This window comes from Cryobacterium sp. TMT2-15-1, from assembly GCF_004402345.1.
GTDB classification, from domain to species: Bacteria; Actinomycetota; Actinomycetes; order Actinomycetales; family Microbacteriaceae; genus Cryobacterium; species Cryobacterium sandaracinum.
The window spans coordinates 1-55,431 of record NZ_SOGD01000052.1 but is presented as its reverse complement, the minus strand read 5'-3'; the positions used below and the strand labels follow the sequence as shown (position 1 = coordinate 55,431).

The following is a 55,431-nucleotide window of genomic DNA, read 5'->3' as shown; positions in this document are numbered from 1 at the left end:
CCTAGAGGCCGGAGTAGGCGTGCAGGCCCTTGAAGAAGACGTTGACGATGCCGAAGTTGAACATGACGGCTGCAAAGCCGATGATCGACAGCCAGGCGGACCGTGATCCGCGCCAGCCACGGGTCGCCCGGGCGTGAATGTAGCCCGCGTAGAGGGTCCAGATGATGAACGTCCAGACCTCCTTGGTATCCCAGCCCCAGTAGCGACCCCAGGCCTGTTCGGCCCAGATCGAGCCGGCCATGAGGGTGAAGGTCCACAGGATGAAGCCGATGATGGTGACCCGATAGGCCAGGTTCTCCAGCGTGGCCGCCGACGGCAGGGTGGCCAGGAACCGCAGCTGACCGCTCTTCGCAGACGCGAGGAGCGACTCACGCCGGAACTGGAGGAGTTGCACGGTGGAGAGGGCGAACCCGAGTGCGAAGAAGCCCGTGCCCAGCGAGGCGACGAAGACGTGAATGACCAACCAAGCCGACTGCAGGGCCGGCGGCAGGGGCGCGACCTCGACGTAGAAGCGCAGCGCCGCGATGCCGAGAAGCACCAGCACCATGCCGGTGACGAAGGTGCCGAGGAAGCGCAGGTCGGCGCGGGTCAGCACGATCAGGAACACCGAGACGATCAGCAGGGTGCCCGTCATCGCGAACTCGTACATGTTCGCCCACGGGACGCGCTCGGCGGCCACGCCGCGGAGCACCGCCGACACCAGGTGGATCAGCCACGCCAGCACGGTGAGCGAGACGCCCACCCGCAGGCTGGCCGAGCGGCCGTAGGGGGTGACCGCGTCGTTCGCGATGCGAGCGCTGATGCGGGTGAGGGTGGTGGTTCCGCCCGCCGCGCCGGCCGTTTCCGCGCGCGCGAACTCGGCCCGCACCTGTGCGTCTGCTGCCGTGGCGGAGGTGACCGCCGCGGAGCGCCTGGCCAGGTCGAAGGAAAAGGCGATGAACGCGAGAGCGTAGACCGCCATGGCCGAGTAGAGGCTCAGAATGGAGAGCTCGTTAAGATTCACGATGACAGCCTATTTCTGTTCGGATGCCGGGGTGGCCGATTGGGAGGATAACAGCAGGTGCGTGTGCCGATCGGCGAGGTCGCTGACAGCGGATTCCAGGGTCGGGTCCTCACCCCGGGCTAGACCCGCGTATTCGAGGCGCAGGGAGCCGTCCTGCTCCGGCACGGCCTTCACCCAGACCCGCCGACGTGGCACGAACAGTGACGTCAGCAGGCCGAGCAGCGCCAGAACGGCGAAGGACAGCACCCAGAGCTGGGTGGGGTCGTGGTGGATGTCGAACGAGGCAAACCGCAGCACCGAACCGGAGAAGTCCCCGTTCTGCGCGCCCGGGTTGGCGTCGTCGAAGGTGACGGACCCGAGGCCGTTCGGCAGTTCCCGGGTCTCCCCCGGCTTCAACTCGATCGACTCCACGTCGGTCTTGCCGCCGGTGAGCTGGGTCATCTTGTCGATGTCGAGCGAGTAGACCGACGTCGGCACGCCCGCGTCGAGCCCCAGGTCTCCCGAGTAGACGTTGAGGGTCAGCAGCGGGTATTGCAGGTCCGGGTAGGAGGAGAAGAAAGCCCCCGAATCCGCGGTGGCCTGGGTCGGGTAGAAGAAGCCGATCATGCCGAGTTGCTCGGCGAGCCCGTCGGGAACCTTGATCACGCCGAGGGAGGTGAGGTTGGCATCCTGCGGCAGGAACGGCACGGAATCGGTGAAGACGACCACCCCATTCGGGTCCTTCACAGTGAGGGTGGGGGCGTAGCCGTTGCCGAGCAGGTAGACATCGGTGCCGCCGGTGCGGGCCGGGCCGTTCACCTTCACCTGGCTGGCCTCTGCGGCCTCGCCCCGCGGGGTAATGGTGACCTCTGCCGTGAAGTCGATCGGCTGGCCGTAGGCCTTGAGGTTCTTCTCCTCGTAGGTGACGTCGAAGTTGTCGAGGGTGAGTTTGTAGGGCGTGAGGCTGGTGTCGTTGAAGAACCGGCCGGGGTTGAACGAGTCGTAGGCCAGCAGGGTATTCACGAAGGTCTGCCCCTCGACCAGCACACGCTGGCCGCTGAACCCGAAGCCGCCACCGAAACCGACGGTGATCAGGATGCCGACCAGAGCGAAGTGGAAGACCAGGTTGCCGGTTTCACGCAGGTAGCCGCGTTCGGCCGAGACCGAGGTCTCCCCGCGATTCTCGAAGACGGCCGCCCGGTAGCCGCTGGTCTTCAGAAGCCTGCGGGCGGACTCGACGGCGGCCGGGGCATCCGTGCCGGCCGGAGCGATGCGCGTCGTGAAGCCGGCCAGCCGGGACAGGCGGACGGGGGTGCGCGGCGGCTTGGCCCGCAGCGCGAGGTAGTGGTGCTTGGTGCGCGGGATGACGCACCCGATCAGCGAGATGAACAGCAGTAGGTAGATGGCCGAGAACCACGCCGACGAGTAGACGTCGAACGCCTGAACCGTGTCGAGCAGCGGTGCGAGGTCCGGCTTGTCGGCGAAGTACTGGGTAACCCCGTTCGGGTCGGAGCTGCGCTGCGGCACCAGGGATCCCGGCACGGCGGCGATCGCGAGAAGCAGCAGAAGGAACAGCGCGGTGCGCATGTTCGTCAGCTGGCGCCAGAACCAGCGCAGCCAGCCCGCGAAGCCGAGGTGCGGTTGCACTATTCCCGCGGAGGCCGGGGCGTCGTAATGGTCAGATGGCCGGGACATAACTTCCGATCGTTCCTTGCAGGTCGAGGAGCCAGGCGTTCCACACGCCACTGACCATGAGCACGCCGATGAGAACGAGGAGAAGACCGCCGAACAGGTTGATAGCCCTGACGTGCCGTTTCAGGAAGGAAACGGCACCGGTCGCCCAGCTGAGGCCGAGCGCGATCAGGAGGAACGGGATGCCCAGCCCGAGCGCGTAGAACAGGGCCAGCAGCCCCCCCTCCCAGGGAGAGCCCGTGGTCAGGCTGAGGGAGTTGATGGCGGTGAGTGTGGGACCGGTGCAGGGGGTCCACCCCACGGCGAAGACCGCGCCGAGTACGGGCGCGCCAGCCAAGCCCATCCCCGGTTTCCAGGATGCCTTCACGCTGCGCTGCGCGAAACCGAACTGGCCGACGAACACCAGGCCGAGCAGGATTACCACGACGCCGGCGATGCGGGTGATCACATCGCGATACTGGTTCAGCCAGAACCCGGCCACCCCGAAGATGACACCGGTCAGCACGAAGACGAGGGTGAAGCCGAGGATGAACAGCAGGACCCCGAGCAGCAGCCGGTTGCGGCCCCGGCGGTCGCCGCGGGCGGCGGTCGAGCTGCCGTCGGTGAAGCCGCCGATGTAGGCCAGGTAGCCCGGTACGAGCGGGAGGATGCAGGGAGAGGCGAACGAGACCAGCCCGGCCAGCACGGCGATGGGGATTGCCAGGAAGAGTTGGCCGCTGAAGACGATCTCGCCGAAGGGGTTGTCCACGCCTACGAATCCTCGGCGATCGCGTCCCGCACAAGGGTCTCGAGGATCGACGGCTCCGAGACCGCGCCGAGGATCCGGGCCGCCACCCGGCCGGACCGGTCGAGCACCAGGGTGGTGGGCACGGCGTTGGGCGGGATGCTGCCGCTGAACGCGAGCTGCATGCTCCCGTTGTCGACGTCCATCACCGACGGGTACGTAATGCCGAAGCTCTCGTTGAACGCCGTGGCGTTCGCGGCCTGGTCCCGCACGTTGACGCCGACCCAGTGGGCGTCCGTGCCGGTGAATTCCTCGTTGAGTTTCTGCAGGGCCGGGGCTTCCGCCCGGCAGGGCGCGCAGCTGGCGTACCAGAAGTTGACCACGACGACTTTGCCGGCGTAGTCCTCGCTGGAGAGCCGGTCGCCGTTTTCGTCGGCGCCGCTCCAGGAGATGGGATCGCCGCGCTCGGCGGCCGGGATCTCGGTCCAGCTGCCGTCACCGGCGATGAAGCCCTTACTGCTGCCCTCGCGGTACTGTTCGGCGAGCGGGTCGACGGAACAGCCGGTCAGCAGTAGCGCCACGGCGATCAGAGCGCCGAGGTAGACGCGGGGACGGAAGCTCATACGGCCCCCACGTCAGTGGCGCCGGCCTGCAGCGACAGGGCAGGGTTGGCGTAACCGGTCTCGGCCAGGCGACCACCGGACCAGGACAGGGTGGTGATGCTCGACAGGTCGCAGCGGCGTTTGCGCGGGTCGTGGGGCAAAGGCTGCCGGGCCAGGGCACGGTGCACCATCCAAATCGGAAGCTGATGGCTGACGAGCACGACGTCCCCCTCGTCGACCGAGTTGCAGGCATCCTCGATCGCGGCGAGCATGCGCTTCGCGATCGAGTCGAACGGTTCGCCCCAGCTGGGGCGCAGCGGGTTGATCAGCGCGTGCCAGCTGCGGGGATCGCGCAGGGCCCCACCCACGCCCCGCATCCGTTTGCCCTCGAAGAAATTGGTCGGCTCGATGATGCGCGGGTCGATGTCGACCGGAAGGGTGAAAGCAGCCGCGATCGGAGCGGCCGACTCCTGCGCACGCTGCAGCGGTGAGGAGATGATGCGGGCGACGGGGCGCCCGCGCTCCACCAGATCGGCGGCAGCGGCCTCGGCCATCCGCGCCCCCAGATCGGAGAGGCGGAATCCGGGCAAGCGTCCGTACAGAACGCGCTCGGGATTGAAAACCTCACCGTGCCGCACGAGATGTACCTGTCTGGCTACCACTCTTCCAGTCTACGGAGGGGGCACCCGCGAATACGCCGAGAGCCGTGCGGCTAAACTTGACCGGTGACTGAGCGCATAGTGATCAAGAACCTGGCCGCCCTCGACAACGGACCCGTGACGGTGTCCGGGTGGGTCGACACCGTCCGAGACCAGAAGAAGGTGCAGTTCGTCGTGCTGCGCGACGAATCCGGCGCGGTGCAGCTTGTGAACCCGCGCACCACGGATGCCGACGGCATTGTCGTCGCCGACGAACCGGCCACCACCATTTCCACCCTGTCGCAGGGCAGCTTCGTCACCGTCACCGGTGAGCTCAAGCACGACGAGCGCGTCAAACTCGGCGGCATCGAAATCAAGCTCGCGACCCTCGAGGTCGTCACGGTCGCCATCCCCGAGACCCCGATCGCGGCCGACTCCAATCTGGACAAGCGCCTCGACTGGCGCTTCCTCGATCTGCGCCAGCCCAAGCAGAACCTGATCTTCCGCCTTCAGACCACGTTCGAGCACGCACTGCGCACGTACTGGATCGACAATGACTTCATCGAGCTGCACACCCCGAAGCTGATGGCCAGCGCGAGCGAGTCCCGCGCCGAGCTGTTCGAGGTGGAGTACTTCGATACCAAGGCCTACCTGGCGCAGAGCCCCCAGTTCTTCAAGCAGATGGCCCAGGCCGCCGGCTTCGGCAAAATCTTCGAGGTCGGACCAGCGTTCCGCGCCGACCCGTCGTTCACCAGCCGCCACTCCACCGAGTTCACCAGCGTCGACTCCGAGATCAGCTGGATCGACAGCCACGAAGACGTCATGCGGCTGCACGAAGAGCTGCTTGTCGCCGGATTCACGGCCGTCAAGGAGAAGCACGGCGACGAGGTCCTGGCCCTCTTCGGGGTCGAGGTCACCGTGCCCAGTACGCCGTTTCCGCGCATCCCGCTGGCCGAGGCCAAGGAGATCGTCAAGACCCGCGGCTACGAGGTCCCGCGCGAAGACGACGACATGGACCCCGAAGGCGAACGCCGGATCGCCGCCTACGTGCTCGAGACCTTCGGCCACGAGTTCGTCTTCCTCACCGACTACGCCTCAAGCATCCGGCCGTTCTACCACATGCGCCACGAAGGCGACGCGAGCATCACCAAGAGCTATGACCTGATCTTCAATGGCACCGAGATCTCCACTGGAGCGCAGCGCGAGCACCGCATCGACACTTTGGTCGAGCAGGCCAAGGAGAAGGGCGTCGACCCCGAGGAGATCGAGGGCTACCTCGACTTCTTCCGTTACGGCGTTCCGTCGCACGGCGGGTTCGGCATGGGCCTCGCGCGGGTACTCATGCTGATGCTGCACCAGGCCAGCATCCGCGAGGTCACCTACCTGTTCCGCGGCCCGACGCGCCTCGAGCCGTAGCCGAACGGTCAGACGACGACATCGACGGCCATCCTCGACGATACGACGGAACGGATGAAGGTTCCCGCCGCCTGGTGCGCGGGGTGGACCTGGTAGCGGTTGACGGCGTCCAGGTCGTCAAAGTCGGCGATCAGCACGACGTCCCAGTTGGTGCCGCCGGCGACGTCGAAATCCACCTGCAGGGAGCGGATCTCGTCGACGACGCCCACGAGCCCTTCCAGGCGGACCGCGATCCCGGCCGCGGCGGCGGCCTTCTGGGCCGGGTCGGCCGGGGCTAGTTGCCAGGAGACGATGTGCCGGATCATCGCACGGCCAAAAGCGCCGTGCGCAGCCGCAGTGGATCGATGCGCCAGTAATTGTGTACCTTGCCGTTGAGCAGGAGCACCGGGATGTCCTCGACGTACAGGGCGTGCAGCTCGGCGTCGTCGAGAATTGAACGCTCTTCGAGCACGATGTCGGGGGCGGACGGGTCGTCGGCGAGTTTGGTCACGACGCTGCCGACCAGATCCCGGGCGTCATCGCAGAGGTGACAACCGGGCTTGCCGATCAGGGTGAGGAGTGCAGTAGCCATTGCTCCAGCCTATGCTGGCTCGCCGACGCAACACGCAACTAGACTTGACCGCACACATGTCCGAAGACACCATCGCCCCCGCAATCGCGTTCTTCGACGTGGACAACACCCTCCTGCGCGGCGCCAGCCTGTACCACCTCGGAGTGGGTGCCTGGCGGCGGCGACTGGTCACCGGCCGCGACCTGCTCTCCTTCGCCTGGAAGCAGGCCCGATTCCTCTACGTCGGCGAAAACAGGATGCACCTCGCGAGCATCCGGGAGCGCGCGCTGGAAGTGGTCGTCGGCTACAGCCGGGACGAACTCGTCGCGCTCAGCACGGAGATCTTCGACGCCCGCCTCTTGCCGCGACTCTGGCCGGAAACGGTCGCCGTCGCCCGTGCGCACCTCAAGGCCGGACGCGAGGTCTGGCTCGTCTCCGCAACCGCCCAAGAGGTGGCCGACGTCATCGCCGAACGACTAGGCCTCACGGGCGCGGTCGGCACCCGGCTCGAGGCCGTCGACGGAATCTTCACCGGCCGCCTCACCGAGGGAGTCTGCCACGGTGCCAGCAAGGCCGTCGCCGCCAACGCCCAGGCAGAGCGCAGCGGCGTCAACCTGGCCGACTGCTGGGCCTACTCCGACTCCCATAACGACATTCCGTTGCTGGACCTGGTCGGCAATCCGGTGGTCGTGAATCCGGATGCCACCCTTCGCCGCTATGCCGCGGCCCGCCACTGGCCGGTGATGATCCTCAAGCGCCGAAGCATCAAGGCCGCCACCCGGACAAGCAAAAAGCGCTAGACCCCAAGGGCCTAGCGCTTACGCCGGTAGTTATTACGAACGGTTCAGAACCGTCTACTTCTTATTGCGACGCTGGTGGCGAGTCTTACGAAGAAGCTTGCGGTGCTTCTTCTTCGCCATACGCTTGCGTCGCTTCTTGATTACAGAACCCACACGGACCTCACAAAAGAATTGGTTTCGCCGCGGGATTCGCGACAGACACGGTAAATAGTAGTCTACCGGAAAAAGAACACTCTCCAACGCGGTGGTCGCATTCGTGCGTTCACACGCCGCCAACTAGTCGATTTTCCGCCACTTTCGGGGCTTGGCATCTTTGACCGCATGCGCCATTTGGTATGACGTCTCCGCGAACGCCTTTCCGATGGCGGCAGCAAATGCCCGCTGTTCCACCTTCAAGCCCTCGGTCTCCTCGGTCAGCTCCTCGACGGTGGCGTCGAAGTCGACACTGAGGAAGGGGATCAACCAGTCTTCGATCTCCTCGAGCGGAGCGTAGTCCAGGTGGTAATACCGGTGCTGACCGGCTTCTCTCACGCCCACAAGGCCCGCTTCACGCAGCACCTTCAGGTGCTTCGAGATGGTCGGCTGGCTGAGGCCGAGCTTGTCGACGATGTCAGACACGCTCAGCTCTCCACCGGTCGCGTTCGACTGGTTGTATCGCTCGAGGAGAATGCGTAGAATTTCGCGTCGGGTCGGATCCGCCACTACGCCGAAGATGTCTGCCATTCCCCAAGGCTAGTCATTCCCGGTGGGGATACCATGACGACAGCCGTTCGCGGCGGGCGAGTCGGAGGTTTCAGTGCAGACACGGGTGGCGGATTCCGCCTTTGCGCCGCGTCCCACGAGTTGGTATGCCTGGGTCCGGGACTCAGTGGACGGCCTCGTTCGCCGCTCGCCGTCCCGCTTCGCCATCCTCGTGTTCACGGCGCTGGTCATGGTGTTCACGCTGCTGTTCTCCCTGCCGATCGCATCCGCAGACCGCACGATCACGCCCCTGCACGACGCCCTCTTCACGGCGGTTTCGGTGATCTGCGTGACCGGCCTCGCGACGGTGGACATGGCGACGCACTGGTCCTCCTTCGGCAACGTCCTAGTTGTGGTCGGCGTCAATATCGGCGGCGTGGGCGTTCTGACCCTTGCCTCCCTGATGGGAATGGTGATCTCCCGGCGCCTGGGCCTGCGTGCCCGGCTGATGGCCGCCAGCGACACGAATCCCTCCCGAATCCACGCCGGACCGGTCAACGAGGGACAGGCCATTCGCCTGGGCGAGGTCGGCAACCTCCTCGTGACGGTCGCGATCAGCGCCTTCGTGATTGAGCTGATCGTGACCGCACTGCTCTTCCCGCGGATCCTGGCTGTCGGGACACCCACCGGCGAGGCTCTCTGGCAGAGCGTGTACTACTCCGCCATGGCGTTCACCAACAGCGGCTTCTCGCCCAACGTCGGAGGCCTCACGCCGTTCGCCAACGACTACTGGTTCCTCAGCGCCCTGATGCTGGGAGCCTTCCTCGGCAGCCTGGGCTTCCCGGTGATCTACGCCCTCGCCCGGGGCTGGTACCGCCCCAGGCGCTGGTCGCTGCACGTGAAACTGACCCTCTTCACGACGGTGGCGCTGCTCGTGGCCGGCGTCGCCGTGTACATCGTGCTCGAGTTCGACAACCCGAAGACGTTCGGTTCCCTGAACGTGGGCGACACGATCTTCCAGTCGCTCTTCATGTCGATGATGACCCGGTCCGGCGGCTTCGCGACCATCACCGTCAGCGACCTGCACGGGTCGAGCCTGCTCGTGACGGACATGCTGATGTTCATCGGCGGCGGGTCCGCGTCCACCGCCGGGGGCATCAAGGTGACGACCCTGGCCATCCTCTTCCTGGCGGCCGTCGCCGAGGCCAGTGGACGAAGCGAGATGGAGGCGTTCGGCCGCCGGATCCCCAGTGACATCCTGCGGCTCGCCGTCAGCGTGGTGCTGTGGGGTGCCACGACCGTGGCCGTGTCCAGCATTCTGATCCTGCAGATCTCCCAGGCGCCGTTGGACCTGGTGCTCTTTGACGTGATCTCCGCGTTCGCCACCTGCGGCCTGTCGACCGGGCTGACCGGCGATCTGCCTCCCGCCGGGGTGTACGTGCTGGCGGCGACCATGTTCATGGGCAGAATTGGTACAGTGACACTCGCGGCTGCCCTCGCCGCGAGCCAGAGCAGGCAGCTGTTCTCACGTCCGGAAGAGAGGCCCATCGTTGGCTGATCGCTTCAAACACGACGCACCGGTGCTCGTGATCGGCCTCGGCCGCTTCGGCGCGGCCACCGCGGGTCAGCTCGACCGTCTCGGCCGGGATGTGCTCGCCGTCGACGACAGCGCTTCCCTCGTGCAGAAATGGTCCGAGCGCGTCACGCACGCGGTGCAGGCCGACGCCACCTCCATCGAAGCGCTCCGCCAGATCGGCGCCCAGGACTTCTCGATCGCCGTCTGCGCCGTCGGTTCGTCCGTCGAGGCCAGTGTGCTGATCGCGGCGAACCTGGTCGACCTCGGGATCCCCCAGATCTGGGCGAAGGCGATCTCCAAGTCGCACGGCACGATCCTTGAGCGCATCGGCGTGAACCACGTCGTCTTCCCGGAGGCGGAGGCCGGCGAGCGCCTGGCGCATCTCGTGTCGGGACGACTGCTCGACTTCATCGAGTTCGACGACGACTTCGCCCTGGTCAAGATGATCCCGCCGAAGCCGATCCGGGGCCTGAACCTGACCGAATCCGGGCTGCGCCGCAAGTACAACGTCACCGTGGTCGGCGTGAAGAGCCCGGGCCGCCCCTTCACCTACGCCACCGAGAAGTCGGTCGTCACTGACCAAGACCTCATCATCGTCTCCGGCACCGAGTCCGACATCGAGCGGTTCGCGTCCCTGGAGTTCTAGGCGCCGGTGAGTTCTAGTGGCCGGCGAGTTCGCGGGCCCGGGCGAGTGCGGCATCCGTCGCCCGGTCGAACAGGTCCTTGATCCCACCCTTTTCCAGCTCCCACACGGCACGCTCGGTGGTGCCGCTCGGGCTTGTGACCTGGAGGCGCAGCTCCGTCGGGGACAGGTCGGATGCCGCCAGCAGGCTCGTCGCACCGAGGAAGGTGCCGTTCACCATGACCGCGGCCTCCTCCGGGGTGAAGCCCTTGGCGATCGCCGTGGCGGTGAGCTGCTCGATCAGGTAGAAAACGTAGGCCGGACCTGATCCGGAGATGGTGCTGAGGGCATCGAGCTTCTCCTCCGGCACGACCAGGACGTCGCCGACGGTGCCGAAGAGTTTCTTCGCGAGCTCGAGATCGGTGTCGCTGGACCGCGTGCCGGCGCTCAGCCCGGTGACGGCCTTGCCGACGAGGGCCGGCGTGTTCGGCATCGAGCGGATGACCGACACGGATTCGGGCAGCGACCCCTCGAACGTCGCAATGGTGACGCCGGCGGCGACACTGATGACGAGCGTGCCCGGTTCGAGACTGTCGGCGATCTCGGCCAGCAGGTCGAGGACCATGACGGGCTTCACGGCGACGATCACGATGCGCGCGCCGGCGACGGCCTTGCGGTTGGCCGTGGGCTCGTCGGCGGTGGCCCAGGCGGTGACGCCGGGGATTCCTGCGAGTTCGTCGGCCTTCGCCGTGGAGCGGTTGGTTGCCCGGATGCCGCCCTCAACGGTCACATTAGGGTTCAGCAGCCCGGTCAGAACGGCCCTCGCCATCGATCCGGCGCCGAGGAACGCGATGGCGGGCAGTGTGGTGGTTGCAGTCGAAGTCATCCGACGAGTCTACTTTCGCCCCCTGTGCCGGGTCCGTCTGGCGTGCGTTCTAGGATTGCCCCATGAGCACTTCGGGCGGGAACAAGGCAATCGTGGCGGCACTCCTCCCCAATCTGGGGATCGCGATCACGAAATTCGTGGCCTGGGCATTCTCCGGTTCTTCCTCGATGCTCGCCGAGGGCATGCACTCCCTGGCCGACTCCGGAAATCAGGTGCTTCTGCTCATCGGCGGTCGCAAGGCCAAGCAGGAAGCCGACAAGGAGCATCCGTTCGGCTACGGCCGGGAACGCTACGTCTACGCGTTCGTGGTGTCGATCATCCTGTACTCCGTCGGCGGCGTCTTCTCTCTTTACGAGGGTGTGCGGAAGCTGCAGGACCCGCACCCGCTCGACGTGCCGTGGCTGCCCATCGTGGTGCTGCTGGTCGCCATGGGCCTCGAGTCCTTCTCACTTCGCACCGCCATCCGGGAATCGAACCATGTGCGCGGCAACCAAAGCTGGGTACAGTTCGTGCGGCACGCGAAGGCGCCCGAGCTGCCCGTCGTGCTGCTCGAAGACGTCGCCGCCCTCGCCGGCCTGGTCTTCGCCTTCCTCGGCGTCGGCCTCACCATCATCACCGGCGAGCCCGTCTGGGATGCCATCGGCACCCTGTTCATCGGCATACTGCTCGTCCTGGTCGCCGTGGTCCTCGGCGTAGAGACCAAGAGCCTCCTCGTCGGCGAAGGCGCCGGTAAGAAGGATGCCGCGGCCATCCAGCGTGCCATCCTGGCCGGCCCGGAGACGCGCAAGATCATCCACCTCAAGACCCTGTACCTCGGCCCGGACGAACTGCTCGTCGCCGCCAAGATCGCCTTCGAGGCCGACAGCCATTTCTCCGAGGTGGCGGCGGGCATCAACACCGTCGAAACCCGCATCCGCGAGGCCGTGCCGGCGGCCCGCGTCATCTACCTCGAGCCGGACCTGTTCTTCGACGCCAACCGCCGCGCGCCGCCCACCGACACCATCGTCATCAAAGGCACCGAGTGACCCGCACCGCGGTCGTCCTGCGCCACGATGACACGATCCACCTCGGCAACCTCGAACCGGTGCTGCGGGAGCACGGTTACTCCATTCGCTACGTCGACACGCTCCGGGAGGACGTGCGCGCCCTCGACCCGCGGGAAGCCGACCTGCTGGTCGTTCTCGGCGGCGAGATGGGAGTCTACGAGGCCGACGAGTTCCCCACGCTGCACGCCGAGATCGAGCTGCTCACGCAGCGGCTCGGCGCCTCTTTGCCCGTCTTCGGCGTGTGCCTGGGTGCGCAGCTGATGGCGAACGCTCTGGGCTCCCGCGTCTACCGTGGGCCGACGAACGAGATCGGCTACCGCTCCGTGGAGCCCACGGAGGCCGGGGCGACCTCCCCGCTGCGACACGTCAGCGGCGTCCCCGTCTTCCAATGGCATAGCGACACGTTCGACCTGCCCGACGGGGTGACACGGCTCGCCGGGTCCCCCCAGTACGGCAATGAGGCCTTCGGGATCGGAGACTGGGCGCTGGCCGTGCAGTTCCACCCGGAGGTCACCGAGGAGATGCACGAGGTGTGGCTGGAGGCCTCGGAGGCTGAGGTGTCCGCCGAGGGCTTCGACGTGGGCGACCTGCGCCGCGAACGCGAACGTTACTCCAACGGCATGCAGAGCGCTTCCCGGTCCATGTTCAGCGAATGGCTCGACGGGCTGGGTCCGCGAAGAACGCCCTGAGCAGTTCCCCACATTCGTCAGCGTCGACCTCGGCGTAGACCTCAGCGCGGTGATTGAGCCGGCGGTCACGCAGCACGTCATAGACCGATCCGGAGGCGCCCGCCTTCTCGTCCCACGCGCCGAAAACCACGACCGGCACCCGTGCGGCCAGGATCGCGCCCGCACACATCACGCAGGGCTCCAACGTCACCACCAGGGTGCAGCCGGTCAGGTGCCAGTCCCCCAGGGCCGCGGCAGCGTGACGGATGGCGACGATCTCGGCGTGGCCGGTGGGATCCTGCAGCGCTTCGCGCTCATTGCGTCCGCGGCCGATCACACGGCCGGACGGGTCCAGCACCACCGCACCGACGGGCACATCCCCCGTTTCGAGGGCAGCACGGGCCTCGCAGAGCGCGAGCCGCATCCATTCGCTGTGCCGGCGATCGACCTCGCCCATCTACGCTCCCTTCCCCGACTAGTAGATTGAGCCTATGCGAGTCCACGTAGCCGACCACCCCCTGATCACCCACAAACTCACGGTACTCCGAGACAAGAACACGCCGTCGCCGATCTTCCGGTCACTTGTCGAAGAGCTGATGACCCTCCTCGCCTATGAGGGGACCCGCGGCGTGCGAGTCGAGGACGTGACCGTGCAGACCCCGGTCTCCGAGGCCCGCGGCGTGCAGATCAGCGACCCCAAGCCGCTCGTCGTGCCGATCCTCCGCGCCGGCCTGGGCATGCTCGAGGGCATGGTCAAGCTGCTACCGACGGCAGAGGTCGGCTTCCTCGGCATGGCCCGCAACGAGGAGACCCTTCAGCCCACCACCTACGCGGAGCGCCTGCCCGACGACCTCTCCGACCGCCAGTGCTTCGTGCTCGACCCGATGCTCGCCACGGGCGGTTCGCTGATCGCAGCCATCCAGTTCCTCTTCGACCGCGGCGCCGTCGATGTCACGGCCATCTGCATCCTCGCCGCGCCTGAGGGGCTCGCCGCGGTCGAGGAGGCCCTCGAGGGCCGCGAAGTGACCATCGTTCTCGGTGCCGTCGACGACAAGCTTGACGAGCACGGATACATCGTTCCCGGCCTCGGTGACGCCGGCGACCGCCTCTACGGAGTGGTCTAGCCCAAGCGAGCATCAATTCCGCGGGGCGGCGGACATTGCAGGTCCTGCGACATGCCCTGCGCCGTTGCCCCGCATATTCAAGAATCTTTGATCGAATTCAATTTGATCATGGATACTTTCATGGTTTCGCGATCAGCCATGGATCCTCCGATCCACCGCGGAGCCACCGAACGTGATGCGTGTCACACGGCGTCATCCTCGGTTACAGAATTGACACACGCCGTAACAGTGGGCTTTACTCGCAACTATGACAACGAGCGCACGCCCCCAGACCTCCTCCGAGGCCCCCGGGACTGCCGGCATGATGATGCCCGGCAGCTGCTGCGCGTGTTGCCGAATGTCCCGCTAGGCAGCGAACACCTCGCCGAGTTCCCGCCCCGCTGACTTCACGCGGCCGGCTGGTCGAACTTTGGAGCCCCTCTGGCTCCCTCCAGGCCTCTCACCGGCCGAATTTTTTCGAACCTGGAACCGCTCCTCAGCGTCGGGTTCACCTGCACTACCCCAGCCAAGGATCACTCTCATGTCGCTTGCCCACATTGACACCGCCCGCTCGGCCCAGGCCGCACGCCTCGAACGCCACGCCGCACCGACGCCCGCCGCACCGCGCATCCGCGCCGTGCCCGAGGGCACGCAGGCCCGTGGCTTCGTTTTCTACGTCGGCATCGACGAGGCCACGGCCGCCGCGGCCGGGACCAGCCTGAGCCGCATCGTCGAAGCGCTCAAAGCCCTCACCGGAACCATCGCGCCGACGGCGGAGACTCATGCCGCGGTCGCACTGGCGCCCGCCGGAGCCGGCGGACGCGACGTCGACGTCGTGCGCCTCGCCCTGCAGGACCCGACTGCGCTGGCCCGGCACCGCACTTTGGCGGACGACCCCGACCGCGCACTCGGCGGCGTCGTGGTGGACATCTCCCGCAAGCGGGTCATCCTCGACGGCGAGACCGCGGCGCTCACCTACAAGGAATTCGAGCTGCTGCAGTACCTAGTGCTCCGCGAAGGCCGCACCATCGAGCGTGCCGAACTGATCGCCAAGCTGTGGAACGCCTCCGACGAGGAAGACGCGCCGAATGAGCGCACCATCGACGTGCACGTGCGTCGCCTGCGCGCCAAGCTCGGCCGCTACGAAGACATCGTGCGCACCGTGCGCGGGGTCGGCTACCGCTTCGACCGGCACGCTGATGTGTCGATCCGCCAATCGAGCACGCCGAGTCCGGACGTCTTCTAACGTCCAGCTTCCCGCTGTCTGATTCCCCCGGCCACGGGCGCTGAGGGTTCGCCGATCGGGGTTTCCGGGGCCATGCAGCGACTCGCCTCGAACGGATTCGACGGAGATTCTGGCCAAATCGTCTTCGCAATACTCCGAAAAGCAGTTTCAGACCAGAATCTCCGTCGAATTGGTCCAACACCGGGCACGGCGCTCTGCCTGGGATGAACAGCATCCACAAATTGCGGTCGGTTCTGGCCTTCCGGGAGCGACGCTGCAAAACAATTCGACGGCGATGGCGTGACAGAGGGCCGGTCGTAGTAGCTACGACCAGCCCTCTTCCCTTGCACCAAGAGTGTCCTGCAATCACATTTCGCGTCTTCCGCCACAGCAAACGGTTGACGCACTTCGAATATATAACGAACGCGTAACGAAGCGCCACTTGTTTGTCATTCTTTTTTTTGTACAAATCCCCACGAGTGGAGGAGGCGGCCCGATGCCGAGTCCCTATTCTTGGAGATCAAGGATGTGTGGAGGCAGCGTGACCGATCGAGCCGTGGCCGTGGCCGCCTGGGAATCACTGTTTCGTGCCCAGGTTGCCATTATGCGCAGCCTGGCCGCCGATTTTCCGGCGCATAACATCTCGTTCAACGAGTACGACGTGATGTTCAACCTGTCCCGGGCCGCCGGCCGGCGCCTGCGGCTCCGCGATTTGAATCGGCAGGTGCTGCTGACCCAGCCGAGCGTGAGCCGTCTGGTCGACCGGCTGGCCGCGCGGGGCTATGTGCGGAAGCACACCGACCCTACTGACGGCCGCGGCGCCCTGATCGAACTGACGGATGCCGGCTTCGACCTGTTCCGCCGGGTCGCTGTCCAGCACATGGGCACCATCACCGACCGCATCGGCGACACGCTCGGCACCGACGAGCTCCTGCAGCTCACCGCCCTCTGCGATCGCCTGCATGGCGCGGACTGACCTGCGCCGCCCAGGTTGCGCCGCCTTGACGGAACCCGGCGCGCCGCCTCTCTCTGCCCTGTGCAGGGCGCGCGAGCGGGCGTACGGTAATCCGCGAGGAGGTGATTCCTATGCATGCAGCGCAGGGAGACCGGGTCGTCATCCGAGGAAAAGACGGTGGAAGTACCGGACCGGCACGGTGACATCGTGGAGGTTCGCGGGCTTGACGGCGAACCTCCCTACCTCGTGCGGTTCAGCGAAGGCCATGAGAGCATCCTGTTCCCCGGCACGGACTTCATGATCGAGCACATCGAACCTCGCAGCACAGGATGCCGGAGGGTGCGGCACACGCATTTGGCAAGGTCAAGGGCGTACTGCGCCGACATCACCTGAGTCAACTTCGAAACACGCGTTGCAGATCGTGGCGGGTATGGGATCAGGAGCTTCAGCCATGTGAATCACGTGTCCTTTTTGCCACTCGATAGCTCGCCTGACGCCGAACCTGGCGCACGCCGCGCACCGCGCCCTGCCCGTCTACGTGCTGACCTGCTTCGGCTGTGATCGCACCAATATGCGCCGCGAGTCGGCGCATCTGCCTCGGCCGGACCTGGCCGTTCGCTGATCCGGCGGCCGTCACTCCTCGATCAGCGGGCGTCGAGGCGGCCGATCAGCTTGTAGGTCGCTGTCATGGCGCCGCCGAGCACGGCCGGTATACCGCCGCCGGGGTGCACCGATGCCCCCACCCGCCACAGCCACGGGCGTGCCCGGCTGGTGTACCCGGGGCGATGGAAAGGCCCGCTCTGCCAGAGCGGGTTGGTGGCGCCGTAGAGCGCACCCCCGGTGGAGCCCCAGCCAGCGAAGTACCGCGGATCAAGCACGACGTGATCACGGAACAGCTCGCTGATCGGCCGGTCCAGGCCCACGGCGGCGCTGACCCGCGCGACCTCACGCGCCACCCACGGGCTGTCAAGGTCATAGCGGTGGCCGTCAGCGGGCGCGGTGAGGAGCACCGCCACTGTGGCCCTGTCGTTGGCATAGACCTCGTGCGGCCGGTAATAGTTCAGGAAGGCCATCGTCTGCTCGGGCACAGCCCCGGCATCGAGACTGCGGTGCAGGGCGGCCGGGTCGTCGGGCAACACGACGGAATGCGTGGCGGTGCCTTCCGGCAACGAGGTCTCAAGCACGGCATAGATGGCCACGCCGGAGCAGGACAGCTTCCGTGGCCGGACCGGCGGCACGCCGAGCAGCCCGTCGAGCACCCCACGGTCGAGCCCGCTCACGATCACGTCGGCCGGATGCGTCGCCGTGGCCGTGGTCACGAGCCCTTTCGACACGGCTGTGACGGGCTCGCTAATGCGCACGACCGCGCCGGCGTTCAACGCGAGCCGGTGCAATGCGAGCGGCAGCTCGTTCACACCGCCCTCGGGAACCCACACGCCGTCCCTGGCCATGATCGCCGGCATGCTCGCGTACAGTGCGAGGGTCCGCCGGGGAGAGACACCGGCATTGAGGGTGTGGATGGCGATAACCTCACGCAGGCCTTCGGGCATCCAGCTCAGGCCGTCGAGAAAGCTGCGCGTGGTCAGTCGGGTGCCGTAGAGCCGAAACACGTTGCGTACGGCCGGCAGCGATGCCGGATCGGCCGGGTCGGCGGTCAGCATGCTCGTGAGTTGAGGCCCGAGGCCACCGTGTTCTTTTTCGAACCGGGTCCAGGCCTCGTGCCACGGGTGACCGGCGGGCACCGGCAGGACGGCGTCCGCTCCCCGGTAGAAGTACCGGCCCACCTCAGGCAGTCTCCGCAACGTCACCGCGGCCACCGCGGCGGCTTCGGCGGGAACAGAGCGGCGGGCGCCGAGCGCGTCGTAGCGGGCCAGCAGTTCCTCCCAGACCAGAGGGAAGGTGACCAGCGCCGGTCCGGTGTCCACGTGCTGCCCGTCGATTTCGAGTCGTCGGCTCTTGCCACCGATCCAGTCGGAGCCCTCCAGCACCGTCACCGAATGGCCGGCGCGGGCCAGCAGCGCGGCGGCCGTGAGCCCGCCGACTCCCGCGCCGAGCACGACGATGCGCTGCGGGGTCAGGTTCGTCTTCCTGCGGGACCGTGTCATAGGAGCTCCTTGAGCAAAAAAACTGCCACGAGCTGGGCCCCGGCGACGGAACCTGCGACGTAGGGGAACGCAATCGAGTAGCGGTACATTCGGCGGGCCGTCATCGGCGTGGGGCTGCGCCCCAGCGACCCCACCAGCCAGCCGGCGATGAGCGCATTCACCACGGCGACCGGCCAGTTGATCAGCGCAAAACCCACGGTGGACAGGGCCCACCACGCGCCGCTCCACACCACGGCGCCGCGCGCGCCGAGATGAACGGCAGTGGTTCGAATTCCGGCTGCACGGTCCTCGTCGATGTCCTGCACCGCGTCGTAGGTGTGCTTGGCCACACTCCACGCCATCAGTCCGATCGCCGTCGCCCAGACCGGTGACTCGCCGAGGGCGAGAGGCACGAAGACCAGCGGGAAAGCGTAGGCGGCGTTACTGAGCGAGTCGAGGTAGCGCCGGGCTTTGAAACGCAGCGGGGGTGCCGAGTAGAAGATGAAGATCACGATGTACGCGGCGATCCAGGCGAGCGCCGCCGCCGGCAACGTAGCGAGGAAATACGCCACGAAAGGCGCGTTGGTCAGCACGACTCCGAGCACGATGGCGCGGGTTTCCGAGCCGACGATGCGGGCCCCCTCGAGGCCACCCTTGCGGGCGTTCCGGGCATCCGTTTCTTGGTCGAAAATGTCGTTCACACCGTAGATCAGCAAGTTGAACGGCAGCGTCACCCAGAGGAGCAGCGGAACAATCTCCCACCGCCACAAATCCCCGACCAGCCACATGGCGATGACCGTGGTTCCGATGGTGTTGATCCAGAGCACCGGTCGGGAGATCTGAACCAGGCGGGTGAGCACTTTCTCACTCTATCGCTGCGAGAGACCGCGTTTTTTCGGGTGCCGACGCCCGTGAATTTCGGACAAACAGGAAACCCCCGCAATCTGCTGAATGCGGGGGTCAAGATGTGCGCCCGAAGGGATTCGAACCCCCAACCTTCTGATCTGGAGTCATGATTTTCGCAACTATTCAGCAATCATCAGTAATCGTCGTTTCTAAAGACTGAACTGGACTTTTCGTTCTTTGGATATTATTGGTTTGGACTCGTCCGCGTGCGGCAAAGTGGCGAACGCAAAGTGGCGAATTGGTAGGTGGAATCTTCCGGCCAGGCCTACGCGCCGTGATCGACTCGACACATAGCTCGCTATAGCGCCGAGCGTAACTTCAGGGTCACTATGCAGTTCCCCAAGCTGGTCCTGTTAACGTCGACTGCTGGAATTCGCCCATGACGGCGATCACGGCGACGGTCCAGATGTTCTTCAGTGACCGTCTGGCCAAACAGCGCCAGGCCAGCGGCCACACCGTCGCCGCCTACCGCGACACGCCGCGGCTGCTGTTCGCCTTCGTCCAGTCCACGACGAAGAAGCTGCCCTCGCACCTGGACTGGTCGGATCTCGACCAGGGCATGATCAGCGCGTTCCTGGACCATCTGGAGACCAAGCGGCACAACAGCGCCCGCACACGCAATGCCCGCCTGGGCGCGCTGCGGTCGCTGTTCCGGTACGCCGCGCTGCAGCATCCCGAACACGCCGACGTGATCGTCCGTGTGCTGGCGATTCCGCCGAAGAGGTTCGACAAAGCAACGGTGTCCTACCTCACCGCCGCGGCGGTCGACGCACTGCTGGCCGCGCCGGACCTAACCACCTGGGAGGGCCGGCGCGACCACGCCTGGCTGATGCTCTGCGTCCAGACCGGGTTGCGGGTGTCGGAGCTGACCGGGTTGAACTGCGCCGACATCGCCTGCGGCACCGGCGCAAACGTCCGCTGCCACGGGAAGGGCCGCAAAGACCGCGCCATCCCGCTCACCGCAGCAACAGCGGCGGCGATCCGTCACTGGCTGCGCGAGAGGGCTGGACTGCCGACCGATCCGCTGTTCTGCACCCGCACCGGTCGACGACTCACCCGTGATGCGATCGAGCACAGACTGGCCGCCCACCACTCCACAGCCGCCCTAGCATGCGGCACATTGCAGTCGAAGAAGCTGTCCCCGAACACGCTGCGGCACACCACGGCGATGACGTTGCTGCACGCGGGAGTGGACACCACCGTCATCGCGCTTTGGCTGGGCCACGCCGACACCCGGTCCACGGATCCCTACATCCATGCCGACATTACGATCAAGGAACGCGCGCTGGCCAAAACCACCTCGGTGTCGTCGCCGCCCGGCCGATACCGTCCCGCGGACAGCCTGCTCGCGTTCCTCGAAGGACTGTGATTATGCCGACCTTCACGCAGCCGACCGCAGGCCACAGCCTTGGAAAAACCTGGGCTCAGGGATCGCCGCCCCACCCACATCGACATAATCACGAAGTTAGCATAAGTCGATTTATGCAGACATCCGCAAAAGTCGACGAACTGGGCTACCTTCCGCTGCCCGCCGAGGCCGCGTTAGCATTGTTCCAAGTCAGTAACCAGCGCTACCTGAAAACGTCGATCGTGATCACCACGAACCGGCCCGTCGGCGCCTAGGGCGAGATCCTGGGCGACACCACCGTCACCGCCGCGATGCTCGACCGACTCCTGCACCGATCCGTCGTCGTCACCCTCGACGGCGGCTCCCACCGGCTCCGCAACCACGCCGCCTAATCCAACGAGCTGCGCCGCGTGACAACGAGCACTAACTTCAGCTAATGCAACCCCGCGACCTGGGGAGCTTCGATGAGCAGGACTGCGGAAGTTCGCAGAGCGAAGTCACCGGGGAAAGGCCGGCGTGTGATGACCACACGCCTCGCTTCGTCGACTCCGAAAGCCTGGGTCGGGCACAGTCCCCAACCTTCCAAAATGGTAACGGTGACGAGGTGCAGTTGTCGGCAAGGCGTCACCCCTTGGGTCATTGAGGCACTACGAGACGGACCATTTGGTTTGGTATCCATCCTCCGCCGAAACGAAATTGCCGTTGTGGACATCTTGCCGGGCTTGCAGCACCAATCCATGGTTCGCGTGGAGGCCCTTCACACCACGCTAAACAGGCTCAAAGCGCTCAGACACAGCGGCGACGACGACGACGACGGCGACGCCATGTCACCATCCGGCGCTACCAGACCCAGCCACAAGCCCGTTTTCGTCGCACCGCCGCGGAATGCGGCCCCGTGCACACCCGACGGGTCTGGGAAAGTCATGGGACTTGTGACGGACGCTGGGACATGGGTTAACAGCCGCGTTGGTGCTCCAACGACACGGTTCCTAGCACCTGAACGGAGCCCGTATGTGCCGTGGTCACCGTCTCAATAAGCACAATCCCCACTTCATGTTCGGCGACTGGACTGTGAAGCACGCCCCGTGGAACAACGAAGAACTGGCCCGGCCCCAGTCGCACATCCGACCGGCCCTCCATCTGAATGAGCAGATCGCCATATATGACCAGGAACATTTCGTCCTCATCGTCATGGGCATGCCAAACAAGTTCACCGAGAAGTTTCGCGACCTTGATGTACTGGTCGTTGACTTGGCCAATCACACGCGGCGACCAGTGCGTCACGACCTTTTCGAGCTCATCAGATATCCGCGTGGGCCCTAAGCAGTTCATGCCTCATTATGACCGTTATCAGGTCGCCGCATCGACGAGCTGATCGACCGTCGCGGGAGGGCAAGGAGAACCTAGCTAAGTCGACGGGTGGATCTGCCTGCGCGGCCTGCAAACGGAAGCGGGAAGGGCGCCGGCCCGCCTCGCCAACGGTCCTTATGGCCTTGACCCCGGAGAGTGGACACGGGTTAAGCGGCGAGTTGGATCTCTGCGGCCTGTGACGAGTATTGCATCTCGAAGTCCACTGGCGTGACGTGCCCGATCGAGGAGTGCCGGCGGCGGCGGTTGTAGCGGTCCTCGATCCAGTCCGCGACGCCGCGGATCGCGCGGGCTCGGGTGGGCCAAACCCGGCGGTAGTAGAACTCGGTTTTCAGGGTCGCGAAGAAGCTCTCGGCCATGGCGTTGTCCCAGCAGATCCCGGTGTATCCCATCGACCGGGTGATGCCGTTCTGGGCGGCGAAGACGGTGATCTGTTCCGACGCGTATTGGGCGGATTCAACCGGTCATCGCAACACCGGTGCTTGCGGACAACAGTAGCTCGTTCATCGCTTCGGCCGGCGTCTTGAAACCGAGCGTCTTGCGGGGGCGTTCGTTCAGGGTCTTGGCGACGCCGTCGAGATCGTCCAGGGCGTAGCGGGTGAAGTCGGTGCCTTTGGGGAAATACTGGCGCAACAGCCCGTTGGTGTTCTCGTTGCTCGGTCGCTGCCACGGCGAGTGGGGATCGGCAAAGTAGATCGGCAGCCCGGTCTTGATTCGGAGTCTGGCGTGTTGGGCCATCTCGGCGCCCTGGTCCCAGGTCAATGACTTGCGCAGGGTCTCGGGCAGACCGGTGATGGTTCGGGCGATCGCATCACAGACGGCGTCGGCGCCGTGTCCGGCTGTCGCCGGCCCGTTCTTGACCTGTGCACCGATCATCTTGTGCTCGTCCATCGGGGGCAGGTGCAACAGCATCGTGAACCTTGTGGTGCGTTCGACGAGGGTACCGATTGCGACCCCGCCTAGTCCGAGGATCAGATCCCCTTCCCAGTGTCCGGGAACGGCCCTGTCGTTGGCTTCTGCGGGTCGGGCGGCGATCATGACCTCCTCTGACAGGAAGCTCTTGCCTCGTTTTGCGCGGGCCCGCGGAACGCGCAGCGCCCGACCCGTCCGCAAGGCTGTGGTCAACTCGCGACGCAGCGCGCCCCGACCCTCGATGTACACCGTGCCCGACTATGCGGAGATGTCGGGGTACCCACCGGCGTATTGGTTCCCACGTTTGCTGCTTTGTCGTTACAGCTCCAATGTGGGGCGCGCGAGTCGCCTGTGTCACACCTGGCGCGGGCCCTACGAGTGGCGCAGGTTCGGGACGAGACGCTTTATTCTGTGGCGTGCTTTCGAGATCGATTCTTCCTCCAAGATCTTCTGGAGGATGCGATCGCAGCGACCGACCGTGAGTCGGTCAAGCCGCACTCCCCCGCACGCGGAAGGATGATGAGACATGCGGTCGTCTCTGCCGGCGGGAGCTTCCTCTATGGCTAGTCCCGAATGGAGCGATCGGCTCAGCGAGCTACAGGGTCAGCAAGAGGAAGAGGATAGGGAAGAACCGCTCCAGGGACGTTGCGGAGAGGTGGGCGAGGCGGCGGGAATTAGTCGCGCGCGAGTATCTCACCATGCGGCATGGCGAACCAACCGTCCGCCCGCTGCACGAACCGAAGCCAAGCGTCACTCATGAGCTGCAGGTCTTCTGTGGTGGCGAATCCGCCCTCTACGGCGTCGTTCGCGAATTGAGAGTGAAGCGCCCGATCAGACCAGGCGCTGCCCCACCAGTCTCGGGCCTCGTTGGAGGAAAAACACCAGATCGACGCGTCTGCTGTGACGTTGGCGAATCCAGCTTCCAACGCCCAGGATTTCAAGTTTCGACCGGCATCCGGGTTGCCACCGTTTCGGTCGAGTACCTGCATCAAAGTCTTCAACCAGTGTTCGAGTCCCGAGCTCTCCGGGTCCCAGAGCGTTCCCCCGTAGACGACTTCTCTGACGCCCACGACACCCTCACGGGTCCGGACGCGACGCATCTCCGTTAGCACGTCAACGGGGCGAGTTACATGATGGAGGACCTGATGGGCGTGCACTACGTCGAACGACTCGTTAGGGAAGTTCAGCGCGTACGCATCGCCGACTACGAACTCGACGTTCGTTATCCGGAGTTCCTGTGCTCGCGCCGCGGCTTGTGCCACGATTTCCGCCGATGAATCCAGCCCGACCACTCGCCCGGGAGCTACACGTTCAGCGATGTCCAAGGTGATTGTCCCGGGTCCGCAGCCCACATCGAGCACGCTTGTGCCAGGAACGAACATGTCAGCGAGGTAGGACGCCGAGTTATCGACCGAGCGCCACGAGTGAGATTGAATCACGCTCGGGTGGTGACCGTGGCTGTAGTTTTCTTGCGTCATGTCTGAATCCTTACGTCGTGAGTTTACTTTGTAAGTTTACCTTGTAAGTAAGTGATCGTAGCATACAGGCGCCAAAAAAAAAGCGAGTCATGGACGGGAATCGTCCGTCGGAACGGAAAACAGCGCCGACACCGCGCTGGTCCACCCGGGGAAAGGCCGGCGTGTCATGACCACGCGCGTCGCTTCGTAAACTCCGTAAGCCTGGGTCGGGCACATTCCCCAACCTTCCAAGATAGAACGGGTGACGAGGTGTGACCTGCCGCGGGCATTTCGGACAGCGGAATTAAAGGATTCTTCTACGCTGCCAATGCTGGCTGTTGGTAACCATAGTGGACTTCGTTAGGCCGGCGGTAACCGAGTGCGGAGTGCCGGCGTCGACTGTTGTAAAACCCTTCGATATAGCGGATGACGTCGCGGCGAGCTTGCGATTTCGTGGGATACGCAGTGCGATAAACGCGCTCATTCTTGAGCATCGAGAAAAAACTTTCGGCCATACTGTTGTCCCAGCACACGCCCGTGCGGTGGCCTGCACTATCTACGCGACAACTTCCGGGGTATCCCCCGTGCTTGCGTTCGTCCTACTCGCGCTCGCCATGGTTGCGCACTCGTTCGGTGAAATCTTGTCCTCAGCCGGTGGCTGGGGGCTAAGCTACGAGCTCGCCTGCCCGCAGCGCATTGGTGAGTACCAAGGCTTGTTTGCCATGGCCTTCTCGGTCGGCTCGATGTTCACGCCCGTGATCCTCACCGTGACGGTAATCGAGAACGGAACGGCGGGGTGGGCGGTACTCGGCGCGCTCTTCCTCGGCTCGGCACTCGTCATGTGGGCGATCGCACGTACATACGTGGCAGGAACTGCGCCACGACTTGTCCCGGATCCTACTTCGAAGTAGGGATCGCCAAGCCATGAGGCGTGGCACCAGCAGCCGATCACCCAAGACATATTCGCACTATGGACGCAACCACGCCCAACCGGAACCGTGACATCACAATTTCACGACACGGTGATGCGGTGCCTTTCCGGAGCTGGCTTCTCGATTTTGATGGTCGGCAACCCAATCTCGCTGGTTGACAGCTGATATGTAGGGGCCTTTGTCAGGAGGGCATGTCTGAGCGGCGCCCGTGATGGTGGCCATTCGGATTGTGGACGGTGGACGCGGTCTGGCCTTGACCCCGGAGAAAGGACACGGGTTAAGCGGCGAGTTGGATCTCGGCGGCCTGTGACGAGTATTGCATCTCGAAGTCCACCGGGGTGACGTGCCCGATCGAGGAGTGGCGGCGGTTGTAGCGGTCCTCGATGCACGCCGCGACGCCGCGGATCGCGCGGCCGAGTGTGGGCCAACCCCGGCGGTAGTAGAACTCGGTTTTCAGGGTCGCGAAGAAGCTCTCGGCCATGGAGTTGTCCCAGCAGATCCCGGTGTATCCCATCGACCGGGTAATGCCGTTCTTGGCCGCGAAGAGAGTGATCTGTTACGACGCGTACTGGGCGGATTCAACGCCAACGGACTACTTTTCAACGAGCGTCGACACCATTCCGTGCCCAAGGCGGCCTTGGCAGAAATGACCTTCACCTCGAATGCCCCAAAGTGGCTTTGGGTCGACGGCATCGAGCCTACGTACGCCGCAGACCCAGCCTGGAGGAACTGGAGCCGCGCCTGGGGAAGGTGGCGCGCGTTGCGATTCCCCTGCCGATCAGGTGTCGGCACGCTTACTGACGAGCGCGCTACTCAACACGGAGAGATGTTTGTGCGCTGGACCAGAATCATGTCTCCATGTAAAAGAAGATTGACATGGTGACTGGTTTCCTATACATTCGAGGATGTAAAGAAAAGTAGACATTCCCGCGGCGGATGCCGCGATGCTGTCTCCACTTCCCATGGTCGGGCTACCGACAATGCGAAGCCGCCCAGAAAGGAAGTAGAACAGTGTCATACGAAGAGAAGAGCTCGTGGATTTACGCCACGGTCGCGATAGCAATGCCCGCGATTTACTTCACGGGCATCCTGGGGCAGGTTTCGCAAGCGCCCGTTCAGCAGATCGAGTATGTCATTCCGATGCTCACGGCTGTGGGCGTCGCGATCCTCGCATCAATCGTCGCGAACATCGTGCTGGGAATCTTTTCATCCAAGGTGACCCGCCGAACGGATGAGCGAGACGCCGAGATTCGCAGGCGCGGATTTAACCTTGGGTTCCTCGTGTTCAGCGTCCTCATGGTTGTGCCGCTGATTATGGCGCTGGCAGAAGTGCCTCATTTCTGGATTGCCAACACTATCTACGCCGCATTCGCGCTTACAGGGTTCAGTTACTCAGTGCTGAAGATCGCCTCGTACCGCAGGGGCTTCTAGCAGATGGGCAAGCCGACACGGGTAACCAACGACATCCGCCGCCTGCGTTTCATCAACGGTGAGATGACACAGGCTGAGCTGGCAAGGCGAATCGACGTCACCCGCCAGACAGTCATTGCGATTGAACTCGGACGCTACTCTCCGTCACTCGAAGTCGCCTTCCAGATCGCCCACGAATTTAACTTGCCGCTGGACGCAGTCTTCCGGTACACCTCGACGGACCACTGACGCCCATCCGCGCTCGTGCGATCTCTGATCGCTTCGGACTCTGCGCAAAATACTAAAGACGAAGGAAGGCACATGAGAGCAATTGTTAGTCGTACCTACGGTTCACCGGACGTCGCACGAATCGAGGACGTTCCCACGCCTATCCCCAAAGACATCGAGGTGCTCATCCGCAACTTTGCGACCGTCGTGTCTGGTGCCGAAAGCACCGCACGCAAGGGCGACAGTTTCGCCGGCCGCCTCTACTTCGGCTTGACCCGCCCCCGTCTTCCAATTCTCGGCACAAGCTTCGCCGGCGAGGTCGAAGCGGTTGGCACGGCGGTGACGAAGTTCCGGGTCGGCGACCAGGTGATGGGATCGGTCGGACCAAGAATGGGTGCTCACGCTGAGCTTGTCTGCACCTCGGAAGACGGCATTATTGTTATCAAACCATCCAGCCTCAGTTTTTCGGATGCGGTCGCGATTTTCGACGGGGCGCTCACGGCACTACCGTTTCTTCGGGACACTGCCCACTTAACGCGCGGCCAGTCCATCCTGATCAACGGCGCATCGGGCGCCGTGGGCACTGCGGCAGTGCAGCTCGCCAAGCACCTCGGGGCTGTAGTCACTGCCGTGACCAGCACTGCAAACGTTGACTTGGTGAAGTCGCTCGGTGCCGACCACGTGATCGACTACACGAAGGAGAACTTCACCAAAAGCGGGCGCACCTATGACGTTGTCTTCGACACGGTGGGCAAGAGCAGCTATCGTCTTTGCCGGAGTCTCTTGAGGGCCAACGGTATCTACCTGACCACGGTGGTGTCCCCAGCAATCCTTGTGCAGATGCTATGGACGAAACGTATCGGTGCGGCGAGGGCGGCCATAGCGTTCACCGGGCTGAGGTCAGCTCCCGCCATGGCGCAGGACGTCGCATACATGGGAAACCTAGCCGATGCAGGAGCCTACGTCCCCGTGATCGACAGGAGCTACACGATGGAAGAAGCGTCCGCGGCGCATGCACACGTCGAAACTGGTCGCAAGAAGGGCAGCGTCGTTGTGACGTTTGCGGCCGAGGCATGAGCGTCCCGCTGTTCGATGTCCGTGGCGTCACTAAGTCCTACGGATTTGGAGCCTCCAAGTTCGATGCTCTCAAGGGCGTCTCTCTCAACGTATTCGCAGGGCAGTCGCTGGCCATTGTTGGCAAGAGCGGCTCTGGCAAATCGACGCTGATGCACTTGCTCGCTTTGCTCGACGATCCGGATTCTGGCGAGTTGCTAGTCAACGGAAGCCCCGCCAATAAGCTGGGTTCTAAACAGACCAACCGGCTGCGGAACGAAGACTTTGGCTTTGTATTCCAGCAGTTCTTCCTCACTCCCAATGCTTCCGTGCTCGAGAATGTGATCCTGCCGTTGAAAATCGCGGGCGTCGGCGCCAATGAACGCAGGGCCCGGGGTATGGCTGTGCTTGAGCAATTGGAACTGGCCGACAAGGCTGGCAACAGGGCGACCAATCTTTCTGGTGGACAGAAGCAGCGGGTGGTCATCGCCCGCGCGCTCGTGAATAATCCCAAGGTGATCTTTGCCGATGAACCCACCGGCAATCTGGACACAGTGACCGGTCTTCTGGTCGAAGACATCTTGTTCTCACTCAACAAGGACAGAGGAATCACGCTTGTCATCGTCACACACGACGAGGATTTAGCTGACCGCTGCGACGTCCAGTTGCTCATTCGGGACGGGCTTATGGAGTCATCAGCAAGTTCCACAGGGGCCGCAGCATGAGCCCGCTCGACGTCGTCGCCACCGCGGTCTTCAACACATTCCGCAGTAAACTGCGCACAACATTGACCATCCTCGCGATTTTTATCGGCGCCTTCACTCTTACCCTCACCAGTGCTGTCGGAACTGGCGTCTCCAGCTACCTCGATAACCAGGTCGCCGGCTTCGGCGCCACCGACGTCCTCTTGATCACGAAGGTGACGGATGAGAGCGCAGTGGACGATGGGCCCGCTAAATACGAGGCCGACGAGGCCACCGTCGACAGTCTCATTCCTCAGGACGGCGTGGCCGTTCCGTCCGGGGTTCTTACCGCCCAAGATCTCGCTGCCATCGCGGATACTGACGGTATTTCTGACGTGAACGCGCTGGTCACGGTGCTGCCAAGCTACGTCGAGTACAACGGCAACGGCAAGTTCGAATTGAGCATCAACGCCAACTCGGCACTGAACCGCGCCGATCTCGCCGTCGGGGACCAACTCACCGAGGTCGACCAGCATAACCAAGTGCAGCTGCCGTCGTCGTACCTCGAAAATCTCGGTTTCGCTAACGCGAAGTCCGCAGTTGGGAAGACAATCACATTGGGCATCAACGACTATCTCGGCGAACTGCACGAGCTGGAAGGGACCGTCGTAGGTGTTCAGAACGAGTCGCTTCTGGGCTCCGGTGTGCGTATCAACCAGACCTTCACAGATGCGCTGTACGCGGTGCAGAAGAGCGGCAGACCAGCCGCAACCGGGGTGGGCTACTACTCGGCCACCGCCCACTTCGACAGGAACGCTAGCGAGGAACAGGTCGACCGCATCCAGACCAACCTCAACAAGCAGGGCTACTCCGCCCTTACCGTCGCGGACCAGCTCGGCACAATCCAGACAGTCATTGGCGGCATCATCGGCGTTCTTAACGCCTTCGCCGTGATCGCTCTTATCGCAGCCGCGTTCGGAATCATCAACACCTTGCTGATGAGTGTGCAGGAACGCACCCGGGAAATCGGCCTCATGAAGGCGATGGGGATGAGCGGAGGCAGGGTTTACGCTTTGTTCAGCACCGAAGCGGTCTTCATCGGCTTCCTCGGCAGCGCGCTGGGCGCCCTGGTCGCGTTCGGTGTCGGTTCCGTCGTCAGCGCCGTCCTCTCGACAACATTGCTCGTCGATCTTGAAGGACTCCAGGTGTTGCAGTTTGCGCCGACCACGGTCGGATCCATCATTCTCGTTGTCATGCTCATCGCGTTCTTCGCCGGAACAATCCCAGCACGCAGGGCCGCCCGGCAGAACCCCATCGATGCCCTCAGGTACGAGTAGTGGAACAGTGCGCCGAGGCCTTCGGACGCTAGCGTGAGCGGAAGTCGCTGCGAACGCCGGCCCGAATGCAGGCGAACGTTAGCCCTGGAACGAGCATTAGTTCAAACTGAGGGAAAGGGCAGACCCGGTAGCTGCGTTTGGCAGGCTTGCTACGGTACTCCAACGGAGTAGTGCCAATCATGCGCGCGGGCGTTCCCGGGTTCGGACTCTGCGACAACATTGGGTACTGACGGTTGCGACTCACCAAGCAGTTCCCGCCGCTATGTTTGCACTGCTCGGGGTCGTTCCATCCTGTGGCATTGGTCCCGGTTATTGGACACGGGGTTATGCGGCTTTAGCGGAGTCCGCGTTCTCGTTTGTGTTTTGCAGTTCGAAGTCGATGGGGCTGACCTGGCCGAGGGAGGTGGGCCGGCGGCGCCGGTTGTAGCGGGACTCGTCGTAGCGGGTGGCGAGTCCGCGCCACTGCTTGAGGGTGTTGAACGAGCGCTCGATGACGTTGCGGCGCTTGTAGGCCTCTTTGTCGAGGTCGACCGGGCGGCCTCCGTTTCGGCCGCGCGAGGACGACCCCGGAGATGGTGGCGATATCGATGGTCGTCGCGCCGAGGCGTTGGTGGACGACGACGCGGGCCGCGGCCAGTTCCGGCGGCACCGAGTACCGGTTCCCGCGCCAATCGATCAACGCCTGCCGTGTCGCGGTGCGCTCCTCGGTCACCACGACCGGGAACAGTGTCGGCGGCAGCGGCTGGAGGCGTTCCGCGGCGAACATGACCGCGGCTGTTGTGGATCCGTCGCGTCCCTCGCGGCGCCGGCCGTCCTGGCCTCTGGCGAACGCGGTCAGACGTTGTTGGGCTTGCTCGAGGGTGACGTCGTCGGGGAGGTTGCGCCACCAGCGCTGCGCGGCGGTGTGGTTGTTCTTCTCGACCACGCCCTTGCGGTTGCCCGACCGGGCCGGCAGGCGACGACGGTGACCGCGTGGTGCTTGGAGAACGCGGCGAACATCGGCGTCAGATCACTCGTCCCGGCCGTCAAAACGGTGCTCATCCGGTCGAACCGCCAGGACTTCGTCACCCCGCCCAGCAGCCCCAGCAGGACCGTCATCGCCGCCAGCAGGTGGGGCAGGTCCATCGACGGGGAAATTACCGCCCGCCAAACCCCCGAGTGCGCCAACGACCCGACGAGCACGTAGGCGCGTTTGGTCGGGAACGCCCAGCCGGACGGGGCGTCGGGCAGCTCGACCCAGTCGAACTGGGTCTCCTCGCCGGGCGGGTGCTCGATGATCGCGTTGGGCCGCCGGGTCACGTGCGCGCAGGCGGTGCAGGCCGGCCGCAACGCCCGGTCTCGGATCTGGCGGGTCAGGGTTTGATACGACCCCGAGAAGCCCAGGGGGACGAACTCGTCGAGCAGCGTCGCCGCCCAGAGATGCGGGTCCTCCGTCAGCCTCGCGGTGACGTAGTCGATGAACGCGTCGAACGGGTCCAGGGCGGCGCGTTGACGCACTCCGGGAGTGCGCTGGCCGGCGAGATAGGCGCGGATGGTCTTACGGTCGTGGTCTGTGCGGCGGGCGATCTCACTGATCGTCGTCCCTTGCCGTTTGAGCGCGTGGATGTCCACGTCGTCCTCCTCTGAAAGCATAGGAGTAGGGCCTTTCTTGAAGCTGGTGTGTGGTCGAAGACCATCAGCATCGAGGAAGGCCCGCTTCTATGTGCGGAAGCGACCCGGAGTGGGGAATTTCAGTGAGCAGAACTGGGGAATTTCAGTGAGCGCCGTCAGCATCGTTCATCACGCCGATGTGATCAGCCTCAAAGGCACCAGCTACCGGCTCAGAAGCCACCAGCCGACGCCCGGTACGGCATAGTAGAAACACACATAGTGGCCCTGTTTTCAATCGGGGCGAATTCCAGCGGTCGTCGCAACACTGATTGGTTAGCTGGATCGTAGTGCGTCGGCGAGGAGCNCTGGGCTGGTGTTGTCCAACCGAGTCGCTTCCGGGGCCTGTTGTTGATCTTGATCGCGACAGCGGCGAGGTCATCGGCGCTGTGGATGGCGAGGTCGGTGTGCTTGGGGAAGTATTGCCGCAGCAGTGCGTTCATGTTCTCGTTGGATCCGCGTTGCCAGGGCTTGCCGGCGTGAGCGAAGAACACGCCGTCGGTGAAGAGGGAGGCGATCTTGTCGTGGCTGGCCATTTCGGCGCCCTGGTCCCAGGTCAAAGTCCGCCGGAGTTCCTGAGGTAGGGCAGACATCGCGGTGATGAGCGATGCGTTGACTTCAGCTGCGGTGTGCCCGCCGGGGAGGTGCAGGAGGACGGCGTAGCCGCTCTTGCGGTCTACCAGGGTGCCGATCGCGGACCGGGTGCGCGTGCCGATGATGAGGTCGCCTTCCCAGTCTCCGAACCGGGACCTGTCGTTTACGACCTGGGGGCGGTGGTCGATCAGGGTCGCTGGTGCGATGAAGCGTGGGGCGCGTACGTCGGGGCGCCGTCGACGCTTGCGCAGTGGCCTGCCCGTTCTTAGGTGTGGTGTCAGTTTCCTGGTCAAACCGCTGTTACCCGGCCAGTACAGGGCCTGGTAGATCGTTTCGTGGCACACGTGCCACGATCGTTTTTGCGGGTGAGTGTCTCGTAGCCAGTAGCTGATCTGTTCGGGGCTCCAATCCAGTTTCAGTTTGTCTTGAACCAGGTCGCGGAGCTGAGGGTCTTGCCCGATGCGCCCTGTTCGCACCCGTCGGGCCTTCTCTCGAGCTCGTGCGTGGGCCAGGACAGCGTCGTACTGGCCGCGGTCGTGTTTGCGCATGTTGCGGCGAAGCTCGCGGCTGATCGTCGACGGTGACCGGCCAAGTCGCCGGGAGATCTCCCGGATGGAGAATCCTTCTCGTCTGAACAAAGCGATCCGCTCACGTTCGATCAGGCTCAGGTACCGTTCGTGTCTGTCTGCCTCAGCAAGTCGTAGCGGGGCGATCCCACCACGTTGAGATCGCCAACGGTGGCCGGTCGTGCGTCCGATCCCGACGCGCTTCGCGGCGGTGATCGGTCCGATCCCGGCAAGGATGAGTTTCCAATACTCGTCTTCGCGGTTGAGGTTTCTCTTGCGCCCACGTCTGGCCATCTTCACACTCCAAATCTTGGTGGAGTGTTGCGACGAGACCTAGAACTCGCCCGGCACTATTGGCCCTGTTTTGGGTCGGCGTTAACATCGCCCTCTTCACCCCGTCCTGATCAGCATGCCCGGAGTCGGGATCAGGACCGCAGTCAGACTCCTCACCGAAGTCTCCGGCAAGGACTTCGCGACCGCCGGCCACCTCGCCGCGTACGCTGGCCTGGCCCCCGTGACCAGGCGCTCCGGCAGCTCCATCCGCGGTAAACATCCCTCCCGGCGAGGGAACAAGATCCTCAAACGGGCGCTATTCCTCTCGGCCTTCGCCGCCCTCCGCGACCCGGTCTCACGGGCCTACTACGACCGCAAGATCGCCCAGGGCAAGCGCCACAACCAAGCCCTCATCGCCCTCGCCCGACAACGCTGCGACGTCCTCTATGCCATGCTCCGCGACGGCACCCTCTATCAAACCGATCACCCACTCGCCGCTTGACAAAAACATAGGGGCACCCCCCTAATTCGGAACGCTCTCCTCACTAGTCCATCGGCATCGCGGCGTGGTAGCTGTATCGCCTGGTCAGCCGAGCTCTGCCTTGCAATCCAAAGTTGAACCGCTTGTCGTCAACGGATCGAGCCAGCCAAGCATGAGTCGATAGGAAGCGGATGGGAGGGAGATTTTTCGCGTCCAAGAGACGAGGTCCCACTAGCCTCCGTGCGGAGAAGCGTCTTACCGACATCGCCCAGGGTTCGGTGTCTCAGCGCTGCGCGTCCCTTGTCGACCGTCGTGCTTGGCCTACTTTTCAACCGTCGCTGACACTTCCAGTTGCGCGGGAAGCTTCCCTGGGCGCCGACTGATGCACCTTCAAGTCCAGAACGAGTGTCCAAGGTGCGCTCACCCCTCGGCAGTCGTCCAACCGCGCACGTAATCGACAATAAAAACTCTTCCTACTTCCTCTTCCTCTTCCTCTTCCTCTTCCTCCCCCTCTCCCTCTCCCTCTCCCTCTCCCTCGGCCACTGCCGAGGCTTCTGGAAACTGGTAGATGTTAAGCATGAGTTGCATCGGGTATTGCGGCGCCTGGGTTGAGGTCTTCACCAGCAAGTCGTCGATATAGAAGTCGATTCGCTTCGAGTCCCAAGTCGCCGCGTAGGTATGGAAATCCGTCAAGTCGCCAGAAACTCGCACTTTGCCGAAATCTTCGCTCAACGCAGGGTCTCCGAACGGGTGCACACCCAGCCCGACGAGCCCGGATGCTTGGCCTACGTCCTTGCCGAAAATCTCCATGATGCAGATTTCGCCCGAGCGACTCGGCTCGTCCTCGAATCCGATGAGCCACAGCGCAACCATGCATTGGGGGTGCGTGATCGCGCGAGCCCGGACCTCGACGAGTCCGCGCTCAGGAAGATATAAGCGAGTCTCAGGCTGTTCCTCCTGGACGACAAGTCCACTGGTGAACTGATGTTGACCGACTGCCGAGCCGAGCCGGCCGGAGAAGCTACCCGTCTGCAAATTGGAGACCTTTATGGCTCCGTTGTACTTCGGGCTCCAAGGCGCTTGGTCCTCGTCGATTTTCAACCGCAAACAGCCGTCATCGACGTCGTATCGAGCTCGTGACGCGTCACGGCTACTCCAGTGAGGCAGGTAAAAAGGGATCCACCTGTCGGGGCTGAGCGTGTCCCCCCTGAACTGCTCATCAAAAACGAGCTCGAACTTCGTTCGATCAAGTCTCACGCGGGGCCTCCGGCGTCCTTGATTCCTGAAGATCCGCAGACCACTTGTGTTCCCTCCAGGGATGCATGCACGAGTGCATGAGAGGACCAGTGTGCGGAGGAGCCGTTCGACCGCCGACAGGTGACAAAACGAGGGAGTGCATGCATTCGCCAAGTATGGACCAAACTTGCGACGCTAGGCGTTTCTGCCATCACAGAGCTCCGCCGCCCCAAGGAAGGGTGGAGGTGACGTTGTCTCTGAGGCCTTTCACTGCTCAAGGATCAGAAGAGTCCCTGGAAATCACGAGCACAAAGAGAATGTCAGCCTGCCAAGGCAGGCTACCGCTGCTGTCAATCTTCGGCAGTATCGACATACACGCAGCGCTCACTATCGCCGACGCACTCACCAACATGGCTGATCCGCAGCGCCCGCCAGCGTGCACACCTATAGCCAGGTCACGACCCAGGCTGATAGCTGCCGGTTCGTTCACCTACGAAATTGACGTCGGTGCCGCGTGCCTGATCTCAGCCCCCTAAGTGAGCCCGCTGAACTGCCATCCACACCAGCACAGTGAGGTGATGATCTGGATTTGGAATCGGCCTGAGTTTTTCAGGGGTCGTCTTGGATCTTGGCGAGAGCCCTTGGGGGAGGCGAGCTGCTATTCGGCGAATGTGTCGAGCGATTGTTGACATGGTGTTCCTAAGTCTGTGGATGGGGTAATCGAGCGCGTCGGCCTGTCAGCGCATTTGCCGCGCACTGCAGTAGGGCGGTGTTGGTGCGCGTCTGGGCGTCAGCCGAAGTGTTTGTTGTTCTAGGTTCAGTTCTTGCTTCCGCGAACGCTCGAACAGGGGTGGTGTCAAAGATCGGAGATCTTCGGGGGAACTGCCGTGAAACGAGCACCCCGCGCCGGTAGATATCCGAGGTTGGTGAGGTGCTCGACGATGCGAATCCCGGCACCCAACAGAAGGGTGCGGGCTGGGCGCTTACCACCCGAGTCTTGGTCGTCGATATTGAGGGAATCGATGCCGACCAGAGCGGCGCCCGCATTAACCGGAAACCGTGCGGCGTCCTCCGGCAGACCTCTAGGCTGTAGTCAACGCCACGATCGATCCACGCTCGAGTACTCACTACTTGGATTCCGATATTTCCACTCGTCGCGCGGAGCGGGCTCGCGAATCGGCGTCGCGGCGGCGTTGTTGGGCGTTGCGTTGTCGGCGAGTTTGAGCCACACGACGCCGCCGATGATGACAGCCAGCCAGAACGCCTTGGCCGGTGTCAGGGTTTCCTCGAAGAAGACCGGACCGAGAAGCGCCGCGCCGACCGCGCCGATACCGGCCAACACGGCGTAGCCGATGCCGACATCAATCTTTTTCAAGGCGACGCTGAGGAAGAAGAGCGTGAAGAGGAAGAAGACGATGGCGATAATTGACCAAGCGAAATTGGTGAATCCTTCGCTTCCGTTCACGCTGAGCGCGTAGCCGACCTCGAAGACCCCGGCTGCGATCAATGCGACCCAGGGGCCCGTCGTCTTCGCGGCGGTGATCGGTTCCGCTGTGTGTGTCGTGGTAGTCATGAGATGTGTCCTTTCACAGTGCTTGAATCAGGGCGGCTTAAACGGTTCCGGCGAGGTTGAGTCCAACGACGCCGATGAGGACGATGAGGATTCCCAGCAGTTTCTTCGCGGTCAGTCGCTGGGAGAGGAACAGTGCGCCGATGATGATGACCGCGACGCCGGCCAACGCTGTCCAGAGGGCGTACCCGACGCCGACATCGAAAGTCAGTAGAGCCAGGCTGAGTAAAAAAGTGGCAATCGCACCGCTGATGAGGGTGCCGATCGTCCACCCCAGTTTCGTGACGCCTTGTGCTTTGCCTGCCAGGAGGCCGACGGCGCAAAAGCCCCCGACCGCGACCGCGTTGCCCGCTGTGCGGATGTCCTGCGTGCCGATCACCAAGGGGATGCTGGCCGCCCCGCCTCCGACCGCAACGCCCAGATTCTGCACCGTTCGGATGATCGCTCGAGCCCCGACACGCGAAGAACCATTGAACGCGTGGCCGATCACCGCCGAACGGACTGTGTTGGCGCCGCGGTTAGCACCAGTGACGACACCAGCGATCACGAGAGCCGAGACGAAGGAGGCGGCAAAGGAGTACCAAGGAGTGCGATCCCCTCCAACGCGACGAACTCAATGAGCAATCTGCGGGCGCTAACGCGGTCGGCCAGGACACCGCCCAGCAGGGAGGTGACGACCCCGACGGCACTGGAGAACGTGATTCGCGGGGTCGAAATCGCGTTTGCATCCCTGAAGTCAAGGTATCGTGACGACGATCTTACCTTTTGCCTGGCCCTCCTCCAGGCGGCGCATGCCTGAGACCGCGTTCGCGAGGCTGTAGCTCTGATCCATCACTGGTACGAGCTGACCCGCGGAGGCGAACTTTGCCAGTGCACGCAAGTTTCGGGCATCCTCGGTCGAGATGAATGCTCGGAGGGTCTGCGTGACGAACGGGTTGAGCATGAGTGCGCGGAGTATGCGATCGGTGCCGCCGAGCCAACGGCCCTTCGCTTCTCCGCCAACGATGACGAGAGTCCCGTGGCTAGAAAGTGCTCGTCGTAGTTCACCCAGACTGCTGTTTCCGCCGGTGTCGAGGATGACGTCATACCGGGTCGCACCATCGGCGAAGTTCTCGTTTTTGTAGTCGATGACATGGTCGGCTCCGATTGAGCGGACCATGTCGGCTTTGGAGGCACTACAGACGCCGGTTACGTCGGCGCCCAGGGCCTTCGCGATCTGCACGGCGAAAGTGCCAACGCCACCCGACGCACCCACGACAAGCACCTTGTAGCCGGCCTGCACTTTCCCGTGATCACGCAGTCCCTGCAACGCTGCGAGCCCCGAGACTGGAATGGCTGCTGCGTGATTGAAGTCGAGGTTGTCGGGCATCAGTGCGATCTTGTCATCACGGCACACAGAATACTCCGCGAATGAGCCGGCGCCGATGCCGAACACATTGTCTCCTTCCACGATGCCAGTGACACGTGCGCCAACGCTGACCACCTGGCCTGCGAGTCCGAATCCGGGCACGCGGCCTTTGGGAGCGCGAAGCGATTTGCTAGCAAGGCGTACCGGGTACGGAAGGCCGGTGACCATGTGAGCAATGCCTGGGTCCACACTTGCTGCACGAACGCGCACCAGCACCTCGTTCTCACCAATCGAGGGTCGAGGGATTCGTTCAAGGCGCAAAACCTCGCTGGGCACGCCATATCCATCATGAACGATTGCCATCATCGTGTCGGATTGGGGGGCTGCGGTATGGGCATCTGCCGGTGGTGTATTCATCGTTGCTCTCCTTTGCTCGCATGCATGTGCAAGTTGACACGCATGGGCATAATCCACTATTCCGGACACAAAACTTATGTAGTAAGGATACTATAGTTACATTGTAAGGTTGTCAATATGGATGAGTCTAAATCTTCAAGAGTTGAGCGACGGGATGGTGTGGCTCGAGCGCGCTTGAATTTCGAGCGTGTGCCAGCTGGGCGAGGAGCCCCGGGGCGAAGCAGTGTCGATCTATACCCATGCAGCGAGCAAGGAGGAGACAGCCACCTCCACGGAACCCTCGCGGAACCGACCATCCGGTGACGGAGAGTGCCTGTCAGGCAACAGCCCTATTGTTACCAAGGAGGCCGTGTACGACGGAGTCGTACTCGGCGATCCTGCGGTCACCTCCGATCCGAGTGCGGGCAGCGAGAGCGTGGCTGCGTAGCTCTGTTCGTCGAGTGAGAACGTCGTCCCAGGCCGCGACGATGTCGGCGGGATCGTGCGTCGTGACGCATCCAATGTCTTGCACCGTCAGCGCAGCGTCGCCGACGTCAGTGGTGACGGGTGTGGCACCTGACGCGGCACCTTCAAGCAAACACAGCGGCGACGCCTCGCCGAAAGCCCTTGTCAGCGCGACGATGTCGGCAATCTGATAGACCGCGGGCATATCATCACGGATGCCGAGAGCATGCAGGTTGGTGGAGCTGCTGATGCCCGATTCGTGGGCCAAGGCGCGGAACGCGTCATTCTCCAGCGTCATCCCAGCCCCGCACACGAGATGGTGCGTCTCGGGGCGATCCAGGGAATGCAAGGCCACGAAGCGCAGGAACAGGCCGGGGTCTTTCATCACGTCGAACCTAGCCGCGAAAACGACGACGGGCACGGTTGTTGGAATCCCGAGCTCCCCCCGCGTGATCGCCTGCTCGATTTCTGTGCCGAGCCGGAATCGGTTGGTGTCTATTCCGTTTCCGATGACGAATCGTCCCGCAGTGGGCGGGAGAAACGACTGGTACGCGTCGCTGGTCGATTGGGCGCAAGAGATTCCCGCCGTCAGGAGACCGGTGGAGGCTGCTTCGCGGAGCCACGAGAGTGCCTGTCCCGAATGCTCCGGGTCGGATCGATGTAGGCATGCTGCGACCGGGATGTCTGGCACCAACCCGCGCTGGTGCAATGCAAGGAGCAGCCCGAGCGACTGCTCCTTCAGCGACAGAATCACGTCCGCTTGCTTGATCACGTTCGAGGCGATGCACAGCTGACGGTCAGTGAACGTGGATGGCGCCGGAGCTTCCGCCCCGCCAATTCGTTTCAGCGTCGTTACTTCGATGCCTGCGCCGGTCAGGCGGACGAAGCGCGGGTCACGGCGCAGGCGCTGCACAGAGAAATCCCTGCGGACTGCGGATGCGATCGACAGGGCGCTGTGCCGTTGATCTCCCCCCGACGTGGAGTCCGGCGCTGACGTTGGTATGCAGGATGCGGGCTCCGCCGGCAAAGAATTATTCATAGAGGGAGAGGACTTGAATGGGACGGTTCATCGCGGTGACTTTCGAGAGACGGAAAGGTGGTGTGATCGCGGCGACGCTTCGAACGCATCAACCTACGCCGGCACACAGCGGCGATGCCGTTCGATCAATGTTGGAGGGTGCATGACCGAATATCGATGAACCGACGGTGTGTATCGGATGAACGACTGGTCGACTTGGCGGGGCGTGCGGATTTCACATCCAAGCTCAAGCGCATCGCCACATTCTTCGTCGCCGAGGCCGAACGCATCGAACTCGCAATCAAGACGCACCGCACCGGACGACGGAAAGACGACCTGGGAAGGCCGCTCCCCAGCCCGTCTCTGACGGCGCCGCCCGGAACCTGATCCCCGGCACCAACCCAACATTTGGAACCAACTGTCGATGACGCTTGAAAACTGGACAGTTTCGACGCTTGAAAAGTGAACACTCGACGATTGGAGTGTGATCACTTTGGAAGATTGGGCGTTGATTCGGAGATTGGCTGCGGAGGGCGTGCCGAAGGCGCGGATCGCGGAGCGATAGGGGATCTCGCGGACCACGGTCGTGAAGGCGGTGCAGTCGCAGTCGCCGCCGCGGTATGAGCGCAGAGCGGCGCCGACGTCGTTTTCACCGTTCGAGGCGCGGTTCCGGGCGTTGCTGGAGGGTGATCCCGAGTTGCCGGCGGTGGTGCTCGCGGAGCGTGCCGACTGGCCTGGGTCGATGTCGTGGTTCCGGCAGAACGGGAAGAGGTTGCGGCCGGAGCATCGCCGGATCGATCCCGCGGATCGGCTGGTCTGGGCGCCGGGTGATGCCGCGCAGTGCGATCTCTGGTTCCCGCCGCGAAAGATCCCGCTCGAGGACGGAACGACGAAACTACTGCTGGTGCTGGTGATCACTTCGGCGCACTCGAGGTTCATCACGGGTCGGATGATCCCGACCCGCAAGACGGAGGATCTGCTTCTCGCGTCGTGGGAGCTGATCCGGCAAATCGGCCGGGTCCCGCGCCGGCTGATCTGGGACAACGAGCCCGGCATGGGCCGCGGCAGGCGTCACGCTTGAGGTAGCCTCATTCATGGGAACTCTCGCGACCAGGCTCGTGCTGCTGCCGCCGCGCCATCCGGAGTCCAAGGGCGTCGTCGAGCGCCGCAACGGGTGGTTCGAGACCTCGTTCATGCCCGGGCGCTCCTTCGCCTCCCCGGCGGACTTCAACGACCAGTTCACCGAGTGGCTGGGACACGCCAACGCGCGGGTCGTCCGAACGATCAAGGCCGCACCGGTGGATCGGCTGGAAGCTGACCGGGCCGCAATGCTGCCGCTGCCGCCGATCCCGCTCCATCTGGGCTGGCGCAACAGTGTCCGCCTCGGCCGGGACTACTACGTCCGCCTGGACACGAACGACTACTCCGTCGATCCGACCGTGATCGGACGACTCGTCGACGTCGCCGCGGACCTGGACCGGGTCCGGGTCCGGGTCCGCGCGGACCGGAGCATCGTTGCCGACCATGCCAGGGTTTGGGCGCGCGGGGCGACGATCACCGATCCCGGCCATGTCGAGATCGCGGACAGGCTGCGCAAGCAGTTCCAATACCCTCGAGGCGTTCCCCCGGCAGACGGCCTGAAGCGGGATCTCAGCGACTATGACCGGGCGTTCGGGCTGACCGGCGAGGTTATCTGATGGCCACCACACGAGCCCCCTCAGAGTCGGTGAAACAGATCACCTATCTCGCCGCAGCGCTTAAAGCACCCCGGATCACCGAGGTCGCAGCCCGGCTCGCCGAGCAGGCCCGCGACGCGGGCTGGGCCCACGAGGACTACCTCGCCGCCGTCCTCGAACGCGAAGTCAGCACCCGCAACGCCTCCGGCGCCGAACTACGCATCCGCGCCGTCGGATTCCCCGGACGGAAAACGCTTGAGGACTTCGACCGGAACGCCCAGCCCACCACCCGGCCGCAGATCGGCGCTCTCGCGTCCGGCGCGTTCCTCACCGAAGCCCGAAACGTCGTCCTCCTCGGCCCGCCCGGAACCGGCAGAACCCACTTCGCCACATCCCTCGGGATCGTTGCGGCACGGACATCGCGTGTTGTTCGCGACCGCGACAGACTAGGTCACCAAACTCACCGACGCCCACCGCCACGGCCGGCTCCCCGCCGAGCTCGCCCGGCTGCGCCGCTACGGACTGATTATCATCGACGAGGTCGGCTACCGGCCGTTCGAGCAAGACGCCGCGAACCTGTTCTTCCAACTCGTCTCGTCCCGCTACGAACACGCCTCGCTGATCCTCACCTCGAACCTGCCGTTCTCCGACTGGGGCGGCGTGTTCGGCGACCAAGCCGTCGCCGCCGCGATGATCGACCGCATCCCACACCACGCCGACGTCCTCACCCTCAAAGGCACCAGCTACAGGCTCCGCGGTCGAGGCATCGACAGCCTCCCCAGCATCCGCACCACAACCGGCGAACCCGAGAACTGGACTACCCGCAACCGTTCACAATTCGAACGCCGAAAGCGTTCAGAATTCAAGCGTTGTCGACAACCAACAACCAACACCCAAGAATTCGACCTGCCCACACGCGGGTCGAATCGGCATTTGACCCGGCAACGGCGAACTTCGGCTGACTGGCACGACTGCAATCGGGCAAAGAAAAAGGACCGGAACGGTTTCTCAACCGTCTCGGTCCTTCTTCAAGCAATGTCCGGATACTCTCTTGAGTATTTACGGAATGACGGGGTGGGCGGCGCTCGGTGCGCTCTTCCTGTGCTCGGCACTGGTCATGTGGGCGATCGCACGTACATACCTGATGCTCAGCCGAGGGCAACCAGCACGGTGAGCACGGCGAGAACAGCGCAGAGCGGCGCCATGGTCCACCTCTCCGGAACCGATCGAGAGATGCCGTTCATGATGATGCCGAGCACGAAGTACGCAGCGAGGACCCAGATGGCGATATCGGCGAATTCCGGCCATGCGATGACGGCGATGAGACCGGCGTGTTGCAGAACCAGCAGGGCGAAGGCCGCATACAGGGCGATTGATGTTGCGCTCCCGATGCGCTTACTGGTGGGCAGAATCCGATCCTGGCCTCCCCAGGCGAACTGGCCAATCGGCGCACCGGCGATAAGGGCTGCTTGGAACACGGCCAGCGCTCCCATCAGCACGCAGAAGGTAACCGCGATGATCGCAGCGGCATCCGCGGACACCAGGTTGCTCAATGTGAAGCCGCCGATGTCATAGCCAGGACCCAGGCGAAACCTCCGAGCGCCAGCACGAGGGTGAGGATGAACAACGCCAAGGTGAAGGGCGCCCAACCGAAGCGTTCCCCCGGGCTGAACGAGGCGAGGTTCATTAGAACCCCGATTGCCAGATAGCCCACGAGCACCCAGGTGCCCCAGCGGCTCAGGCCACGGGGAAGGCGCGAGATAGCATAGCCGCCCCGGACCAGCACGATCATCGTGGCGAATGTCCAGATGGCCGCACTCACGCCGCTCACGACCCGCAATTCGACCGGAAGTTGTCCTGGGTTTGCTCCCCCAAGAGCAGCCGCACCGAAGGGTGCGCCAAACATCAGCGACACCTGGAAGGCGACCACGATCAGAAAACCGAGTGCTGTTGCAGCTGCCGTCCTCCGGCGCACGGGGCGTTACATGCCTGCGTCGCGGTGGCCCACGCCCGCGATTGGATTGATGGTCATGGTTGCTCCTCTGTGAATTTTGCGACTGACCGGGACTCCGCGTCTCGGGGGATAAAGCTGTCGATGGCACCGAGCGCCTCGTCGGCCCAGGCGATTGTGGCCCTGGCCGTGTTCTCACCGGCTGAGATGGTCAGCAGGATGTAGGGGGCATCGTCGTCGAGGTCGGCGTCTTTCGCGAGCTCATTCCGCGCATCCTGCAGGTGGGCGAGTTGAGACTCCGCCTGGGCACGTGCGCTGAGGACGAGTTCGCGGCAGGCCTCGGGTCCGAGCTGACGCCCGAAGAAGAGTCGCAGCATGAGCCCGTTTCGAGGCTTCTGCCTCTGTGGCTCGCCGGCGAGCAACCCTTTTAAGCGGGCGGTGCCCTGATCGGTGATGGCAAACAGGGAGGAGCGGGAGTCGCCCGAATCGTGACGCTCAATCATTGCCTGCCGCTCGAGATCCCCGAGCGCCGGGTAGATCTGGCCGAAGCTCTCGGACCAGAAGTGCCCAAGGGCCTCCCGAATCTGCTCCCGCACGGCGTAGCCGGTCATCGGTGCAATGCTCAGCGCGCCGAGTATCGCCATCTGAGTCTGTTTTGAACTGGCCAACGCCGATCCCCTTTACTGACTTATAGATATGTCTACCAGATACGTACGCCACTGGTGAAGCCTCTGCCAATACGGAAGCCCACCGGCACCCCCGCGGGCACCGATAGGCACGAGGCCTTGCCTTGCCAACCGCCAGCTGGCCTGTGCGACACCTCGCACACGCCTCCGGGTTTCAGGCCGATCGGTGAGGCTCAGATTTGGCCCGAACGTGCACGCCCTCGCCCTGCTTGCCGAACAGGCTCAGCACCTCTGCGGCGTTGCCGTCGGCGCTGCCGAACCAGTGCGGAAGCGTGGTGTCGAACTCGGCGACCACGCCGGCACCGAGCACAAGGTCGTGGTCGCCGAGGATCAGCCGCATTCTCCCACTGAGCACATACAGCCACTCGTATCCGTCGTCGGTGCGGGGCTCGGGCATGGTCTGGCTCGCCGGGATGAGGATCTTCCAGGCCTGCACTCCCCCGGGCTGCGGAGTCAGCGGGACGACCGTGCGGCCATTCACTCGACGAGGTTTGAGACGCACCCGGGGATCGCCGACCTCGGGAGCTCCGACGAGCTCATCAAGAGGAACCCGATATGCCTGGGCGAGCGGCAACAGCAGCTCGAGGCTCGGGCGTCGCTGGCCGTTCTCCAATTGCGACAGGGTGCTCGTCGAAATCCCCGTCGTTTCCGCCAGGTCGGTCCGTGTGATCCCTCGCTGGGACCGGAGGCGTTTGAGCCGCGGCCCCACCGCGTCAAGTGCCGCGGCGATGATGGTGGTGTCATCCATGGCCCCATTCCACCGCATCCGTCCCGGAAACAGCAACAAACTTTGCTCGGGACGCCGCGAGGGCAGAGGGTTGAGACATACGAATACGACGTCTTAGTCATCGGAGGCGGGGCAGCCGGCCTGACCGCAGCCATAGTGCTGCTCCGCGTTCGACGGTCGGTGGCGGTGGCGGTGGTGGATGCAGGTGCGCCGCGCAACGCCCCCGCTGCCGCCATGCACGGCTTTTTGTCCCGGGACGGCATGTCGCCGCGCGACCTGATCACGGTCGGCCGAGGCGAGGTGCCGGATACGGCGGCACGCTAATCGACGGCACCGTAGTCAGCGCACGACCTGGATTTCACGCGCAACTTGCCGACGGCACCGAACTCCGAGCCCGCAAGATCCTGGTGGCCACGGGCCTCCGCGATGATGTGCCGAACGTCCCCGGCGTCCGGGAACGATGGGGCCGGGACCTGCTGCACTGCCCGTACTGCCACGGCCGCGAGGTGCGCGACCAGCCGCTTGGAGTGCTAGGCAGAGGCGCCGAGGCAGCCCAGCACGCCCTCCTCATCCGCTAGTGGTCACCGGACGTCACCCTGTTCTCCGACGGAGATGCTTTGACTCCCGAGCAGCTCGAGCTGCTGGCCGCACGAGGAGTCCGCGTCTTCACCGGCCCCGTCGCCCGACTGGTGGTCACCCACGATCGGCTTTCTGGAGTCGAACTGACGGACGGCGTAGTGGTCCCGCGCACGGCGGTTTTTGTCCGACCCCGATTCGTCCCGAACTCCGACCTGTTGGCGACCCTCGGGTGCGACACCGATGCGGGCGGCTGGGTCACCCACGACACGACGGGCCGCACCTCCGTTGCCGGCGTGCGCGTCGCCGGCAACGCTGCAGACCCACGGACTAAGGTCATCACCGCGGCCGGACAAGGCTCCGGCGCGGCGATCGCCATTAATGCCGAGTTGGTCGACGAGGATCTCCAACGCGACCTCGCCGCACACCGTGCCCGCTAACTTCCCCTTTCCCCACCCCATCCATTTACCCCAAGGAGCAACCCACCAACGTCCACGCCAACCACCGACGCCCGCAGCATCCCGATCCGGCCGCCCGCGAAACACCAACTTGCCCTGATGATCTGGCTGGCCGTGTTCCCGACGCTCACCGCGTTGAATCTCCTGCTCGCCACAGTCTTCGACGGTGTTCCGATCGTGCTCCGCACGTTCATACTCGTCACCATCGCGGTCCCGATAGTGATCTACGGCATCATGCCCCACCTCCACCGCGCCCGCTGGGCCCTCATCGTGCGCCGCCGGCGTTGATTGACTAGGACCCGGCGCTCATCGACTCGAGCCCGTTAAGAATGAGATCAAGCCCGACCAAGAACTCGTCGGAGTAGCGGTAGCCCGGCTTGAGCACGTGGTCGGCTGTCAGCTCGGCGAGATACGGGTAGTCGCTCGTCGGAAGCTGCGCCAGAAGGATCTCCGCCATCGCGGCGGTCTCCTCCGGCGTGGTGAACGGGAGGCTCTTCTCCTGCATAGCGAACCCGTAGATGTAGCTGTCGACCGCGGAGAACGCGTGCGCCGCGGCGGCGACGGAGAACCCGCCGTTACGGAACGTGCCGATTACCCGATCGTGATGCCGGAGGGTGGCCGCGCCCGGCTTCGTACCGGAGTCCCGCGCGGTCGTCGCCCACGGATGCCGGACCAGCACGTCGCGAAACGAGATTGAGCGCTTGCGGATCGCGGTCCTCCAGTCATCGCTGTGCGACGGCAACTCGATCTCGCCGAATACCGTGTCCGCCATCCCGTTGATGAGATCTTGCTTGTTCGCGACATGGTTGTAGACCGACATCGCCTCGACATTCAGGTCGTCGCCGAGCCGCCGCATGGTGAGGGCATCGAGCCCGCCGGAATCAGCAAGTGCGATCGCGGCGCCGATTACCCGTTCTCGGTTTAGTCGAACCCTGGGCTCCGACGCTGTCTTGCGCGGTGATGCCATTCAACTCTCCTGACTGTGCCTGTTAGCAGACCTTACTACGTACGCATTGTGCTCTTACAACTTTACATACAGCGTAATCTGAAGGAGTGGACAACGTAAATAGGTCGACCGGTAACGAAGGACAATGAACGAAGAAGATCACGGTGCGAACCGGGGATCCTTCGCCCCAAACACAATTCGAAAAATCCGAGATCTCGCTCCGCATGTAGTGACCAAGTTCCGCGGCACCATTCCTCGGGTCTGGTTGGGCGAATCCCTCCACCCGACCGACGCCCCCGGGGACACGCGCCCGGCAAGAACGCCCATCGTATTCTCGTTCTTGGGTCTGGGCCTGTCCCGGAATGGGGCGTAACCTCTCACGAACTCGCCCTTCCGGGAACGCTCGCCCGCGCAGTATCAACCTCGACAGGACGCGGATGCACCGTCGACCTCTTTGCGCACGAGGACTTGACCGCCGCGACCGCGCTCACTACCACCGAGGGTCGGGATCTCTGGAAGTACGACGGGATCGTTGTCGCGCTTGGGGTCATCGATTCTATAATGCTCACGCCACCGTCGAAGTGGAGGCGAGGGATCGGCGAGCTTCTCAGGATGTTGATCGCCAGCACCGCGCCCGGGACGGAAGTCCTAGTAGTCGGGATCCCTCCGATTCGGTCCATTCGAGCTTTGGACACTTCGCTGCACAACCTGGCGCAAGCGCGCGCTCGCCTGCTCAACGAGGTCATCGCTGATCTCTGCTCCGGGACCAATGGCGCAACCTTCGTCTCGCTCCCGGCGGCAGAGCCCGCTGACGGCGCCACGCATAACGGTCAAAGCCCGCTCCAGCATCAGTTCTGGGCGAGGCAGCTCGCCCCTCCGTTGATTGCGCTTCTCGCAACTCGCCCGGAACCTTATCTCCCACGTCAAGGTCAGGCGGTCTACTCTGCGAAGGCGGAACTTGCACGGCAGAAAGCAGTGGACCAGCTCGAGGTCACTAGCGCGGCAGCCGACAAGCGGCTGATGCGAATCGTCGAGCTGGCCTAGCGTGCATTCGACAGCGAGACAGCCCTGATCACCGTGATCGATCGGGACCGACAGCTGAACCTGGCCCATGCCGGAAGAAACCTTCGAGAGGTGGTCCGCAGCGAGCCGATTTGCGACTTCGCCATACAGGGACAGGGGACAAGGGTTCTGCACCATTTGAGCAGGTTTGGCTAACCGTGTGAACACAACGGTTGACTTCTTCCGACCCATTTTCGACGTCCACAGCATCTGCGGAAGGATGGCAAGCGAGGGCACAGTCGTCAGGTAGATGCCGCCTTGTTTCAAGATCCGACGGCTCCGCATAAAAGAGTTCCTCGCTACCGCGTCGGAATTTGTCAAGGTGAATGAGGCCAGCGTGAGTTTAGGCGGCTAGTTTCGGCTCCACGTTTTGAGCTTCGGTTGGCTTGTTGATCCAGGCTGTGTCGGGGGTGGCGAGGGTCGCCGCCCGTTCGGCGGCCTTGCCGGCGGCGAGGCCATAGTGGACGTCGGCGGGGGTGTTGAGCCCGATACCGGCGTGCCGGTGGCTGTGGTTGTAACCCTCGACGAAGGTGTTCATGAAGCGGCGGGCGTCGCCGAGGGTGCCGAAGCGTTCCGGGAACACCGGGGCGAATTTGAGGGTCTTGAACCACGCCTCTGAGTAGGGATTGTCGTTGCTGACCCGGGGCCGGGAGTGCGACTCGGTGACTTCCAGATCTGAGAGGAGCGCGGCCACGGTCTTGCTCGTCATCGACGTGCCCCGGTCGGCGTGGACGACCTGCGGGGTGCCATGGATGGAGAAGGTCTCCGTCATCATCTCGGCGGCGAGGACGGCAGACTCGGCCGGATGGACCTTCACGCCGACGATATAGCGGGAGTAGATATCGATCATCACGTAGGCGTCGAAGTACTTGCCCTTGATCGGGCCGGGCAGTTTCGTGATGTCCCACGTATAGACCTGGCCGGGGCCGGTAGCGACCAGTTCCGGGATCGCCCGGGCCGGGTGGCGGGCCAGCCGGCGGCGTTCCCTGACCTGCTGGTTCTCGGCCAACACCCGGTAGATCGTTGAGATCGACGCCAAATACACGCCCTCGTCCAGCAGCTGCGCGTAGATCTGGATCGGCGGCAAGTCCACGAACCGGGCCGAGTTCACCACCGCCAGGATCCGGGCCCGCTCGAGGACATCGAGCCGATTCGCCGGCACCACCACCGGCCGGGCGGCCCGGGTGCGAGGCGTGCGGGTCGCGGTCGCCCGAGGCAACCCGACCAGGGCGGCGGCCGTCCGGGTCGGAACGCCGCGGCCCGTGAGATCGCGGTAGGTGGTCATCACGGTTTCGTGTGCGGTGTTTCGTCCCGCGAGCTCTTCGAAAGATTTTCGAGTAGCTCGTGCATTTTTGACATGATCTCCAACGCCACCCCCGTCGTTTCCAGGCGCCGTTCGGTTAGCTCCAGTTGGCGGCGGAGCCGGGCGATCTCGGCTTGCTCGGGCGTGAGCCGGCCGATCTTCTCCCCAGGTTTCTTGCCCTGCAGCACCCCGCATCGCGCAGTTTTCGCCACTCCGTGATCTGGGAGGAATAGATGCCCTGCTCCCGCAAATACGCGCCGCCCCCGTTGCGGGAGATGGCGTCCTCGTAGGCGGCGAGGTGGTCAAGTTTCTGCTTCGGCGTGAACGAACGCCGAGGCGTGGGACCGCCCGCGCGCGGGCCGAGACTGCTGTTATTCATGGGACTATCGTCGCGCACGGCGATCAACGAGGGGCTGGACATGATGGGACTTCCTGATTCTCGCCCTACGTCAAACGGCGGACTTGCTCTGAGCTACTGGCCTCAACTCACCCTGACGGTAATGATGAGAAGAGTCTTGAGGCTGCGTGACTCTAACCCTGACTGACGTCCTTCAAGGATTGTCTTTTACGTGATCTGTCCGCGGTCTTGAGGCTGCTCAAGGTGCGCTGACCAGGCGGACATGACTTTATAGGAGCCTGAAGCGAATTCCCATTACCGTCTTGTCTGCCCACCTGGCCAACGTGCCCATCTTTTACCCAGATGAACGCAATGGAAGGGCAACTTCATCATGGCAACAGACCCACCGAATGTCATCGTCGGCGTCGACACCCACTCCGATACTCACTTTGTCGCCATCATCGACGAGCACGGCAAACACCTAGCTGCTGAAGAATTCCTGGCAGTCAGTTCGGGTTACCGGAAGATCCTCGCCTTCATTACCCACTTCGGTCTGATCATCGGCGTGGGCGTCGAAGGAACCGGCAGTTACGGGGCGGAACTGAGTCGAGTTCTGCGAACAGCAGGACTCCCTGTCCACGAGGTCAACCGACCCAACCGTCAAGCACGGCGTCTACGCGGAAAATCGGATCCCTTAGACGCCTATCAGGCAGCAGAATCGGTCTTGGCCGAACGAGGCACGTCGACGCCGAAAACCAAGGACGGCCCCGTTGAATGCCTCCGCGTCCTCCGTGCCGCCCGCAGTTCAGCGATGAAGGCCCGCACAATTGCCATCAACCAGATCAAGGGGATACTCGTCTCCGCTCCGGAGCACGTGCGCAGTCGGTTCCGCCCGCTGACCACCGCGCAACTCATCCCGGCGTTGGAGCGTTCCCGTCCAATGGGAAACCTCACGGACACTGAGATCGCAACGGCCCTCACTTTGAAGAAACTTGCTGTCCGATACCGATTTCTCGAGCGGGAGATTCTTGACACCGATGCAGTGATGGCAGAGATTCTTCGGGACTGCGCGCCTCTGTTACGGAATGTCCCCGGTGTTGGCATAGAAGTAGCCAGCCAGCTCCTCGTTACCGTGGGCGACAACCCCGAACGCATCGCCACGGAAGCGCAGTTCGCAGCACTCGTCGGCGTAGCTCCGATACCCGCCTCGTCGGGCAAGACAAGCCGGCACAGGCTCAGCCGCGGCGGCGACAGAGCGGCCAACGCGGCAATCCACCACGTCGTCGTCTCACGCCTCGCAACCGACTCCCGCACGAGAGACTATGCGGCCCGACGAACGGCTCAAGGCAAGACCAAAAAGGAAATCATGCGCTGCCTGAAACGATACGTCGCCCGGGAGCTCTACCGTCAACTCACCAACCCACAAGCGGCGCCCTCGATCACCGACCTACACACCGCGCGCGAAGACCTCCACATCACCCTCCGCGAGGCGGCCGGACACTTCAATACCTGGCCTGGCACCCTCTCCCGAATCGAACGAGGACTCAGCCGAGACGACAACCTCGCGAGCCAATTTCGGGACTGGCTCCACGAGCAAAAAGCCGTCCAAAATATCAATTGACAACTATAGGAGCATCACGTGGGGCGTCGAAGATGGCGTCGTAAGTGTCGTGGTTGTCGGTGAAGTCATCTGTCGCATAGTCGACAACATGGTCGGCTCCTAGCGACGACACTAGCGCTCGGTTCGCCGTTTTGCATACGGCAGTGACCGTGGCGCCATAGTGCTTGGCAAGCTGGATCGCGGCCGTGCCCACCGCGCCGGAAGCACCGTTGATTAGAACGGACTGGCCGGGGCGGAGGTTGGCCGCATCACGAAGGAATGGCAACGCCGTGATAGATCCATCGAAAACGGCGACGGCCTCCTCGTCACTGAGGTTGCTCGGCTTCGCCGCGGTTACCCCGTCTCCCGGAACGACAATGTACTCAGCGTACGCACCGAAGTTCGTCACACTGACGCCGGCGACAAGGTCAGCGACTCGGAAGTTGGTCACGGAGCTGCCCAACGCTTCGACCTCACCGGTGAAGTTAGTGGCGAGGATGGGTTATTTCGGTTTGCGTAGGCCGAAGTACAAGCGAGCCATCGGCGAGCCCGCCCTCGCCTTGCACATCGCCGCCGTAACCACTGAGGCACGGTTTCGTACACGCACTTCTTTGGGGCCGGGGACGGGCTTTGGCACGACTTTGACCTGCAATGATTCGGGTGGGCCGTAGCTGCTGGAGACGATTGCTTTCATGACTTCGATCCTTGGGTTTGTTGGTTGGGGTGCTACTCGTACCGGAGTGCATCAATGGGGTTCTGGCGCGCTGCGCGTCGTGCTGGAAGTGTGCTGGCAAGGAACGCGATGACCATTACCAGGAGGATGATGCCTGCCACCTGTCCCGGCGCGAACTGCAGCACCTGGAGGCCCTGCAGGTCGGCGAGTACCGTATTCGCCAATACGGTGCTGATGATCGAGCCTGCTCCGATGGCCGCGAGGGCGCCGAGGGCGCTTCCGAGGAATCCTATGAAGATCGCCTCGACGCTGAATAGCGCGTAGACCCTTCCACCACCCATGCCCATGGCTTTCATGAGGCCTATCTCGCGGGTTCGCTCCTGCACGCTCATGAGGAGGGTGTTGATGATGCCGAACGCCGCCGCGAGCAGGGCGATGAGCCCGAACCCGTTGAGCACAGCCACGATGCCGGTGAGGATGGTCTGGAAAACGCCGATCTGGTCGGCCAGTGTCTGCGCGGTGTATCCCTGCGATGCCAGATCGGCCTTGATGGCTGCCACCTGATCCTCGCTGGAAGTGGGATCGAAGTGGGCGGATGCTAAGAAATAGCCCCGTTCAAGGGCTGTCGGCTCGCCATCGGTCTGCACGGCGAACAGTTCATTTGTCAGTGCTTGGTTGAGGCGCACTCCCGCGCCGAGGAGCGTTAGGTTCTGCACCCCGGTGACGGTGGCATGAACTTCGTGCATTGCGCCGTCGTAGTTAGCGATGCCAATGGTTACGACCTTCCCGATCGCAGCTTCGGCGGCTCCGAGCCCGAGGGTCTCGAGGTAGGAGGCCGGCAGAAGAATCTGGTTGTTGTCGCTGAGTGTCAGTTGTTCGCCCGCGGCTAAGTCTGCCTTCGTGAGTTCGGCGTTCTCGCTGATTGCCACCTGGAACTTGCCTTCGGCGTCATACTCGATGTAACTCACGGTCAAGCTGACGACCGCATTCACGTCGCGAATACCGCTCGTGTTCCCAATCGCGTCGAGGTCGCTATCGGTGAGAACGCCAGTTGAGAACCCCGCTTCGGCACTCGGTACACCATCCGCTGTCGCCCGGGTCGGATCGTATCTGAGGGGCCCATCGCCGAGGTCTGGCGCATCCTCGGCGGTCTGTGAAATCGAGAGCACATCGGTCGTGCCGACAGATGCGAGCTGGATGTCGAGGTAGTTTGACACACCGGTGCCGATGGCACTGGTCAGCGTGAGAGTGAAAGCACCGATGAATATTGCGACCACCGTGAGGGTGGTACGAAGTTTGCTGCGAAAAGTGTTATCCACCGCTGTTCCGATGATGTCGAGTGTTTTCACGCTGCTGCTCCTGCGTTGTCGAGGGAGCCGACTTCGCGCCCGTCACGGATGAAGATCTGCCTGTCGCATCGCGCGGCAAGCTCTGGATCGTGGGTGACGATCACAAGCGTGATCCCTTTGTCTTTGTTGAGCGAGAAGAGGATGTCCTCCACCAGCGCCCCGGTCATCGTGTCGAGATTGCCGGTTGGTTCGTCGGCGAAGATCACCTTGGGGTTGTTGACCAGGGCGCGGGCGATAACGACTCGCTGCTTCTGACCGCCCGAGAGGTTCGCAGCCTTGTTTTTCGCCTTGTCGTCGAGTTCGAGCTGTTGCAGCGCCGCCATACCGCGGGCCTTGCGCTCACCAGCGGCAACGCCGGCAATCGTGAGCGGCAGTACGACGTTGTCGAGCACAGTGGCGTTGGGGTTCAAGAAGAACTGCTGGAACACGAACCCGAACTCTTCATTGCGCATCCTGTTCACCTGCTTCACGCTGAGCTCTTTCGCGTCGGTGTCACCGACCATTACTTCCCCGGCGTCCGGGCTGTCCAGCAGGGCCAGCAGATGCATGAGAGTCGACTTACCTGAACCGCTCTTGCCAACGATCGCGATCGACTGGCCCGCATACACCTCCAGCGAGACACCATCGAGGGCATCGAAGCGTGCCGTGCCACGGCCATACGACTTGCGGATACCGCGGGCCGCGAGCACCGGCCTCGTAATCGTTGTGCTGTTCATTGCTGTTACTCCTGGAATGAGTTGGCGTTGTGGAGCGCTTCGGTTGGCAGTCTGAATGGACCCGACCGAAGCGCCTGATTTGTTAGTTGGTGAGGCGGCGGCCCTTGATGAGCAGCCAGAAGATCAGCACTACCTCGCCGACGAAGAGGTATTGGCCGAGGAAGGCGGTGAAGTCGGGGATGATCACGAGACCGAAGCCGTCGACGGCGTAGCCGATGCCGGCGAGGATGAGCAGAATGCCGAAGACCTTCGCCATGAAGCCGGACCGGAACGCGAGGTAGCCGATGAGCAGGAGGTGGAAGCCGAAAAGAATAAGCCCGATGTTCCAGATCGTGTAGAACGCCTCGATCGCCCGCAATGCTGCGACGGGTTCGGACAGAAGTGACACGGCGATGGGAAGCTGCAGGATCGCAACGAGGAATACGGCGCTGTAGGCGAGCCGGAACCAGGCGGCCATTCTCGAGAGGCTTTGGTTCACCGGCGCAAACAGGGTGTGCAGGGCGCTTGCCGCGATGACATCGAGCACGATGACCAGAATCAGGCTGGCGATTCCGAGCCGGAACATCAGTTCAGAGGCAAGAATGGCCGCGGCCGTCGCCTCCGCGTTTCCGGGGGTGATGGATGGCTGGATTGCGCCGAAGACGCCGAAGCCGGCCAGTACGGCCATAAATGCCAGAGCGAGGCCGGCGACCAGGCTGGCCGAGCGCTGTGACTTGGCGGTGTCCACGGATCGGAGTGGCGTGTGACTCGAGCTATTCAATAGAGCGTTCATTGTATCCTCTTCCTTATGCCGTAAGCTTATATAGTAAGGAGATTATACCTACATGGTAAGGTTGTCAATATGAAAGAGTCAAAGGCTTCGAGAGCGACGAAGCGGGATGGTGTCACCAGGGAGCGCTTGAATCGCGAGCGGGTACTGACGGCTGCCATTGAGGTCGCGGACAGGGATGGCCTCGACTCGCTCACGATGCGACGACTGGGCGAGGAACTTGGCGTCGAAGCAATGTCGATCTACGCGCATGTGGCGAACAAGGACGACCTCCTCACAGGAATGGTGGACACTATCTTCGCCGGTATCGAGCTCCCGTCGCTCAGCGACGATTGGAGGACCGCGATCCGCAAGCGCTCGGTTTCGTTCCGCGATGCATTGTCGCGTCATCCCTGGGCGACGTCCGTGAAAGATTCGGGGACTTCCCCTGGCCCCGCCACTCTGCGGCACCTGGACATGGCACTCGGCACCCTGCGCAACGGCGGATTGTCACTCGCGCTCACCGCACACGCAATTTCGGCGATCGACAGCTACGTGTACGGCTTTTCTATGAGGGAGAAGACCCTGCCGTTCAAGACGGAGGAAGAGATACCGATCATGACGCAGATCCTGCTTACCGAATTGCCCACGGCCGAGTACCCCTATCTCGCGGAACTGACCGCGAATCAGGTGTTGCAGCCCGGATACCACTATGCGAACGAGTTTGAGTTCGGCCTCGATTTGATGCTTGACGCCATCGCACGGGAGCGGGACTAACAATCGAAGAACTCGCGGGCCTGCTCTTCACACTCGAGCCCCGGCGTCGCCTTGCGTCTCGGGCGGACCATCGCGAAGGTACCCGTTTCGGCCCTGCGGTCGACACCGGGATCGGGCTGCTCAACTGGATCTTCACCTAGGACACGGAAGGGGCGTTCGCGGACGCGCCGGCAAACGCCGTCGAGCAGCAAGGTCAGGTTTGCGAGACGGGCCAGACGGAGCGAGCCTGCGCCGAGCCGTCGCTGCGTTTCAGGCTACCGACGTTGCCATTGAGTATTAGCGCTCCTGGGGGCCACCGATATTGACGTTGGGGGCCACCGGTCGATGTGGCCGGTATCGTGTTTGGGGGCCACCGAATATTGCTGTTG

At 63.5% G+C, this 55,431-nt stretch carries 58 protein-coding genes and 9 pseudogenes; 29 read left to right on the top strand and 38 right to left on the bottom strand.

All coding sequences use genetic code 11. The annotated features are described in order from the left end of the window. Window position 1: 1 nt before the first annotated feature. From ccsB to E3O62_RS14280, 5 genes are read right to left on the bottom strand one after another with little or no spacing between them, the layout of a single operon-like run. A complete protein-coding gene (gene ccsB, locus E3O62_RS14300) occupies window positions 2–961 on the bottom strand; it encodes a c-type cytochrome biogenesis protein CcsB (protein ID WP_134398943.1) in 960 nt (319 codons plus the stop codon). Window positions 962–1,012: 51 nt separating this feature from the next. Beyond that, on the bottom strand, window positions 1,013–2,677 hold the full coding sequence (locus tag E3O62_RS14295; protein WP_134398938.1) for a cytochrome c biogenesis protein ResB: 1,665 nt from the start codon (window positions 2,675–2,677) through the stop codon (window positions 1,013–1,015). Then, entirely contained in the window at window positions 2,661–3,422 is a 762-nt protein-coding gene (locus tag E3O62_RS14290; protein ID WP_134395420.1) for a cytochrome c biogenesis CcdA family protein, read from the bottom strand. Before E3O62_RS14290 ends, E3O62_RS14295 begins: the two co-directional genes overlap by 17 nt. Before the next feature lie 2 nt (window positions 3,423–3,424). After that, a complete protein-coding gene (locus E3O62_RS14285) occupies window positions 3,425–4,021 on the bottom strand; it encodes a TlpA disulfide reductase family protein (protein WP_134398937.1) in 597 nt (198 codons plus the stop codon). Continuing rightward, window positions 4,018–4,662, bottom strand: coding sequence for a histidine phosphatase family protein (locus E3O62_RS14280; RefSeq protein ID WP_134398936.1), 645 nt, complete (start codon window positions 4,660–4,662; stop codon window positions 4,018–4,020). The genes E3O62_RS14285 and E3O62_RS14280 overlap by 4 nt, the downstream gene beginning before the upstream one ends. Window positions 4,663–4,740: 78 nt before the next feature. On the opposite strand from E3O62_RS14280, the gene aspS reads away from it, so the two are divergent. After that, window positions 4,741–6,054, top strand: a complete 1,314-nt coding sequence (gene aspS, locus E3O62_RS14275) for an aspartate--tRNA(Asn) ligase (RefSeq protein ID WP_134398942.1) — start codon at window positions 4,741–4,743, stop codon at window positions 6,052–6,054. Between the two features lie 8 nt (window positions 6,055–6,062). On the opposite strand, the gene E3O62_RS14270 is transcribed toward aspS, so the two are convergent. Beyond that, complete coding sequence (locus E3O62_RS14270) at window positions 6,063–6,359, bottom strand: Dabb family protein (RefSeq protein WP_134395417.1); 297 nt, start codon at window positions 6,357–6,359, stop codon at window positions 6,063–6,065. Beyond that, a complete protein-coding gene (locus tag E3O62_RS14265; RefSeq protein ID WP_104170479.1) occupies window positions 6,356–6,625 on the bottom strand; it encodes a glutaredoxin family protein in 270 nt (89 codons plus the stop codon). Before E3O62_RS14265 ends, E3O62_RS14270 begins: the two co-directional genes overlap by 4 nt. Before the next feature lie 56 nt (window positions 6,626–6,681). Here E3O62_RS14265 and E3O62_RS14260 point away from each other — a divergent pair, with 56 nt between their 5' ends. Further along, the gene (locus E3O62_RS14260) at window positions 6,682–7,404 is read left to right on the top strand and encodes an HAD family phosphatase (RefSeq protein WP_134398935.1); all 723 of its coding nucleotides are present in this window, start codon (window positions 6,682–6,684) and stop codon (window positions 7,402–7,404) included. A gap of 54 nt (window positions 7,405–7,458) precedes the next feature. Here the strand turns inward: E3O62_RS14260 and E3O62_RS14255 are convergent, their stop codons facing one another. Both E3O62_RS14255 and E3O62_RS14250 read right to left on the bottom strand, forming a co-directional pair. Then, window positions 7,459–7,557: a 30S ribosomal protein bS22 gene (locus E3O62_RS14255; protein ID WP_003792170.1), complete on the bottom strand. Its 99-nt coding sequence runs from the start codon at window positions 7,555–7,557 to the stop codon at window positions 7,459–7,461. A 123-nt stretch (window positions 7,558–7,680) separates the two neighbouring features. Next, complete coding sequence (locus E3O62_RS14250) at window positions 7,681–8,127, bottom strand: helix-turn-helix transcriptional regulator (protein WP_134395415.1); 447 nt, start codon at window positions 8,125–8,127, stop codon at window positions 7,681–7,683. A 145-nt stretch (window positions 8,128–8,272) separates the two neighbouring features. On the opposite strand from E3O62_RS14250, the gene E3O62_RS14245 reads away from it, so the two are divergent. Beyond that, window positions 8,273–9,643: a TrkH family potassium uptake protein gene (locus E3O62_RS14245; RefSeq protein WP_241973518.1), complete on the top strand. Its 1,371-nt coding sequence runs from the start codon at window positions 8,273–8,275 to the stop codon at window positions 9,641–9,643. Further along, the gene (locus E3O62_RS14240; protein ID WP_134395414.1) at window positions 9,636–10,307 is read left to right on the top strand and encodes a TrkA family potassium uptake protein; all 672 of its coding nucleotides are present in this window, start codon (window positions 9,636–9,638) and stop codon (window positions 10,305–10,307) included. Before E3O62_RS14245 ends, E3O62_RS14240 begins: the two co-directional genes overlap by 8 nt. A 13-nt stretch (window positions 10,308–10,320) precedes the next feature. On the opposite strand, the gene proC is transcribed toward E3O62_RS14240, so the two are convergent. Then, a complete protein-coding gene (gene proC / locus E3O62_RS14235) occupies window positions 10,321–11,169 on the bottom strand; it encodes a pyrroline-5-carboxylate reductase (RefSeq protein ID WP_134395413.1) in 849 nt (282 codons plus the stop codon). Window positions 11,170–11,231: 62 nt separating this feature from the next. Between proC and E3O62_RS14230 the strand changes: the two genes are divergently transcribed. Both E3O62_RS14230 and E3O62_RS14225 read left to right on the top strand, forming a co-directional pair. After that, window positions 11,232–12,194 (top strand): cation diffusion facilitator family transporter, encoded by a 963-nt coding sequence (locus tag E3O62_RS14230; protein WP_134398934.1) that lies wholly within the window; start codon window positions 11,232–11,234, stop codon window positions 12,192–12,194. After that, entirely contained in the window at window positions 12,191–12,904 is a 714-nt protein-coding gene (locus E3O62_RS14225; protein WP_134395411.1) for a glutamine amidotransferase, read from the top strand. The genes E3O62_RS14230 and E3O62_RS14225 overlap by 4 nt, the downstream gene beginning before the upstream one ends. Here E3O62_RS14225 and tadA read toward each other — a convergent pair. Then, window positions 12,861–13,340 (bottom strand): tRNA adenosine(34) deaminase TadA, encoded by a 480-nt coding sequence (gene tadA, locus E3O62_RS14220; protein WP_134395410.1) that lies wholly within the window; start codon window positions 13,338–13,340, stop codon window positions 12,861–12,863. The two genes, E3O62_RS14225 and tadA, sit on opposite strands and share 44 nt — an antisense overlap. Window positions 13,341–13,374: 34 nt before the next feature. On the opposite strand from tadA, the gene upp reads away from it, so the two are divergent. From upp to E3O62_RS14200, 4 genes are all read left to right on the top strand, one after another. Beyond that, entirely contained in the window at window positions 13,375–14,007 is a 633-nt protein-coding gene (gene upp / locus E3O62_RS14215) for a uracil phosphoribosyltransferase (RefSeq protein WP_134395409.1), read from the top strand. A 520-nt stretch (window positions 14,008–14,527) separates the two neighbouring features. Continuing rightward, window positions 14,528–15,232, top strand: coding sequence for a winged helix-turn-helix domain-containing protein (locus tag E3O62_RS14210; protein ID WP_134398933.1), 705 nt, complete (start codon window positions 14,528–14,530; stop codon window positions 15,230–15,232). A gap of 505 nt (window positions 15,233–15,737) precedes the next feature. Continuing rightward, window positions 15,738–16,187 carry a MarR family winged helix-turn-helix transcriptional regulator gene (locus E3O62_RS14205; RefSeq protein ID WP_134395407.1) on the top strand — a complete coding sequence of 150 codons (450 nt, stop codon included), beginning with the start codon at window positions 15,738–15,740 and terminating at the stop codon, window positions 16,185–16,187. Window positions 16,188–16,301: 114 nt separating this feature from the next. Next, complete coding sequence (locus E3O62_RS14200) at window positions 16,302–16,559, top strand: DUF1918 domain-containing protein (protein WP_241973517.1); 258 nt, start codon at window positions 16,302–16,304, stop codon at window positions 16,557–16,559. A 251-nt stretch (window positions 16,560–16,810) separates the two neighbouring features. On the opposite strand, the gene E3O62_RS14195 is transcribed toward E3O62_RS14200, so the two are convergent. Both E3O62_RS14195 and E3O62_RS14190 read right to left on the bottom strand, forming a co-directional pair. Continuing rightward, window positions 16,811–18,271: an NAD(P)/FAD-dependent oxidoreductase gene (locus E3O62_RS14195; protein ID WP_134395406.1), complete on the bottom strand. Its 1,461-nt coding sequence runs from the start codon at window positions 18,269–18,271 to the stop codon at window positions 16,811–16,813. Further along, the gene (locus tag E3O62_RS14190; protein WP_134398932.1) at window positions 18,268–19,110 is read right to left on the bottom strand and encodes a UbiA family prenyltransferase; all 843 of its coding nucleotides are present in this window, start codon (window positions 19,108–19,110) and stop codon (window positions 18,268–18,270) included. The genes E3O62_RS14195 and E3O62_RS14190 overlap by 4 nt, the downstream gene beginning before the upstream one ends. A gap of 425 nt (window positions 19,111–19,535) precedes the next feature. Here E3O62_RS14190 and E3O62_RS14185 point away from each other — a divergent pair, with 425 nt between their 5' ends. Together E3O62_RS14185 and E3O62_RS14180 are read left to right on the top strand one after the other, a co-directional pair. Beyond that, window positions 19,536–20,525 carry a tyrosine-type recombinase/integrase gene (locus E3O62_RS14185; protein WP_134398931.1) on the top strand — a complete coding sequence of 330 codons (990 nt, stop codon included), beginning with the start codon at window positions 19,536–19,538 and terminating at the stop codon, window positions 20,523–20,525. Window positions 20,526–20,527: 2 nt separating this feature from the next. Then, a pseudogene (locus E3O62_RS14180) lies at window positions 20,528–20,896 on the top strand (ATP-binding protein). 562 nt (window positions 20,897–21,458) lie between these two features. Here the strand turns inward: E3O62_RS14180 and E3O62_RS17240 are convergent. Further along, on the bottom strand, window positions 21,459–21,650 hold the full coding sequence (locus E3O62_RS17240) for a cupin domain-containing protein (protein ID WP_241973520.1): 192 nt from the start codon (window positions 21,648–21,650) through the stop codon (window positions 21,459–21,461). Here E3O62_RS17240 and E3O62_RS17235 point away from each other — a divergent pair. Further along, window positions 21,558–21,827, top strand: a complete 270-nt coding sequence (locus tag E3O62_RS17235; RefSeq protein ID WP_241973521.1) for a hypothetical protein — start codon at window positions 21,558–21,560, stop codon at window positions 21,825–21,827. The two genes, E3O62_RS17240 and E3O62_RS17235, sit on opposite strands and share 93 nt — an antisense overlap. 194 nt (window positions 21,828–22,021) lie before the next feature. Here the strand turns inward: E3O62_RS17235 and E3O62_RS14170 are convergent, their stop codons facing one another. The 4 genes and pseudogenes from E3O62_RS14170 to E3O62_RS14155 all read right to left on the bottom strand — a co-directional run. After that, on the bottom strand, window positions 22,022–22,276 hold the full coding sequence (locus E3O62_RS14170; RefSeq protein WP_255573874.1) for an integrase core domain-containing protein: 255 nt from the start codon (window positions 22,274–22,276) through the stop codon (window positions 22,022–22,024). Between the two features lie 52 nt (window positions 22,277–22,328). After that, window positions 22,329–23,033 (bottom strand): annotated as a pseudogene (locus E3O62_RS14165) (IS30 family transposase); the annotation flags it as partial. Between the two features lie 425 nt (window positions 23,034–23,458). Beyond that, window positions 23,459–24,262, bottom strand: coding sequence for a class I SAM-dependent methyltransferase (locus tag E3O62_RS14160; RefSeq protein WP_134398928.1), 804 nt, complete (start codon window positions 24,260–24,262; stop codon window positions 23,459–23,461). A gap of 296 nt (window positions 24,263–24,558) precedes the next feature. Next, window positions 24,559–24,783: pseudogene (locus tag E3O62_RS14155) on the bottom strand (integrase core domain-containing protein); the annotation flags it as partial. A gap of 42 nt (window positions 24,784–24,825) precedes the next feature. Between E3O62_RS14155 and E3O62_RS14150 the strand changes: the two are divergent. After that, complete coding sequence (locus E3O62_RS14150; protein WP_134398927.1) at window positions 24,826–25,152, top strand: hypothetical protein; 327 nt, start codon at window positions 24,826–24,828, stop codon at window positions 25,150–25,152. Window positions 25,153–25,450: 298 nt separating this feature from the next. On the opposite strand, the gene E3O62_RS14145 is transcribed toward E3O62_RS14150, so the two are convergent. Next, entirely contained in the window at window positions 25,451–25,699 is a 249-nt protein-coding gene (locus E3O62_RS14145) for an integrase core domain-containing protein (protein WP_255573873.1), read from the bottom strand. 485 nt (window positions 25,700–26,184) lie between these two features. Here E3O62_RS14145 and E3O62_RS14140 point away from each other — a divergent pair, with 485 nt between their 5' ends. The 5 genes from E3O62_RS14140 to E3O62_RS14120 all read left to right on the top strand — a co-directional run bounded on the left by E3O62_RS14140 (window position 26,185) and on the right by E3O62_RS14120 (window position 29,884). Next, window positions 26,185–26,604 (top strand): hypothetical protein, encoded by a 420-nt coding sequence (locus E3O62_RS14140; protein WP_134398925.1) that lies wholly within the window; start codon window positions 26,185–26,187, stop codon window positions 26,602–26,604. 3 nt (window positions 26,605–26,607) lie between these two features. Next, window positions 26,608–26,832, top strand: a complete 225-nt coding sequence (locus E3O62_RS14135) for a helix-turn-helix transcriptional regulator (RefSeq protein ID WP_134398924.1) — start codon at window positions 26,608–26,610, stop codon at window positions 26,830–26,832. Window positions 26,833–26,904: 72 nt separating this feature from the next. Then, window positions 26,905–27,888 (top strand): NAD(P)-dependent alcohol dehydrogenase, encoded by a 984-nt coding sequence (locus tag E3O62_RS14130; RefSeq protein WP_134398923.1) that lies wholly within the window; start codon window positions 26,905–26,907, stop codon window positions 27,886–27,888. Further along, window positions 27,885–28,589, top strand: a complete 705-nt coding sequence (locus tag E3O62_RS14125; protein WP_134398922.1) for an ABC transporter ATP-binding protein — start codon at window positions 27,885–27,887, stop codon at window positions 28,587–28,589. Before E3O62_RS14130 ends, E3O62_RS14125 begins: the two co-directional genes overlap by 4 nt. Next, on the top strand, window positions 28,586–29,884 hold the full coding sequence (locus E3O62_RS14120; protein ID WP_134398921.1) for an ABC transporter permease: 1,299 nt from the start codon (window positions 28,586–28,588) through the stop codon (window positions 29,882–29,884). The genes E3O62_RS14125 and E3O62_RS14120 overlap by 4 nt, the downstream gene beginning before the upstream one ends. Window positions 29,885–30,208: 324 nt before the next feature. Here E3O62_RS14120 and E3O62_RS17230 read toward each other — a convergent pair. The 3 genes and pseudogenes from E3O62_RS17230 to E3O62_RS14105 form a co-directional block, all read right to left on the bottom strand. Continuing rightward, window positions 30,209–30,406 (bottom strand): annotated as a pseudogene (locus E3O62_RS17230) (hypothetical protein); the annotation flags it as partial. Window positions 30,407–30,718: 312 nt separating this feature from the next. Then, on the bottom strand, window positions 30,719–31,516 hold the full coding sequence (locus tag E3O62_RS14110) for a hypothetical protein (protein WP_241973516.1): 798 nt from the start codon (window positions 31,514–31,516) through the stop codon (window positions 30,719–30,721). Between the two features lie 188 nt (window positions 31,517–31,704). Further along, window positions 31,705–32,985, bottom strand: coding sequence for an IS30 family transposase (locus E3O62_RS14105; protein WP_241973515.1), 1,281 nt, complete (start codon window positions 32,983–32,985; stop codon window positions 31,705–31,707). Between the two features lie 91 nt (window positions 32,986–33,076). Here E3O62_RS14105 and E3O62_RS14100 point away from each other — a divergent pair. Further along, window positions 33,077–33,466: pseudogene (locus tag E3O62_RS14100) on the top strand (transposase); the annotation flags it as partial. A 399-nt stretch (window positions 33,467–33,865) separates the two neighbouring features. Here E3O62_RS14100 and E3O62_RS14095 read toward each other — a convergent pair. The 6 genes from E3O62_RS14095 to E3O62_RS16670 all read right to left on the bottom strand — a co-directional run bounded on the left by E3O62_RS14095 (window position 33,866) and on the right by E3O62_RS16670 (window position 40,060). Beyond that, window positions 33,866–34,546 carry a glycoside hydrolase family 16 protein gene (locus tag E3O62_RS14095; protein WP_134398920.1) on the bottom strand — a complete coding sequence of 227 codons (681 nt, stop codon included), beginning with the start codon at window positions 34,544–34,546 and terminating at the stop codon, window positions 33,866–33,868. Window positions 34,547–35,774: 1,228 nt separating this feature from the next. Then, window positions 35,775–36,254, bottom strand: coding sequence for a multidrug efflux SMR transporter (locus E3O62_RS14090; RefSeq protein ID WP_134398919.1), 480 nt, complete (start codon window positions 36,252–36,254; stop codon window positions 35,775–35,777). 37 nt (window positions 36,255–36,291) lie between these two features. Then, a complete protein-coding gene (locus tag E3O62_RS17225; protein ID WP_241973514.1) occupies window positions 36,292–36,798 on the bottom strand; it encodes a multidrug efflux SMR transporter in 507 nt (168 codons plus the stop codon). A gap of 189 nt (window positions 36,799–36,987) precedes the next feature. After that, on the bottom strand, window positions 36,988–38,016 hold the full coding sequence (locus tag E3O62_RS14080) for an NAD(P)-dependent alcohol dehydrogenase (RefSeq protein WP_241973513.1): 1,029 nt from the start codon (window positions 38,014–38,016) through the stop codon (window positions 36,988–36,990). A gap of 316 nt (window positions 38,017–38,332) precedes the next feature. Next, entirely contained in the window at window positions 38,333–39,373 is a 1,041-nt protein-coding gene (locus E3O62_RS14075; RefSeq protein ID WP_241973512.1) for a glycosyltransferase, read from the bottom strand. A 219-nt stretch (window positions 39,374–39,592) separates the two neighbouring features. Further along, the gene (locus tag E3O62_RS16670) at window positions 39,593–40,060 is read right to left on the bottom strand and encodes a hypothetical protein (RefSeq protein ID WP_166786497.1); all 468 of its coding nucleotides are present in this window, start codon (window positions 40,058–40,060) and stop codon (window positions 39,593–39,595) included. On the opposite strand from E3O62_RS16670, the pseudogene istA reads away from it, so the two are divergent. The 3 pseudogenes from istA to E3O62_RS17590 form a co-directional block, all read left to right on the top strand. Next, a pseudogene (istA, locus tag E3O62_RS17600) lies at window positions 39,963–41,175 on the top strand (IS21 family transposase). The gene E3O62_RS16670 and the pseudogene istA sit on opposite strands and share 98 nt — an antisense overlap. After that, window positions 41,175–41,516: pseudogene (locus tag E3O62_RS17595) on the top strand (ATP-binding protein); the annotation flags it as partial. The pseudogenes istA and E3O62_RS17595, both read left to right, overlap by 1 nt. A 145-nt stretch (window positions 41,517–41,661) precedes the next feature. After that, window positions 41,662–41,856 (top strand): annotated as a pseudogene (locus E3O62_RS17590) (ATP-binding protein); the annotation flags it as partial. Between the two features lie 446 nt (window positions 41,857–42,302). On the opposite strand, the gene E3O62_RS14060 reads toward E3O62_RS17590, so the two are convergent. From E3O62_RS14060 to E3O62_RS14045, 4 genes are all read right to left on the bottom strand, one after another. Beyond that, complete coding sequence (locus tag E3O62_RS14060; RefSeq protein ID WP_241973519.1) at window positions 42,303–42,707, bottom strand: hypothetical protein; 405 nt, start codon at window positions 42,705–42,707, stop codon at window positions 42,303–42,305. Then, on the bottom strand, window positions 42,704–43,084 hold the full coding sequence (locus tag E3O62_RS14055; RefSeq protein ID WP_134398918.1) for a hypothetical protein: 381 nt from the start codon (window positions 43,082–43,084) through the stop codon (window positions 42,704–42,706). The genes E3O62_RS14060 and E3O62_RS14055 overlap by 4 nt, the downstream gene beginning before the upstream one ends. A gap of 98 nt (window positions 43,085–43,182) precedes the next feature. Continuing rightward, window positions 43,183–43,773: a PadR family transcriptional regulator gene (locus E3O62_RS14050; protein ID WP_134398917.1), complete on the bottom strand. Its 591-nt coding sequence runs from the start codon at window positions 43,771–43,773 to the stop codon at window positions 43,183–43,185. 172 nt (window positions 43,774–43,945) lie between these two features. Next, on the bottom strand, window positions 43,946–44,539 hold the full coding sequence (locus E3O62_RS14045; protein WP_134398916.1) for a helix-turn-helix domain-containing protein: 594 nt from the start codon (window positions 44,537–44,539) through the stop codon (window positions 43,946–43,948). Window positions 44,540–44,710: 171 nt separating this feature from the next. On the opposite strand from E3O62_RS14045, the gene E3O62_RS17360 reads away from it, so the two are divergent. The 3 genes from E3O62_RS17360 to E3O62_RS14035 all read left to right on the top strand — a co-directional run bounded on the left by E3O62_RS17360 (window position 44,711) and on the right by E3O62_RS14035 (window position 45,840). Beyond that, window positions 44,711–44,842: a hypothetical protein gene (locus E3O62_RS17360; RefSeq protein WP_255573872.1), complete on the top strand. Its 132-nt coding sequence runs from the start codon at window positions 44,711–44,713 to the stop codon at window positions 44,840–44,842. A gap of 293 nt (window positions 44,843–45,135) precedes the next feature. Further along, complete coding sequence (locus E3O62_RS17220) at window positions 45,136–45,534, top strand: NAD(P)/FAD-dependent oxidoreductase (protein ID WP_241973511.1); 399 nt, start codon at window positions 45,136–45,138, stop codon at window positions 45,532–45,534. A gap of 117 nt (window positions 45,535–45,651) precedes the next feature. Then, entirely contained in the window at window positions 45,652–45,840 is a 189-nt protein-coding gene (locus E3O62_RS14035) for a hypothetical protein (RefSeq protein ID WP_134398915.1), read from the top strand. 4 nt (window positions 45,841–45,844) lie between these two features. Here the strand turns inward: E3O62_RS14035 and E3O62_RS14030 are convergent, their stop codons facing one another. Further along, window positions 45,845–46,519, bottom strand: coding sequence for a TetR/AcrR family transcriptional regulator C-terminal domain-containing protein (locus tag E3O62_RS14030; RefSeq protein WP_134398914.1), 675 nt, complete (start codon window positions 46,517–46,519; stop codon window positions 45,845–45,847). Window positions 46,520–47,185: 666 nt separating this feature from the next. Between E3O62_RS14030 and E3O62_RS14025 the strand changes: the two genes are divergently transcribed. Continuing rightward, window positions 47,186–47,542, top strand: coding sequence for a hypothetical protein (locus E3O62_RS14025; RefSeq protein ID WP_134398913.1), 357 nt, complete (start codon window positions 47,186–47,188; stop codon window positions 47,540–47,542). 361 nt (window positions 47,543–47,903) lie between these two features. On the opposite strand, the pseudogene E3O62_RS14020 reads toward E3O62_RS14025, so the two are convergent. Further along, window positions 47,904–49,284, bottom strand: a pseudogene (locus E3O62_RS14020) (IS3 family transposase). A gap of 307 nt (window positions 49,285–49,591) precedes the next feature. Here E3O62_RS14020 and E3O62_RS14015 point away from each other — a divergent pair. Further along, complete coding sequence (locus E3O62_RS14015; RefSeq protein ID WP_134398912.1) at window positions 49,592–50,821, top strand: IS110 family transposase; 1,230 nt, start codon at window positions 49,592–49,594, stop codon at window positions 50,819–50,821. On the opposite strand, the gene E3O62_RS14010 is transcribed toward E3O62_RS14015, so the two are convergent. The 4 genes from E3O62_RS14010 to E3O62_RS13995 all read right to left on the bottom strand — a co-directional run bounded on the left by E3O62_RS14010 (window position 50,814) and on the right by E3O62_RS13995 (window position 54,265). After that, window positions 50,814–51,251 carry an NAD(P)-dependent alcohol dehydrogenase gene (locus E3O62_RS14010; protein ID WP_166786498.1) on the bottom strand — a complete coding sequence of 146 codons (438 nt, stop codon included), beginning with the start codon at window positions 51,249–51,251 and terminating at the stop codon, window positions 50,814–50,816. The two genes, E3O62_RS14015 and E3O62_RS14010, sit on opposite strands and share 8 nt — an antisense overlap. 275 nt (window positions 51,252–51,526) lie before the next feature. Continuing rightward, window positions 51,527–52,822 (bottom strand): ABC transporter permease, encoded by a 1,296-nt coding sequence (locus E3O62_RS14005; RefSeq protein WP_134398910.1) that lies wholly within the window; start codon window positions 52,820–52,822, stop codon window positions 51,527–51,529. After that, on the bottom strand, window positions 52,819–53,538 hold the full coding sequence (locus E3O62_RS14000; protein WP_134398909.1) for an ABC transporter ATP-binding protein: 720 nt from the start codon (window positions 53,536–53,538) through the stop codon (window positions 52,819–52,821). The genes E3O62_RS14005 and E3O62_RS14000 overlap by 4 nt, the downstream gene beginning before the upstream one ends. Window positions 53,539–53,620: 82 nt before the next feature. After that, window positions 53,621–54,265 (bottom strand): DUF4386 domain-containing protein, encoded by a 645-nt coding sequence (locus E3O62_RS13995; RefSeq protein WP_198413799.1) that lies wholly within the window; start codon window positions 54,263–54,265, stop codon window positions 53,621–53,623. 114 nt (window positions 54,266–54,379) lie between these two features. On the opposite strand from E3O62_RS13995, the gene E3O62_RS13990 reads away from it, so the two are divergent. Further along, window positions 54,380–55,063, top strand: coding sequence for a TetR/AcrR family transcriptional regulator C-terminal domain-containing protein (locus tag E3O62_RS13990; RefSeq protein ID WP_134398907.1), 684 nt, complete (start codon window positions 54,380–54,382; stop codon window positions 55,061–55,063). The last annotated feature ends 368 nt before the right edge of the window (window positions 55,064–55,431 follow it).

Bases quoted from the DNA above. Each gene is read 5' to 3' on its own strand.
- E3O62_RS14130 (WP_134398923.1), top strand. From the start codon at position 26,905: ATGAGAGCAATTGTTAGTCGTACCTACGGTTCACCGGACGTCGCACGA.
- E3O62_RS14030 (WP_134398914.1), bottom strand. From the start codon at position 46,519: ATGGCATCACCGCGCAAGACAGCGTCGGAGCCCAGGGTTCGACTAAAC.
- E3O62_RS14185 (WP_134398931.1), top strand. From the start codon at position 19,536: ATGACGGCGATCACGGCGACGGTCCAGATGTTCTTCAGTGACCGTCTG.
- tadA (WP_134395410.1), bottom strand. From the start codon at position 13,340: ATGGGCGAGGTCGATCGCCGGCACAGCGAATGGATGCGGCTCGCGCTC.
- E3O62_RS14285 (WP_134398937.1), bottom strand. From the start codon at position 4,021: ATGAGCTTCCGTCCCCGCGTCTACCTCGGCGCTCTGATCGCCGTGGCG.
- E3O62_RS14250 (WP_134395415.1), bottom strand. From the start codon at position 8,127: ATGGCAGACATCTTCGGCGTAGTGGCGGATCCGACCCGACGCGAAATT.
- E3O62_RS14125 (WP_134398922.1), top strand. From the start codon at position 27,885: ATGAGCGTCCCGCTGTTCGATGTCCGTGGCGTCACTAAGTCCTACGGA.
- E3O62_RS14260 (WP_134398935.1), top strand. From the start codon at position 6,682: ATGTCCGAAGACACCATCGCCCCCGCAATCGCGTTCTTCGACGTGGAC.
- E3O62_RS14035 (WP_134398915.1), top strand. From the start codon at position 45,652: ATGATCTGGCTGGCCGTGTTCCCGACGCTCACCGCGTTGAATCTCCTG.
- E3O62_RS14205 (WP_134395407.1), top strand. From the start codon at position 15,738: ATGTGTGGAGGCAGCGTGACCGATCGAGCCGTGGCCGTGGCCGCCTGG.
- E3O62_RS14295 (WP_134398938.1), bottom strand. From the start codon at position 2,677: ATGTCCCGGCCATCTGACCATTACGACGCCCCGGCCTCCGCGGGAATA.
- E3O62_RS14110 (WP_241973516.1), bottom strand. From the start codon at position 31,516: ATGCTTTCAGAGGAGGACGACGTGGACATCCACGCGCTCAAACGGCAA.
- E3O62_RS14015 (WP_134398912.1), top strand. From the start codon at position 49,592: ATGGCAACAGACCCACCGAATGTCATCGTCGGCGTCGACACCCACTCC.
- proC (WP_134395413.1), bottom strand. From the start codon at position 11,169: ATGACTTCGACTGCAACCACCACACTGCCCGCCATCGCGTTCCTCGGC.
- E3O62_RS14270 (WP_134395417.1), bottom strand. From the start codon at position 6,359: ATGATCCGGCACATCGTCTCCTGGCAACTAGCCCCGGCCGACCCGGCC.
- E3O62_RS14160 (WP_134398928.1), bottom strand. From the start codon at position 24,262: ATGACGCAAGAAAACTACAGCCACGGTCACCACCCGAGCGTGATTCAA.
- E3O62_RS14120 (WP_134398921.1), top strand. From the start codon at position 28,586: ATGAGCCCGCTCGACGTCGTCGCCACCGCGGTCTTCAACACATTCCGC.
- E3O62_RS13990 (WP_134398907.1), top strand. From the start codon at position 54,380: ATGAAAGAGTCAAAGGCTTCGAGAGCGACGAAGCGGGATGGTGTCACC.
- E3O62_RS17235 (WP_241973521.1), top strand. From the start codon at position 21,558: ATGTTCGGCGACTGGACTGTGAAGCACGCCCCGTGGAACAACGAAGAA.
- E3O62_RS14135 (WP_134398924.1), top strand. From the start codon at position 26,608: ATGGGCAAGCCGACACGGGTAACCAACGACATCCGCCGCCTGCGTTTC.
- E3O62_RS14210 (WP_134398933.1), top strand. From the start codon at position 14,528: ATGTCGCTTGCCCACATTGACACCGCCCGCTCGGCCCAGGCCGCACGC.
- ccsB (WP_134398943.1), bottom strand. From the start codon at position 961: ATGGCGGTCTACGCTCTCGCGTTCATCGCCTTTTCCTTCGACCTGGCC.
- E3O62_RS14080 (WP_241973513.1), bottom strand. From the start codon at position 38,016: ATGAATACACCACCGGCAGATGCCCATACCGCAGCCCCCCAATCCGAC.
- upp (WP_134395409.1), top strand. From the start codon at position 13,375: ATGCGAGTCCACGTAGCCGACCACCCCCTGATCACCCACAAACTCACG.
- E3O62_RS14265 (WP_104170479.1), bottom strand. From the start codon at position 6,625: ATGGCTACTGCACTCCTCACCCTGATCGGCAAGCCCGGTTGTCACCTC.
- E3O62_RS14200 (WP_241973517.1), top strand. From the start codon at position 16,302: ATGCAGCGCAGGGAGACCGGGTCGTCATCCGAGGAAAAGACGGTGGAA.
- E3O62_RS14230 (WP_134398934.1), top strand. From the start codon at position 11,232: ATGAGCACTTCGGGCGGGAACAAGGCAATCGTGGCGGCACTCCTCCCC.
- E3O62_RS14090 (WP_134398919.1), bottom strand. From the start codon at position 36,254: ATGACTACCACGACACACACAGCGGAACCGATCACCGCCGCGAAGACG.
- E3O62_RS14045 (WP_134398916.1), bottom strand. From the start codon at position 44,539: ATGGATGACACCACCATCATCGCCGCGGCACTTGACGCGGTGGGGCCG.
- E3O62_RS14000 (WP_134398909.1), bottom strand. From the start codon at position 53,538: ATGAACAGCACAACGATTACGAGGCCGGTGCTCGCGGCCCGCGGTATC.
- E3O62_RS14195 (WP_134395406.1), bottom strand. From the start codon at position 18,271: ATGACACGGTCCCGCAGGAAGACGAACCTGACCCCGCAGCGCATCGTC.